The sequence below is a fragment of the Vibrio ishigakensis genome, assembly GCF_024347675.1.
GTDB classification, from domain to species: domain Bacteria; phylum Pseudomonadota; class Gammaproteobacteria; order Enterobacterales; family Vibrionaceae; genus Vibrio; species Vibrio ishigakensis.
Window position 1 is genome coordinate 806,842 of the sequence record NZ_AP024882.1, and the last position, 57,671, is coordinate 864,512.

A 57,671-nucleotide genomic window follows, 5' to 3' on the forward strand; every position below is an offset into this window, starting at 1 on the left:
TCAATACGGAGGCTATTGTGCTTGGGCGGTGAGTCAGGGCTATACCGCTAAGATTGACCCAAATGCTTGGCATATCCATGACGGTAAGCTTTACCTGAATTACAACAAATCCATTCAAGCCAAGTGGCAAAGAGATATACCCGGCAATATTGCCAAGGGTGATAGAAATTGGCCTCAGCTTCTTACCCAATAAAGAGAAAACCCAGAACCAAGTTCTGGGTTTTTATTGTTTTAGCCTTTGCCTAACATGCGTTTTAGAGTGGCATCTTTATCGATAAAGTGATGCTTGATTGCCGCTGCGAGATGTAGCACCAAAATGGCATAGATAAGATAGGGTGCATTGACGTGGAAAGTATGAGCGATGCTTTGCAGACTCTCATTCTTATCACCAGCCGCAATAAGTTCTAGTCCAAAGAAGTCCAAGCTCCGGCCGCCCGCAACACTCATTATTGCACCAGATAGAGGCATAGCGATTGTTGCCAATAGCAATAAACCGTGCACAGCGTCCGCCGCTTTTTGTTTCACTGCATCAAGCTTTGCTACAGACTTTATTTTCCCTTCTTTAAAGCGCCAAGCTACTCGTATCGAGGCAAGAGCAAGAACAAGCACACCCAATGATTTGTGCAGACCAATCATTTCTCCTTTTTCTGGTCCTCTTGGCATATCGACCATATATACGCCAATACAAATAACGACCAAGAATGAGATAGCGACAGCCCAGTGTAGTGCGATAGTGGGTTTGGATAAGCCTGAACTAGACTTTGGGCTAGCTTGGCTTGAAGTAATATCTAGCGACATAGTTACCTCTGCAAGTTATGTATCTCCAGATATATTCTCATAGTAGTGTTACAAGTGTACGGTAAAGAGTGTAAAGATAGGTAAAGACCTAAAATCGTTATGGTTTTTATCGCATTATTGGATTTCAGATATCCAAATACACTTGCCTAGCCTCTGCTAATCTAATTAAAGAATAGAGAGGAAACCGAGATAAAAAATGAATAGAAAAAAGCCGACGCCAAAGCACCTTACCGTGGTTAGCTCAGAACGTGTCTCTCCAAATATGCAAAGAATTACCCTTCAAGGTGAAGCCCTAACCAACTTCCCTGCCGATTGCGAAGGAAGTTACATCAAGTTCTTGTTCGATAGTGCAGGCAATGCCATACATGAAATGGTAGAAGGTGAGCGCCCTGTCATGCGCACCTACACCATTCGCAAGTTCATGCCTGAGGCAAGCAGTATCGAGGTGGATTTCGTGCGCCACATTACCAAGGATCTGCAGTGTGGCTTTGCCGCTCGTTGGGCTGACAATGCTAAAGCAGGGGATAATGTCAGTATCATGGGACCAGGCCCAATTGCCGATATTGATATGGCAGCGGATTGGTTCTTTATGGTCGCGGATATGACTGCACTTCCCGCGCTTTCTGCCAAGATAAAAACCTTACCTCGCGATGCCAAAGGCTACGCTGTTATTAAGGTTCAACAGAGTGACGACATTCAAGAGATTGAAGCGCCAACGGGTTTCAAGTTCACTTGGCTAGTTGAAGAGGATTCTTTATCCGAAAGCGCTGAAGCCCAACCTTGGCTAGATGGCTCGCCGTTTGTTTGGGTAGCGTGTGACTTCGACTCTATGCGCGAATTGCGTCAGTACTTTAGAAACGAGAAAGAGATAGATAAGGACAGCATCTATATCAGTAGTTACTGGAAACAGGGCGTTTCAGAGGATGGCCACAAAGCGATTAAGCAGGAAGATGCTAAGAGTAGTGGGTATTGATTGAGCCCCGTCATACCGGAAAGTCTGGAAGACTTATCCGGTATCTTTGCAGGTGCCGTGGTGGAAGGTCCCGGATAGTTGCTTTGCAACTTCCGGGATGACGTTTTTTACGGCTTGGCTAGTTATTTCAAGAAGCAACTATTACGCGGGCGCGTAATCGTATTTCTTATGCTCTAGCTCGGTCTTCATACCCATAACCAAGCTGACACACATCACTAGCAAGATGATGGTGAACGGCAGGCCAGTTGAGATAGTACCCGCCTGTAGAGCCTGAATTGCTTCCGTACCACCAATCCACAGCAGAGCTGCTGCAATTGCACCCTCTGTTGACGCCCAGAAGATACGTTGTGGGATTGGTGCATCTACCTTACCGCCAGCTGTAATACTGTCGATTACCAGCGATGCTGAATCCGATGAGGTGATAAAGAACACCATGATCAGCACGATAGACATCACTGACAGGATTGAACTCATTGGCATTGCTTCATAGGCGTAGAACAGCGACAGAGTGATATCCGATAGACCGTTCTGACCTAGCTCACCGACCTTATTCACAACCTGATCGATTGCCATACCGCCGAATGCTGACATCCAAACCAGGGTGATTAGGGTAGGGATGATGATCACGGCACTGATGAACTCACGTACGGTACGACCTTTAGATACACGTGCGATGAACATACCTACACATGGTGACCAAGAGATCCACCAAGCCCAGTAGAATACAGTCCAGCCGTGCATCCAAGCTTCATCTTCACGACCATATGGGTTCATCAATGGCAGCATATTTTCGACATAGCCAGTCAATGTTGTGGTCAGAGAATCGAAGAAGATAGAGAAGCCAGCGATGATCACGAAAACCAACAGTGCAAACGCTGCAATCAGGTTTACGTTACTCAGAACCTTAACACCGCCATTGATGCCTCGGATAACTGAAACGATAGCTAGCGTGGTAACAAAGGCAATAATGCCTAGTTGCAAGCCGATGTTAGCCTCAAGACCAAATACATGACCAAGACCACTTGCCGCCTGTTGTGCGCCAAGACCTAGAGATGTAGCAAGACCAAATAGGGTCGCCAGTACCGCTAGAATATCAATGATGTGACCAAACCAGCCCCAGGTTCTATCGCCAAGTAGTGGGTAGAACACAGAACGGATGGAAAGTGGCAGGCCCTTGTTGAAGGCGAAGAACGCCATCGACAGTGCCACTACAGCATAAATAGCCCAAGGGTGCAGGCCCCAGTGGAACATAGTCGCGCCAAGTGCAGCACGCTTTGCTTCCTCTGAGTAAGCTTCAACGCCCAGTGGAGTCTCGAACCAACCAGTGAAGTAGGCAACAGGTTCAGCAACGCCCCAAAACATCAGACCGATACCCATACCCGCCGCAAATAGCATAGCGATCCATGAGATATTGGAGTGCTCGGGTTTGGCGTCAGCGCCACCGATGCGAATTTTACCGAAAGGGGAAAGGACTAGGCCGATACAGAAGATCAGGAAGATGTTACCGGACCACATGAAGAGGGTGTCGAAGTTGCCGATGATCTGCCATTTGGCTCCATCAAGGGCGGCTTTTGCAGTTGCTGGGTCGACTACCAGCAGGGCGACTAGGAAAAGAATAATTAACCCAGCGCTGAATCCGAAGACCGGATTGTGGACATCAAAGCCCCATTTTTGAATGTTATCTTGTCCGACGGAATAGTCGGTGTTTTCAATACTATATTTGTCAGTCGTTTGACTCATGATCCCTCAAAGCGCAACCGTGCGCGATTAAAATGAGCGCGTATCATAGCAAAAAAAATGACTAATTTTTCATTTTTGTAAAGTTAGATTGATTAAAAGTGGAAGTTAATCTTCCCGTAGCCTATGTGTATCAATGGATTGGGCATAAAAAATGGCGTTTAAATAAACGCCATTGTTATGCCTGATTTATGCACTATTTGCCTGCAAAGTATACAACCACTGCATCATCATCCAAGGTTCTAGAGAAGGCGAAACCGTGCTCCTGAGCAAGGTCAGTGTGTACGCCGCCACCCACTGAAGGGTGTCTTTGACGGAACTGTCCTAGAGTCTGCCAATGATCAAGAAGTGCTTCACGATCTTTATCTAGTTTCCACACCATATCTGAGCGGGTCCCCTGATGGAAATCGTCAGCATACGGACCGATATCGCGAGCGACTTCATCACCGTAGTAAACCTGAATTGCCCCCGGTGAGAGCAGCAATGCGCTAGCGGCATCACGTTGCATCTCAAACGACTTAAAGCGAGAGAAGAACAGCTCAGTATCGTGTGAGGACATATAGCTCACTGGTGTGTAGCCGGGGTTATCTTGGATTTCCTTGCTGTAGTTCGCATAGGTATCTGACATAGATGAGAAACACGCCGCACCTTTGTCTAGCTTCTTCTGCATATCAAAGTTGATCAGAGCATCGAAGCCTTCATCAGCGTATGGAGAGCGATATGGAGAGTGTCCCCAAACCTCACCCATCATCCAGAATGGCTCTTGTTTACGATTATTGGCTTTCTGCCACTCAGCTAGTCGTTCGCTTGCCTTAGCTTTAAGGTCTAGCCAAACCTCACCTTCAACATGTTTTACTGTATCCACGCGGAAGGCATCGATACCGAAGCGCTTCACCCAGTCGGTTTGCCACTCAACTAGATAATCCGCCACGCGATAGTTCTCTTTCGCAACAACACGAGTGCCTGGGTTATCAATTAGCCATTGTGGTGGGGTAACAAGTTTTTCTGATTCTGTTTTAAAGTCTGGCAAGCCAGCTAGGGTTAGAGTTTTATCGCTACTTCCTGGGCTGTCATAGCCAGGTAATCCGGTACGAACCCAATCCTTGCCCCACCACTGTGACCAGTTGTCATTTTGGTAATCTACTAGGTCATTCACTGAGTGCCAGTTCTTGCCAGGTTCTGGTTTCCATTGGGTCAGATCTTGCCCCTTGGCTGAGCCTTTTAGCACATTGAGTTTGTCATGCTGAATATCAGCAACCGTTGCATAGCCTGGGTGGTTCACTACCGCATCTAGCATTACCTTAATACCGCGCTTATGAGCTTCAGTAACTAGGGTTTTTAGGTCTTCGTCATTACCAAAGTTTTGGTCGATCTTAGTGAAGTCACGTGCCCAATAGCCGTGATAGCCGTAGAACGGGAATGAACCCTTGTTACCGCCACCCACAAAGCCATGTACCTGCTCAACGATCGGGGATAGCCAGATAGCGTCGGTACCCAGTGATTGGATGTAATCGAGCTTTTCAATTACGCCTTTAAGGTCACCGCCGTGGAAGGTGCCGATCTCTTCTTTCCCATCCTTTTGACGACCATAGCTTTGGTCGTTACTGCTGTCGCCATTATTGAACCTGTCCACCATCACGAAGTAGATGTTAGCGTTGCGCCAGTCCAGAGCTTCTTCTTTGCTTGGCTCGGAACCTGCTTTTTCTAACAGCATTACACCGCCGTTGCTACGACTTGGATTTAGGCTGACTTTGCCATCTTTTACTTCAGCGGTTTGACCGCTGAATGATTCAACCAGCTCAGTGCCATCTTGGAAGGTGCCAGCAACATCGATGCTCACTGGTTTGTCGGTAAATACTTCACAGCTTACCTGTGGAATAGGGCGCACGAACTCTTTCTTGGCTGCCTTTTTAGGTTGGCGCTTTACTGAAATGGTTTGAGCTTGGTCATCGTAGGTAATGGCGTAATCACCGGCAAAGCGGATATTGAAAGGAAGTTCCGTGTCTGCGCCACAGTTGATGCCAAGGGGGCGATTAAATCGCACTTTTTGTTCTTCTGGAGCGGAGCACTCACCCTCAATACCAGTAACCTTAAATATGTATTGCTCTTTATTTAAGGGTACAACTAAAGGCTGATCTGCTGAGATTGGGAAATCTCGACTGGTGGTCGAGGTTGAAATTGTAATGTTAGGCTCTGCTAGCAGCGAACCACTGGCACAGATCCCGGCAACTAAAAGGCCGATTTGAGTTAACTTCATAAGTCTTCTTCATCAATTCCATATGTATCTGTTTGGTAAATGATGAATAACTGTTCGAATCGACTCAATTATAGGAATTACATTTTGTAACCGTGATCATCAACTGTAGAGGTCGGTGCAAGTTTGCGGATTTTTGCGTATCTACCAAAGGAGATCGAGTCCACACATTTACAGTATGGTGTTTTAATAATTCATCACGGTTGCATATGATTAAAGGGCTGCAGAGTTAGCTTAATGAATGGGCTATAAGTTGTGTTTAATTTGCAATCACTTCTTTACCCATGATTTTAGTAGCTCGTATTAATCGTTTCTTTCGGGGTAACTAGCGTGCCCCATTTTTTTTGCCTTTTTTTCGTGAACTGTGAATCTGGTTCTGTTTTCAAGCCTCTGAACCCTATACCTTTCCTGTATCTAGATTTTTGAGTTCTATTCATGCTTCTTCGCCAACTCCCCATCCTTGGCCTTCTCTTTGCGAGTATCTCTTCTCACGCAGCGTTGCATCCAAATTGGTTTTACCCGTTTATATCGGACAATTTCGCACCTTGGTCGGAGCGAGAATTTTCTCAAAGCCAAGAATGGTTTGAGTGCAGTGAGAGTGAGCAGGTGCTGTATTGCAGTGATGAAGTCTCTCTCTATTCTGCAAAAATCTTCGGGCAGTGGGATGGGGAAGAGAATACACTTTCTATAGAAGGTGCTTTTAGCCTGAATGCCTTTAACCAAATGCAGTTAGGGCTTAGAGCGGATGGCTTCCAACTTATAGAGATAGACTTGGGCACTGAAAATTATAAGGTGACTGAGCAATTGACACGAAAATCTGCTGAGCAGGTGGATAAAGAAGTACTTAGCCTAATTGGGCGCTACAGTGCCATTTACCCGCGAACACTTGTGTGGCTCAACGCAGAATCTAACGCTTTGGCTATCTGGCAAAGCGACAACAAAACAATTCAAATAACATTCCAAAATAAGTAGGGAAATATGGTGAACAAAGTAACTATGGCGCCGCAAGGTCCACAGTTCTCAGAACTGGTACAGGGCTACTGGCGTTTAGTGGATTGGAATATGTCAGCGCAAGAACGCCTGACTTTTCTGAAAAAGCATATCGAGCTTGGAGTAACGACTGTCGATCACGCAGACATCTACGGCAACTATGAGTGTGATCGTCTGTTCGGTGAAGCGGTAGCTTTAGACAAAAGCGTGCGCGATCAGATTGAGATAGTGACTAAGTGCAACATCATGCTTTGCGGTGACAAGACGCCAGAGCGTAAGGTTAACCACTACAACTCAAGCAAAGAGCACATCATTGCGTCTGCAGAGAACTCACTTAAAAACTTGCAGGTGGATAACATCGATGTGCTTCTTCTGCACCGCGCCGATGTATTGATGAATGCCGATGAAGTGGCAGAGGCGTTCGCTCAGCTTAAAGCTGACGGCAAGGTGAATCATTTTGGTGTGTCGAACTTCACTCCGCGCGGTTTTGAACTGCTTCAGTCTCGCTTGGATGCGCCGCTTGTGACCAATCAGGTTGAGATCAACCCGCTTAACTTCGAGGTTGCTCACGATGGTACTCTAGACCTGATGCAGACGGTACGTACTCGCCCTATGGCGTGGTCTTGCCTTGGTGGTGGTAGCATCTTTACCGGTTCTACCGAGCAAGCAGAGCGTGTTCGTGCAGAGCTTGAGCTTCTTAAAGAAGAACTAGGTGCGAGCAGTATCGATCAGGTTATCTATGCCTGGGTTCGTAAACTACCTTCAAACCCGTTGCCTATCATTGGCTCAGGTAAGATCGAGCGCGTGGAAACGGCGGTTGAGTCACTCAAGCTAGAGATGACCAATGAGCAGTGGTATCGCGTGTGGATCGCCTCGAAAGGTCACGGTGTGCCATAACCCATAGGTTAAAAGAGCCTAGCGCCTTTAATTTTCCCCTCTCCTTGGATTTAGTTCGTATACTTCAAAGAGTCTTTCCAAGGAGTGGGTATGACAAAGCTATCTCGCATTCTGGTCATCTTGTTGGCCTGTATTACACTAAGCGCCTGTACTGCCAAATTGGTCTATCGAAACCTAGACTGGGTGGTGCTTGAGTTTGTTGAGAGCTATGTCAGCCTTAATGGCGACCAAGAAGAACTGCTTGAGATGCAGTTGGAGGACTTCGCCTCATGGCATAAACGCACCGAACTCCCTAAATACCAGCAGCAACTGCAGTCTCTCTACAACAAAGACCTCTCTACCGTCGACAATGATTTTCTTGTTGGACAACAACAAGAGTTTCGCTCGCATATCAAAAGCCTTGCAGCACGTATTACCCCCGATCTTTATCTCTTGTCTCGCTCTCTTTCTGATGAACAAAGAGCCGAATTTATAAAAAATTTGGACGAGCAACAGAAGGAGTATATGGAAGAGTATTCGGAAATGAGTGAGTCGGATATTCGTGAGAGATATCTGGAGCGCATTGATAAAAATTTGCGTCGCTGGCTAGGGGATATTTCATCAGAGCAGAGACAAATTGCCCGTGAATGGGCGCAAAATATAGAAATAACCTATCAAGATTGGGGTATGTATCGACTCAATACCCGAGACCGAATTAAAACCCTGTTCGCACGCAAGGACGATCCATTTTTCTACCAGAGTGAGTTTACCGAGCTAATGAATCAGCCAGAGCGTGACTACTCTGACGAGCTTCTAGGGAAATTAGAGCGAAACCGCGCCACAGCCAACCAGAGTATCCTTGCTATACTTTCAACTGTATCGGATAGGCAAAAGATGCACTTCAAGAGCGAGATACAAGACTGGCTAGAGTTAGTAAAAGATCTACAGGAGTAAACTCGGCTAATCACCCAAATCCCACGCAGTTAGATCAATTCAACTCCCAAATGCGAATCGCACTGCCAGTGCAACTGTGACAAGGCTTTAGGTTAATTTTTGTTTTTTTAGCCACTTTTCATACAGATATCTTATTGGTTGTTACATTCGGTTACATAAAGCCAGTTATCCCGACTGAACAACCCACATAAACTGCCTGTCTTATCTTGGCTGATACTCTATGCATACCTTACTGTTGCATGGGGTAGAAATTAGTCTTTATCACGGGTAGTGCAATGAAAAAAACGTTATTAGCGGTTAGCTTGGCTAGCAGTCTGTTCTTGGTCGGATGTAGTGAACCGCAACAGAAAGCTGGCGGCGGCATGGTTCCAAAGGTTGTTTTGGAACAAGTTACAGTTATCGACCATCAGCCAAGTAAGGCATATGTTGGGCGAGTCTCTGCGCTTGAAGATGCAGACATTACCGCACAGGTATCAGGCTATCTTAAAGAGCGTCACTTCCGTGAAGGACAAATGGTAGAAAAGGGCCAACTTCTTTACACTATTGAGCCATCTTCTTTTGAAGCACAAGTAGCAAGCGCTAAGGCGTCTGTTGCTCAGGCTGAAGCGACATTAAAGCGCGCTGATAGCGAGTTCGCCCGTGCTAAGAATCTTTTGCCAAAAGGCAGCATCTCAAAGTCTGAATACGATAACCGCGAAGCTGAAAAGCTAGGTGCAATTGCTCAGCTAGAAGCGGCAAAAGCTCAGCTTCAACTGGCTGAGGTTAACCTGTCTCATACCAAGATTGAGGCACCTTTCTCAGGCCGTATTTCAGATAGCAACGTAAGTATCGGTGACCTTTTGTCTCCATCTTCCGGTACTCTAACCACGCTAGTAAGCCTTGACCCGATCCACGCTACCTTCCAATTAAGTGAGCGTGAGCGTCTGGCTATGGGTGCAGAAAATTTCCAAGGTGATGGTAAGTCTGATCGTGCTGCGGTTGAGGTTAGCCTTATCCTAGAAAACAACACCGAGCACCCACACAAGGGTGAGCTTGATTTCGTGGGTAACCGAATCGACCTAAACACGGGTACTATCCCAGTGCGTGCCTCTGTTCCTAACCCAGAGCAAACACTGCTCCCTGGCCAGCATATCAAGGTTGAGATCGCTTCTGTTGCAACCCAGCCAGCTATCGTGATCCCTCGCCGTGCGGTTCAAACGGATATCGCAGGTGATTTCGTGATGATAGTAACCGAGGGCAATGTGGCTGAGCGTCGCAACGTAGAGCTTGGCGTACAAACCTCTCAAGGCATCATCGTGAGCACTGGCCTTGGTGAGAACGATAACGTAATCGTAAGTGGCCTACAGCGCGTGCGTAACGGCGTGACTGTACAGCCAGAAGAAGCTCCGGCAGAGCAGGCGGAGTAATTCTATGTTGAGTCGCTTTTTTATCCAGCGCCCTAAGTTCGCGCTGGTTATCTCCATAATCTTATCTCTGGCAGGTGCTATCGCTCTGATGGTTCTTCCTGTTTCAGAGTATCCGCGTATCAGTCCACCGTCGGTAAGCGTTACCGCTTTCTATACAGGTGCGAGCGCTGAAACCGTAGAGCAGGCCATTGCCGACCCGATAGAAACCTCGGTGAACGGTGTTGAAGGCATGATCTACATGTCGTCTAAGAGTGCTAACGACGGTTCGTACAACCTCAACGTAACCTTTGAGGTAGGTACTGACCCAGATATGGCACAGGTTAACGTGCAAAACCGTGTAACCCAGATAGAGTCTAAACTTCCGCCGGAAGTGCGCTCTGTGGGTGTAACGGTTAAGAAACGTTCTCCTGACCTCTTGATGGTACTGAACTTCTATTCACCGGATGGTCGCTATGATGACCAGTTCCTGATCAACTACATCAACCTGAACGTTAAAGACCAGCTAGCTCGTGCCCAAGGCATCAGTGAGGTTAACGTAATCGGTGGTGGCGAGTTTGCGATGCGTGTCTGGCTTGATCCAGAGAAGCTAGCAAGCCTTGGCCTGACGACATCTGACGTATACGCAGCCCTAGCTGAGCAGAACATTCAGGTAGCTGCAGGTAAGGTAGGTGCGCCTCCGTATGACGAAGCTACAGACGTAACCTTTAACCTAGTAACTAAAGGTCGTTTGTCGAGTGTTGAAGAGTTTGAGAGCGTAATGCTTCGAGCTAACACTGACGGTTCAGCGGTATATCTGCGCGATGTTGCTCGCGTTGAACTAGGTAAAAAATTCTATGACGGTACCGGTAAGTTCCGCGGTCAAGATGCATCTATCGTAACCCTGTCTCTGCAATCGGATGCGAACGCACTGGAGAGTGGTAAAGCGGTGATGGACATGCTTGAGCGCCTAAGCGTGAACTTCCCAGAAGGCATGGAGTATGAGACCAGTTACGACACCACTATCTTCGTTGAAGAGTCGATTAAGGGCGTAGTTAAGACGCTGATCGAAGCAATCCTTCTGGTAATCGCGGTAACCTATCTGTTCCTAGGTAGTACCCGTGCAACCCTGATCCCTGTTGTTGCGATCCCGGTATCTCTGATCGGTACGTTCGCCATTATGCAGGCGACGGGCTTTACCATTAATACGGTAACCCTGTTCGGTCTGATATTGGCCATCGGTATCGTGGTGGATGATGCGATTCTGGTTATCGAGAACGTCGATACCATAATGCGCAAGAACCCAGAGATGAGCCCGCGTCAGGCAACTCTTCAGGCGATGAAAGAGGTTACCGGCCCAATCATCACCTCGACATTGGTACTGCTAGCGGTATTCATCCCAGTAGCCATGCTTCCGGGTATTACCGGCATCATGTACCGTCAGTTCGCACTGACTATCTGTATCTCGGTAGTGATCTCTTCGATCAACGCTCTGACTCTATCTCCAGCGCTATGTTCTCTAGTACTGAAGCAAGGTGGTGGTAACACCGCGAGCTGGTTCAAGGCATTCAACCGTGGTCTTGACCGTGTAACTGCGGGCTATGGCAAGGTTGCTAGCTTCCTAGTGAAGAAGGCTATCCTGCTGATCGGTTTCTTTATCGTGGCGGTAGCAGCGGTAGGTTACTTTGGTAAGACAACTTCAACCGCATTTGTACCTCAAGAAGATAAAGGTATCTTGCTGGTTAACGTTCAGCTTCCTGACTCGGCGTCGCTACAGCGCACCGAAGAGGTAACAGAGCGTCTAGTAGGTATTGTTGAACAAGAACCGGGTGTTGATGGTGTTACCCTAGCGAACGGTTACTCGTTTATGACGGGTGCAGCGGCATCGAACGGTGCATCTTTGTTCATCAAGCTTAAATCTTGGGACGAGCGTGCTGAGTTTGAGGGTGACCACTCATCCTTTGCTATCTCAAACCGCATCAATGGCCTAGCGGCGATGCAATTGCCTGATGCTATCGTATTTGCTCTTGGTCCACCGGCAGTCCCTGGTATGGGTGCAGCATCGGGCTTTGAGTTTGTACTTGAAGATACCCTAGGCCGAAGCCGAACTGATCTTGCTCAGCTGATGAATGACTTCATTCAAGAAGCGAACAAGCAGCCGGAGATCTCACACACCTTCAGTACCTTCCGTGCAAACGTGCCACACTACTATGTGGACATTGACCGTGAGAAGGCGAAGCAGTTAGGTATTTCTCTAACTGAGATCTTCACTACCTTGCAGGGTAACCTAGGTTCTATCTACGTGAATGACTTCACTATGCTAGGTAAGAACTTCCGCGTAACCATGCAGGCGGATGGTGAATACCGTTCATCTATGGATGACCTGTCTCGCTTCTTCGTGCGCAGTCAAGATGGCAACATGGTGCCTCTAAGTACCTTAGTGAGCCATGAGCAGGTGTTTGAGCCAGATGTAGCGTGGCGTTACAACATGTACCGCGCGGCTATCATTCAGGGTCAGCCAGCACCGGGCTACTCGAGTGGTGATGCTATCGAAGCGATGGAGCGAGTGGCCGCTGAGATGCTTCCACAAGGCTACCAGTACGAATGGACAGGTATGGCGTATCAGGAAATCCTAGCGGGTAACCAGGCCATCTATGCGTTTGCTCTTGCTCTGATCTTTATCTACCTATTCATGGTGGCTCAGTACGAGAGTTGGACAATTCCGATTGCGATTATCCTAGTGGTACCTGTGGCAACCTTGGGCTCATTCCTAGCGCTGAATATTATGGGTATTCCATTGAACCTGTATGCTCAGATAGGTCTGGTGCTCTTGATAGCCCTCGCCGCGAAGAACGCAATCCTTATTGTGGAGTTTGCTAAGAACGAGCGTGAAGAGCGTGAACTTCCTATCGATGAGGCATCAGTTAAGGGTGGTAAGCTACGTTTCCGTGCGGTAAACATGACCTCTTGGTCGTTTATCTTGGGTATCTTCCCACTGGTATTCGCAAGTGGTGCTGGCCATATCAGCCAGAACTCACTGGGTATCTCACTAATCGGTGGTCTATTGTGCGTACTTCTAGCGGGTACCCTATTGATCCCAGGCTTCTACTCAATTATCCAGAAGCTACGTGAGAAAGCTCATGGTGGTAGCACTAAGCTAAAACCACTTGAAGATGAGTAATATTCACTGAGTCGAAATACAAGGCCATGTAAATACCCAAAGTAATTGGAGATGCTGGTAGGCGGCCAACGAGCCAAGCGCCTGAGCATAGGTAAACTATGTGATGGCGTTGGCGAGTGCCAGCCAACACCCCAGCATCTTCAAGTAAGAAGGGTATAAAGCGTGGCCTTTTTAGTTTTTTATTCTCTATATCAGATTATTGATTGGCTAATGTTGGTGATATTTCCAGCATGCTTAGTTATATCAAGAATAATATATGTAATTTGGTTATTTGTTGAATTTATGTTTGATTAATAATCAATAGCCGTCAATAATATCCCTAAGTCAGTCGCTAACTGGCTCATTTAATTACGGATTATTTGATTTTTTGTACTAGGGAGGCACAGATGAAACGTATCAATCATATTGCATCTATTTGTGTTTCTCAGGCGCTAGATACCGTTTCTACGCCCGATATGTCATCAAATTAAATTATCCGCACCTTAATTATTCGGCTGCGGAAACCTGCAGCGAATAAAATATAAATTCAGTACCCGTCTATTTTTCGCTGTCGGTTTTCCATATATAAATGGAGAAACAATCATGCGCGAATCTGTATTAATTAAACTAGCTACAGGCCTTATCTATCTTGACATTAAACATCAAGAGCATCAGTGGAAAGCGGCTCGTCGACGTCACAGCTATATCAGCCATTGGAACAACGCACACCTGCTACGTGACATTGGTTTAGACAGCGAAGGTCGAGTAACTCATGGCAAAGTAATGAGCGCTGAACATAAGGTTAAGCTTCTTTATCGTGCATTACGTTGGCGAACGACAACGTAATCGATGCCCGCATAGCCGAAGGTGACGCTATGCGGGAGAGTAGATATATCACCATAGTATGATTTTTAGATATTGAGACTCATACGAACCAAGGGCTAGCGTATCTAGCCCTTTTTCTTTGTTTTAAGCGTAACAATTGTTGGCTCGATAGGAGTCAGTATGCATCTAGGATAAAAGTTAGATTTATCAGAAAGATAGATGTCAGATTCTTGCATATAATGTTTAGATGCGTAGCGTAATCACACGACCTTGTAACGGAGTACAGATTATTCATGACACACACTATCCCTGCTCAAATCCCGTACTCTACGGGACGTAGTTTTCCTAAATTAGAAGTGCCAGAGGGGGCGTGCGATAGCCATCATCACATCTTTGATCCTGTGAACTTCGAGTATCGCAAGCGCGACACAACCAACATTCCTCCAGCCACAGTTTCTGCCTACAAGATGCTGAAAAGACGCATGGGCTTTGACCGAAATGTCATTGTCACCCCATCTGCCTATGGTTCGGATAATCGCTGTACTCTAGATGCTCTCGCTCATATGGGGCAAAACACACGTGCAGTGATTTCCATTGACCGTATTCCTGCTCGCGAAGAGCTTTTGGGGATGCATCGACTGGGTGTAAGGGGACTTCGCTTTGCCATTACCAAGGCGTCAGATTTTCATGAAGCCTTTATCCGCTGTTGTGCTCGTGATATTGCTAGCCTAGGTTGGCATATCTGCTTTTGGATAAAGCCGGAGCTCATCGTTGAGTTTCGAGAGGTATTTGAAGAGTTGCAGTGTCAGGTGGTATTTGACCACAGAGGATGTCTACCTGCAGACCAAGGCATCGAGCATCCAGCGTTTGAGGTCATGAGTAAGTTGATGCAAGAGGGCAGGGCTTGGGTGAAGATATCGTCTGCTTATCAAGACTCCAAAGTTGGCGCACCAAGTTATAGCGACAACATCGCGATTGGCAAAGCCTTCGTGGAAGCGTGTCCAGAAAAGGTCTTGTGGGGTAGTGATTGGCCTCACCCGAGTGAATACATCAATAAGCGCGAGATGCCCAATGACATAGCCGTGCTTGATTTACTTGCCGAGCAAGCGACCTCACCAGAGTTGGTAAAGCAGGTGTTGGTGCTCAATCCCGCTAAGCTGTATGGGTTTGAATAAAAAAGGCTCATCGCAGATTAACCGGAATAACAACTACTTGGGTTCGTGTACTTACTCTGCCAGTGATGCATGGCAAGGCGCCGTAAATACTTCCCTGTAGGCTTGGTTTCGGCATCCTTGCCTCAAACACTTGCCCTGCACCACAGCCTGCCGCTCACAACTCCCGGATATCAGCTATGACTTAGAGCCTTGCTAAGCTGGAGTTTACACTAATGCTGAAGCTGGAGAGTGATTGATGGAGCAAGGTGTCGCTCGCAAGGAGGCGAGCGCCAAGCGCCCACGGATGGGTTCACCGCGGCCTTGTGAATCAATCGCTTGGAGGGAGTGACTGGATCAGAAGGAATTTGTACGCTCTCTTCTAATCCGCGAAGAACCTAAAAAAAGACCCCAGCGTTGGCTGGGGTCTCGTTTGTCGTTTTACTAATCTACTTTCTTCGCGATATAAACGCCGTAGCTAACGAAGTCTTTGTACTTGTTGTATAGCTCGATTTCGCGCTCATTCTCGTCGATAAAGCCTTGAACTGCCTCTAAGCGGTCAGGATATTCAGCCTTTAGGGACTCGTAGCGTGCTTGAAGAGGCTTGTAGTATTCCTCATTCCAGCTTACTTCGCTCAATGGGAAATAACCCAATAGCTTATAGCCATGCTGTTCAAGTTGTCTGATCTTCTCACCTGCTGTCGCCACCTCTGGATACTCTCGGTTCCAGTGTTCGGTGATTTCAGTTGGGCGCTCTTCAGTTAGCCAAGTCAGTTCAGATACTACTAGCGTACCTCCCGACTTAAGATATTTACGCCAGTCACGAATACCGGTTTCAAAGCCGATATTATAAACCGCGCCCTCAGACCAAAGTACGTCAAAGCTATCTTCCTCAAATGGAAGGTCGCCCATGTCGCCCACAACAGGGTTGATCTTGTCGCTCAGGTTAGCCTCAGTTGCGCGAGATTTTAGCTTCTCGATAAACTCAGGCAAAAAGTCTACTGAAGTTACTTCGCAGTTCAGGTTCTTGGCTAGATCTAAGCTTGCGGTACCTGTACCACAACCGATGTCAGCAATTTTTAGCGCCTGTTCGCTATCAAGACCCGCTAGCTTTGCTGCCAGCATAGTGTCTTGCTCACTACCTGGGCCTTGGCGGTCTTGAGTGATGTGAAGTTGAATCAGTAAATCTAAATCGTTCATTATTAATTATCCTAGTGCCCACGTTCTGTCGTGGAAAATTGAAATCTTGATGTGTTAGTAAATAAAGATCAGAGTTCAGCACTTAGGATCAAAGGCCAGTAAGCCTGGAAATTAGTTCGCTTTAAGCCCTGTCATCCAAGTGCTTTTCAATACAATCATCTTATCCTCCATAGTTGTGTTCATCTTGTTGCGGCGGGGATAGTAATCAGCTAAATCAACATGGTCAACTTAGTCGTTGGCTATTGTGGCTTATGTTTCACTTTTATTGCTTATGGGCGTTTGATGAGCGATTTTCATAATCCATATCTATGCAACAAGATGAGTTATTTAACTTACTGATGGTTATAGATTTTTTATTTCATAATTTTTCTTTTTGAAATCAAAATTAACTCGAACTGTAACAAAAGGTGTATTTAATCCCTCCGCAATTTAATCCTGTTGAAGAGACTAATACAGTGAAGAAACTACTACTCGCAGCGAGCTTGAGTATCGCTCTAGTTGGTTGTGGAGACGATGAAAGCAGTAATCAAACCAATAACCTCGGTCCAGAGCAAAATGTTAAAATCGCCTTCATGCCGGACATTCATTTTCATGATGTGTATGGTGATTTTGAAGACTTTCCTGAGCATGAGGGACTAGAGGGTAACACCACTCGTCCAGCTTACATCCGTTCGATGCGAGAGCAGTTAAATTCGACCCGTCTATTCAACGAAAACTACTTTGCGATGATAGCTGCGCTGGATGATGTCGTAGAGCGAGGTATCAAGCATGTTGCGCTTCCTGGTGACTTCAGCGATGACGGTCAGCCGGTGCACGTTCGTGGTTTTATAGAGATCATTAATCATTATAAAGAAACCCATGGGCTTAAATTCTACGCCGCACCGGGTAATCATGACCCGATTAACCCTGTAGATGAGCCCGCTGGCGATACTTATCTAGGACAAGGCGGGCAAGAGCAACAAATTAAAAGCTTGGGCAAAGATGAGTGTGCTCTAGAAAATGGCGATAAGGGCCAGCCACGTTATGTTGAAGTAGGTGAAGCGCAAAACCCAATCGTTTGTACTGACGATATTCAAGGTCTTGGTTATCAAGGCATCATGCAGATGATGTCTGGCGAGGGTTTTTATCCAAGCAAAGACTATATCTACTATGAGACACCGTTTTCATCTGATGAATCCAGAACCAACTATGACTACGAACTTGCAGTAGCAGAATCGCGCTTTTCTAATCGCCAAATAGAGATCTGCAGTGAAGGTAGTGGTGGCGAATACAAAGAAGACTCCTTTACTAACTGTACTGAGATTGCTGACACCTCTTATGTGGTTGAGCCAATCCAAGGTATCTGGGTTTTGGCGATTGATGCAAACGTCTATATCCCAGAAGGGCCAAATGATAAGGGTGAGATGACCTTCGGCTCAGCGAGTAGCAATGGCTACAACAAGATGGTGACTCATAAGAAAAAGATCATCGAATGGATGAGTGATGTTGCTAAGCGAGCGGAAGAGAACAATAAGGTGCTTATCTCTTTCAGTCACTTCCCAATGACAGACTTCTATGAAGGCGCATCAGAGGAGTTAGAAGACCTATTTGGTGAAGGTTCAAACCAACTGGCTCGCTTGCCAGAAGATGAGACCAGTAAAACCCTGGCAGGTACAGGTGTTGCGGTGCACGTTGGTGGACACATGCACTTTAACGACACAGGTATGAAGTCGTATGAGATCGATGGTGTTCAACATACGCTTTTCAATATCCAAGCTCCTTCACTTGGTGCATATATTCCTGCTTACAAGATCCTAGATATCGCACCTGATCGCACTATTGAGGTGGAGACAGTAATCATCGATGAAGTGCCACGCTTTGATGAGCTGTTTGAGCACTATGAAGAAGAGCACGCTTATCTAACCGAGAGTGCAACAACTCCGGAGGAGGAAGATGCGATTTGGAATTATGAGGTACTGACGTCCAAGAACTATCACGAGTTTACAGACTGGCATTTGAGAGAATTAACCCGTCTAAACTTTGTGCCGGGTGAATGGCCACTGGATATGCAGTTGATGGTTAAGGCGATGAAGGGTGATGACATGCTGATTATGTCGCAGCTAGAAACTGATACTACCCTTTGTGAATTAGCCGAGTATCTCGACTATGTAGTCGCGGGATGTCACGCGAAAGCACGTTCTACATTTGAAGATGACTGGGCTCTAGCAACTAAGAAAGCTCAGATGGTTGCCTCTGAAGCAGGCATGACTCTGGAAGACTTTGAGAGTTGGACAGCTGAAGAGCTAGCGGTAGACTTCTTCCGCCTGCGTAATGCTGATGGTCTGGCTTTGATGGATATCGATGAGGTTCGCCTAGACTCTTATGTTGTGCTGACAGAGCAGTTATCTAACATTGAGGTGGAGGTAACAGGTAGTGCTAAAGGGCCACATGACATCAGAGTCTCTGAGCTATTCAAAGAACGTTTCAGTGCCTTATTCAACATCATGCAGAAGTTCAGCACTGGTGAGCCAAGTGACCGTTTCTTGATTGATTTGGAAGCTCAAGAGTTGTACGACCTAAGTAGCGATGGTGTTGAAGCGACCCGAGAGCAGTATCAGTAAGCCAAAATGGATAAAAGCCGACAGTGTGTCGGCTTTTTCTTTAGTAGAGAGCTTTTAACTGACTAATCAAAGCCAGTACTACACGTTTCTTGTCTTCATTTAAAACCGTCACCGCGGCAATAGAAGACCATATCACCTCTACCTGTCTTTCCCATGTGTATCTCGCTTCTGACTTCCAACTCTTCTTGCGATTCGCTCTAAACATCATGATGTTCAGGTTGTCAGGCTTGATAGCATCTACGCCATGCTCACGAATAGATTTTGCATGGTCTACATCGAATAGGTTGTTGAAGTCTGCAACCTCAGAAAGGGCACTGGCGATACGCCAAAACTCCCCATAACGAAACTTGTCATAGTCGTTAAGACACTCTTCACCAAGGACTTCGATAGCCGCTCGGTTAAACCCTTCTTCATCGTCAATTGGAGAGGCTAGGGTAATCTCTGGAAAGTGCTTGCTGATCCAATTACCCATGATGCGCACCTCTCGGCTGTCACCGTCGAGCTTGATGGTATCTAGATCTTGATAGTGTCGCTTCTCACTGCGGCGATACTGAGCGTAATTGAGTTCAATCGAGCCGTTGAAGGTTTCGTCATTGATTAGGTCTTGGATTCTTTGCATGAGCACCCCTTTAAATATATGCGTACATAATACCTATAATATTTATGGCTTGCTAGTGCGCATGAATAAAAAAGATCAGATCAGCTGGGAAGCATCCTCGATAATCCAAGCACTATCATGCTTGGTAAAGCCAATCTTTGGGTAGTAATCGACGGCTTGTGGAGCCGCTAACAGGTTTAGCTTACACCCAGGCTTGAGCGCATTTAGGGTTTGCCTAATGAGCTCTCGACCAACTCCTTTGGATTGAATATGCTCAGAGACGGCAAGATCAGAGACATAACAGCAGAAATGAAAGTCGGTCACCGAACGTGCGACTCCCACCAAATGTTCTCCATCCCATGCGGTGACGGTTAGATTCGCATTATCTAGCATGCCTTGAATGGTCTCTGGCTTATCGATAGGTCGTCTTGCTCCAAGAGAAGTTTCAGATAGCAACTGGATGAACTGTTTAGCTGAGATAGTGCGGTCGGTGAAGTATTGAATAGGCATAGCGAGTCATCCTTGAAACTAGTGTTTGTTTACCATACCACTAGGGTAAATTATCAACACTGAAAATCTCAAACTCTTGACTTTTTAAGCACTTAGATTGAAGTTTAAGTGGGTTTTCAATTTTCCAGATAAGTATGTCAATCACCAACCAACTATTGTTATTCAAAGATGTTGTGCAACAGGGTTCTTTTAGTAAGGCGGCTGCTTTACATGATATGGATAACTCTTCTCTTTCGAAACAGATAAAGAAGCTGGAAGCGACTCTGGGTGTGCAACTGCTCAACCGCTCCACTCGCTCTTTTTCTTTGACCTCTGCGGGTGAGGAGATACTCAATCAGACCCATGTGCTGGTGGATACCCTAAATCAGATCCATAGCATTGCCGACTCCTATCAGTCGGAGCCGAAGGGGTTGTTGCGTATCACGGCCCCCATCTTCTTTGGACAAGAGTATCTGCGACCAGTGGTGGCGCAGTTCATGAAGGCGTATCCGAATGTGCAGGTGACTATGTCACTGGATGATAAGCGAGCGGACATTATCGCAGACCATTTTGATTTAGCCTTTCGTGTGGGTAAGCTGAGTGAATCGAACCTGATTGCTAGAAAGATTGCGAATACCAACTTTGCTGTGGTGGCGAGTAAGCAATTTGTGATGAATCATGGCCATCCAAAGAGCATTGAGGCGCTAATTGAGATGCCGGCTGTGGTGTATAGCAATGGTGATGTGACGCTGGATCAGATTCGCACCAGTGAGACTCCGCACAGTGAAGTAATGAAGACCTTTAAGATGCGTGGAAACTATAAGGTGAGCGATGTGCGCACCATGATGGGGGCCGTGCAAGATGGGTTAGGCTATGCACTTATTGATCTGTTTAATCTGGACCGCCCAATCAGTGAATCCGGTCTGATGCCGCTTCTCACCGACCACAAGCTGTCGACTATGGACACTGGCATTTACGCTATTTACCCACACCGAAAACAGACGCTTTTAGTGAGTGAGTTTATTCGATTTGTGCAGGAGCACATCGGTACTCCTGCATTCTGGGAGAATCATATCCCAGATTATCATCAGCTTTATCGTTAGAGCTTCACACACTTCATGAAGATGAAGTTGGTGTTCTTAGATAGGTAGTCGTAGCGATCGCCAAACAGTTCTTTCTGTTCTTCTTGGATTTGACCTTCAGACATTTGCATTACCGCCAGGCCGCTGGCGGTCAATGCGTCCATGATCTCTTGCAGTGGGCGGCGATAAAAGCGCACCTCAACTGGACGACCAACGGTGTTCCACTCATCGATTACCAGCTCGGTATCGAAGTAGTTTTTGCTTTGGCTAAACTCAAAATCGGCAAATGGGTGATGAGTCGAAAAGATGAACTTGCCACCCGGCTTCAACACGCGTGCAATGTCTTTAAACAGTGGCTTTAGGTCTTGAATGTAATGGATAACCAGAGGACAGATTGCTAGATCGTAGCTTTCATCTGATTCTTTTGGCAGGCCGATAGAGAGGTCTTGTTGATACGCCTCTACCTTGTTGCCAAACTTTTCTTTTACTAGCTCAACCATCTCATGAGAGAAATCGATGCAGGTGGCTCCTTGTGCGCCTGACTCAAGGATAGCCTTGGTGTGAGCACCTGGACCACAACCGAGGTCGAGTAGCTTTAGACCAGATACATCATCAAGCAGAGACAGGGTTATAGGGCGCTCAAAATGTGCGTTATATAGGTTGTCGGTGACGGCTTCGTCGTATTCACGAGCGAACTTAGAGTACATATCTGATTTCATTTCACGTGCCTTTTTATAAAGTCGATAAAGGTTTTGAGCTTGGCTGGAGGATAGATAAGTTGCGGGTAGACTAGGTAAAGAGAGTTAGTCATCTTATCCGTTTCCGAGGTTAAGACCCTTTTTAGTAGCCCTTGTTCCACCTCGTCTGCCACAAAATAGCTGGCGATGCGCACTATACCATGTCCATTCAGGGCAGCCAGTTTAAGAAGCCGATTTTCATTGCTTCCAAGCCAGCCTGAGACGTTAATCTCGGTATCTCCTAAAGGCCAACTCTTTTGATGCAAGGTAGAGAGGCAGTCATGCTGCTCGAGAGCTTCAGGTGTTTTAGGCTCTCCACGGTGTTCTAAGTACTCGGGAGAAGCCACCAACCAGTGGTAATACTCAAACAGCTCATGGGCGACCATGTTCTGTGGCGGCTCTTTAGTTGCTCGAAACGCTAAGTCGATATCCATTTGCGACAAATCGAACGCCTGATAGCTAGAATTAATCTCAAACTCAATCTCTGGATGCAGCATTTTAAATTCTTCACACAGCGCTAGAAGCTTGGTTTCGGCAAACATCTTGGGTGCGGTTATCTTGATCAAGCCACTGACCTGATTGTGCTGCTGGAAAAGGTTTCGCTCCAGATCCAGCACAGCCCCCTTGATACCAAGCCCTTGATGGTAGGCACGCTCTCCCTCTGGGGTTAGGCGTACGCTTCTGGTCGTGCGGATGACCAGTGGGGTTTGCAGATCCTGCTCTAGCTTTTTTATCTGTTCTGATAGGTAGCTCTTGGAGATCCCAAGCTTTTCGGCTGCCCTAGAGAAGTTGAGCTGTTTAGCCAGCTCTACAAACAGCATTAACCGTTCGATTCGTTTGTGCTCAAGCATTCCTATTGTTCACTATGACGAATAATGAATTCGTAATTTTAGGCTTAATCTAGCTTAAAGAGAACAATAGAATAGTCCGCAGAATCACAAATATTAAAGGAATTGAAACGATGAAAGAGAAGAACCTACCTCTTGCGGCACATCTGCCAAACGTAAGCCAACTAGCCTATGGCTGTATGGGCCTTGGCGGTGGCTGGAACAATAATCCAGTAACCGCGGCTGACGTTACCCAAACTCGTGAGGTTATTGAGACTGCTATCGGCAGTGGTATCAACTTCTTTGACCATGCCGACATCTACACCTTTGGCAAGGCGGAAGAGGCGTTTGGTCAAGCAATGGCTCAAGACAGCACCCTGCGTGAGCAAATCTACCTGCAGTCTAAATGCGGTATCCGCTTTGAAGATGAGCATGCAAAGCGCTATGACTTCTCTTATCAGTGGATCACTGAGTCGGTAGAGAACATTTTGCGTCGCCTTAAGACCGAATACCTAGATGTACTGCTGCTGCACCGCCCAGATCCTCTGATGGATACCGATGAAGTTGCTGAAGCTTTTGCTCGTCTTAAGGAGTCTGGCAAGGTAAATCACTTTGGTGTGTCTAACATGAACCTGCACCAGATGGATTATCTGCAGGCGAACATCGGCTCTCCAATCGTAGTAAATCAACTTGAGCTGAGCCTAGCTAAGATTGATTTTGTGCAAGGTGGCATCCTGGCAAGCAACGCTCACGGTAACAAGGCGGACTTTGATAACGGCACTATCGAGTATTGCCAGAAGAATGGCGTGCAGATCCAATCTTGGGGTTCGCTAGCTCAAGGCAAATTCTCTGAGCGCGGCCTAGCGTCTGATGAGAAGCATATTCGTGATACATCTGAGTACGTAGCTAAGCTAGCAGCTCAATATGGTGTGAGCTCTGAGGCAATCGTATTGGCTTTCCTTACTCGTCACCCAGCGAAGATCCAACCAGTTATCGGTACCACAAACCTTGAGCGTATCCGCGCTTGTGCACAGGTGAACAAGGTACAGCTGAGCCATGGTGAGTGGTTCACCTTGCTTGAGAAAACCCTTGGCAATGAGGTGCCTTAAGATGCTTGATCTAAAACTAACACAGGGCCTTATCTCAACCGCGCTTGAACTGGCTGAAAGCAAGAAAGCTGCTATCGCAGTGGCGGTGACGGATACTCATGGTGAGCTACTTGGCTTTGTGCGTATGGATGGTGTCAGCGTTCAAGCTGGACTTCTGGCTCAGAACAAGGCCTATACCTCAGCCCGTGATCGCCAGCCTAGTGGCAATCTTGGCAAATGGGCCCGCGAGACGGGCAAACAACTGAGCTATTGGACCGACCCTAAGATCACTGGCTTTATGGGCGGTATGCCTATCGAGCAAGACGGTGTTGTGATTGGTGCTATCGGCATCAGTGGCATGTCGGAAGAAGATGATGAAGCTTTGGCGACAGTGGTATTAGAGACGAATAAGCTCGGATAACCCAAGACCTAGACAATGTTCATCGTAACAAAACTAAGGAGCCATAAAGGCTCCTTTTTTTGATCAAAAATGATTGATCTATTAACTTAATACTATTAACTTAATATCGTTAACTTAATGGGTGAACAATGATAAATCCAAATTCAAAAGGGCGACCGGCTCAAGTATCTAAACAGGATATTATTGAATGTGCTTTAGACTTAGGGTTGTCCAAAGCCAGTATGCATGCGGTAGGTAAAGCGTTGGGTGTCAGTGCGACAGCTCTTTATCGCCATGTGAAGTCCAAAGATGAACTTATTCTCGAATGTAGCGATCACATCGTAAAAAGTGTGGTAATTCCGGAGCAAACTGAGTGGACGTCTTTCCTATATGAGTTTGCTAGGAGCTTCAGGAAGTCACTATTGGCTATTCCCGGTTCAGTGGAGTATGTCCGCTATAACCATCACTTCACTCCAAGTAGTCAGAAGTTGACGGATCATTCTCTTGGAGTACTTTTAAGTGCAGGTTTTGAAGTGCAACAAGGGTTTATGGCATTTTCCTGCGTATTCACCAGAGTGACGGATATTGTTCAGCATCAAGAACAATCTCAGCGAGTGAGCCCGTCCCCGAAGGGTAGTGCTTTAGCTGATGATAATCAGTATAAAAATTTGGCTCTACTGCTGAAAGAAGTAAAACCTGTAGATTACGAGGCTTACTTTGAAGAAGGAGTAAAAGTAACAATTGAAGGTTTGAAGGCAGTTTACTGCAAATGATTTGTTGAGAGGTTTCTATGTCATTATTTATTGATAACGCTATAGCTGGATGGATTCGCAATGCAGAGAAAAATGGAGAGCTTGATAGCAATCCATATAAAGGGAAAACTATCGATCTGGACGAGTATTTTCGAACCCCAGCTGAGCAGCGTATGGGTATGAAAATACTCAAAGATGCTAACTGTTTGCCACCAGCCGTTGAGATCATGAAGCAAATAGAACAGAAAAAAGACATCTTGAAATCAACGGAAGATCCTGAGCAACAGCGAGTTCTGCAAAGTGATATTCGTTCTCTTGAACTTAAGAAGGCTCTATTGCTGGAGCATAAATAGGGTTAATCCACCAACTCTATACCCATACATTCGAGCAGACTAAAGGCCTCCCAGCGAGAGAACTTCGCCTCTTTGATGTTGTTCTCAAATGGATTGATGGCGTAGTTGCTAGATTCAGTGAAATCACACCCTTGTAGGTTGCTCTTCATAAACTGTGCTCCAGTTAGGTCACAGTAGGTAATGTTCGACTCGGTAAAGTCGCCCTCTCTGAAGTCAACGTCATGCATTTTGCACTCTTCTAGATGAAGGTTGTTTAGGGTGAGTCCGAAGAAGGAGTTGTCATTGAGTACGCAGTGCTTGAAGCTGAGCTCGAAATCCGCGTGGTAGCTTGGCCAATTGATTGAAGTCCAATCGATACCCACCATCTTACATTCTCGAAAGCCTACCCCAGAAAGGCGACTGTAGGAAAGGTTCAAAAGGCTGAGGTTGGATTCTATAAAGTCGCAGTTGATGAAGCGGCAGTGTTTGAATTGACTGGATGAGAGGTCGCAGCCGATGAATTGGCATTCTTCAAATTCACTGTGTTCGATTATTTCTTCGGTGAGTTCAAGGTTTTTGAAGGTTTTCTCGAAATATTCTTGATTGCTGGAGAGAGAGTTCATTCCAGTTCCTTGGATGTTAATGCAAAGCAAGTCCAAGATTACTCTGATTCCTTGTTACAAAAAAGCGCCTGTTTACCCCTCTAAGATCGAGCTCGCTTTTTCTACGGCGTTTTCACAGGTATCAGCATTGGCATCCGCCTTGGCAGCCTTGATCGCTTTGTGGTCATCTAAAGGCGCGTTCTCTTTTTGGCTGGCGACCGCTTCGATAATAGTGCGACGATCTTTGCCATTGAAGTAGTAGGCGCAACTCATTAGCCAGAAATGTTGATAAGTCGCCTTATAGTTGGTGCCAGATTCAGGCTTGGCGGCGTTTCCATCTGAGGTAAAGACACCTGCAAGCAGAACAGCTAGACCAGCGGTGGTGAATACACCCAGCTTGGTGCCGGCGCGTGAACCCTTAATTCCGCCTACAACAAAGCCCCCAATGGCAATCAATGCCAGGGTAGCTAAGACGTATGTGGTCAAATCTGCCATGTTGCTCTCCGTTAAGTCATAGCAAAACTCTAATACATCTATTTATACCTTTGGGAATAAAGGAAATTTACACCACTCATGTAACAGGTTGTAATCAATAATTGCACTTTATGTTCCTTGATTACGTTTCCTTATCAGCGTTATTAGCATAGCTATTTAGACCAGAGCGGTAGTGTTCTTTAGCATGAGCCGAATTTTCAATTCGGATGTGGATATGCGAGCGCTATTACTTCTTTGTTTTGTCTCTTTGAGCTGTTTTGCCAACCAAGACTCCAAGTTTTTGCATCTTTCTCCTGAAATAAAAGCAGGACCTCAATACGGCACCGGTATTACTGGTTGGGGAATGCAGTTGGGATTAGCAGATGTTTATCAAACCAATTCTTTGTATTTCAATGGCGGTCAAGTTAAGTACGAGTTCCTGACTGATACCGACAAGTGGAAGTTTTACCGATTGGGTGTAGAGCATAGACTGGTGAAAGAAGAGGTGATCTCTTTTCAGTTTGAACTGGGTGTGATTGATTACGAAGGTGAGAGACGCTTCTTCACTCGTAAAGAGACGCGAGAGGGTGTGGGTTTCTCATCTGCAGGCGCAGTGGTGTTTAACTTCACCCCAAGCCTTGGTGTCAGGTTTGGCCTTGATGTGAATGTGTTGGATAAAGACAAGACTTACCAAACCAGTTCGACCTTTATCAACGTTAATTCAGGCGTTATTTTTCGCTTCTAACAAAAACGGAGCCTATGGCTCCGCTTATCTTTCTACTGCATCGAAGGCAGATTATTTTTTACCGTGAACTTGCTTGTCTACTTCGGTTAGCTCGCGGATTTTACGGCTGATGTCGCGACGAGTTTTTGAGATCTCTGCGCTTGTGATGATGTGATCATCAACGCGATCTTCGTAGTCAGCCTTCATGTTTTTGATGATCATGATGATTTCATCGTGAGTCATGTCTGGCTTGATGTAATCCATCAGGTTATCAAGAAGGTCAGCACGCTTACGGTTGTCACGGATTTTCTTCTCGTTATCTAGGATTTCGCGCTTCAGCTTGTTTTTACGACGGGCTAGGTTCACGATTTCATATACGTTGTTCATTTTTATTCCTTCAACAACTTAATTTAACTGCATAAATTAAACCACAAGCTCGCATAAACGAACAGGGTAAAAACCAAGCATTGCCTACCTAGCGCACCTTTTCCACCTAGGATTGGACAAAAGCCCGCCGATCAGGCGTTTTTCGTGAGCCTCGGTATCGCAACCTTGCTGATACTTGCATACAATTTTGAAACTTATATGAATACGGAAGTCAGAAAATATGTCAGTTGAATTGTCTGCTCTTGAGGCGCGCATCATAGGTTGTCTTATCGAGAAAGAAGTAACCACTCCGGATTACTACCCTTTGAGCCTAAATGCCCTCACTACTGCGTGTAACCAGAAGAGTAATCGTGACCCTGTGATGGAGCTGAGCGATGCTGAGGTTTTAGATGGCATCAATGGTCTGATTGAACGTCGTTTGGTAAGCGACGAGAGTGGGTTCAATAGCCGCACTTCTAAATATCAGCACAGATTCTGTAATACTGAATTTGGTGATCTTCAATTCACCGCTCAAGAGCGAGCTATCGCCTGTGCCATGCTTCTTCGTGGCGCTCAAACTCCGGGTGAACTGCGCACTCGTACCAATCGTCTAGCCAGCTTTAGCGATGTTAAAGAGGTAGAGGCTACCCTTGAGAAGATGGCTGAAGATGGCTTGGTAGTAAAACTGCCTCGTGAGCCTGGTAAGCGTGAATCTCGTTATCAGCATCTGTTCTCTGGTGAGGTGGATGTTGAGTCTCTAGCGGTGGCAGGCAACCCTGTTGCAAGTGCGCCTGTTGCTGGAGTGAAAACAGCAACCACTGAACGTATTGAAGCCTTGGAAGCTGAAGTTGCAGCGCTAAAAGAAGAGTTAGCAGAAATTAAGGCTCTATTGCAGTAATGGAGTCCGATTGGAGCGTCTATCTTATTCGCACTAAACTCAACACTCTCTATTGCGGTTGTACTAACGACTTAGAGCGTCGCTTTCAACAACACAGTGAGGGTAAGGGCGCGAAGGCGTTAAAAGGAAAGGGACCACTTAAACTTGAGTGGTCTATTTCTGGCTTCAATAAATCCAATGCAATGAAGCTTGAGTATTTTATCAAGCAACAGACCAAGGCGTTTAAAGAGCGCCTAATCAAAGGCTCTGCAAGTCTGCCTGAGGAGATGGCATGAAGTGGCTCAATCGCCTAACTGTGGGGTTTGCCTGTCTGCTTCCTTTTGGGGTGGTGGCAGAGTCTAGTCTTCAGCTCAGGGATTATTGGGATTACCAAGACTACCTCAACTTTTATCCTGAGCAAGCTAAGCTCACTGCTGAGATGGCGACTCGAGTCTATGCTGAGCCCAAACCTATCAGTGCTGAGCAAGATAAGCCCATTCAAATAGATGTGGTGTATCCCGGTGCTCAGTTATCGGACTATTGGTGGCGCAACCTTAAGGCACTAGAGCTTCGTTTACAGGAGCTTGGGGTCGATTATGAGCTAAACCAATTTTCAATGAGACCTAATCTTGACCATCGCGAAGAGAGCCGTAGCTTGCAGCAGGTCCTAAAGAACGAATCTGATTATCTCATCTTTACGCTAGATACCAGTCAGCATCGCAAGTTTGCTTATCGAGTACTTAACGAAGGCAAAACTAAGCTGATTCTTTTGAATATCACCACGCCAATCAAATCTTGGGAAAAGCAACATCCAATGATGTATGTAGGATTTGATCATGTGATAGGCACTAAGATGTTGGCTTCGCACGTCCAGACCCAATACCCAGATTCTGCTGACTATGGGCTGATGTATTACTCTCCCGGCTATGTCAGTGAGGTGAGGGGTGACACCTTTGTCAAAAAACTGAAGCACCAAGGTGGATATGAGCTTAAAAGGGCCTATTTCACCCATGCTAATCGTGAATCGGCATACAAGGCTACCCTATCTATGTTTGAGAGGGAGCAGGAGCTCGACTTTATCTATGCTTGCTCTACCGATATCGCCTTTGGTGTTGTAGATGCGTTGCAAGAATTGGGCAAGGAGCAAGTAGTAGTCAATGGCTGGGGCGGCGGAGATTCAGAGCTTGAAGCTCTTAAAGCAGGCGAACTGGATTTTACTGTGATGCGAATGGCCGACGATACCGGCATTGCCATGGCTGAGGCGATTAAACTGGATATGGAAGATCGTGAGGTGCCTAGGGTTTATTCCGGTGATTTTAAGCTATTAACTAAGCAAGACTCAGTAGAGCGAATTAATCAATTGCAACAGAGAGCGTTTCGTTATTCAGATCGATAAGTTATGTCGCATTTAACAAAGAAAACCTCATTAACTTCACAAATAGTAAGGGTCGCCTGGATCATCTGGGCGGCGGTTATTGGTGTGTTCTTTGTTTATAACTATCAGCTCAACTCCACCACATTTGAATCAGAGCAAGAACGTAATTTCGATCAAACCTCTCAGATAGTTAAACAGTTGATGGAGAACTACCTGAACTCGGTTCAGGTGAGTCAAGATATTACCTCTAGATCTCGCACCCTGATCGAGAGTTTTCAAAACGAGGACTATCAGGGGATCGAGAGCTTTATGCAGGAGGTCGAGGAGTTTGATCCTAGTAATACCCCTGATATTCGCTTCCTGTATCAGTATGGAAAAATAGCCTGGGAAGATGGGCGCAATGAATTCTTCGGTATTTCGACCGAGCAGCTTTTACAGTTGGCCGACCAAATCGATTTCAACCACAAATGGTACTTCTTGAATGTCGAGTCCAAGCTTGGCTTGAAGCACCTAATGTTCCGCCGAGTAACGGTTGTGGACTCCTATACCGGAGAGGTTGTGGGTCACTATTTTATAGGCCTAGTATTGGATGATAACTTTGCCTTCCTGCGCGAACTCAGTACTGACGCTAACTTGAAAGAGATCATGCTAGTGGAAGACGGTGTTGTTATCGCCTCTTCTGAGCCACAGGAGAGTAGCCGAATCAAGATCGGTGAAACCTTGGAGGCCAGCGATAGTGACCTTGCCAATGCCAATATAGTACGCGAAATTGTGCTCCGTGTAGATGGTGTAGATACCCCAGTGAGCGCGCTCTTTATTCAAGATACCAGCAAGCTCGATGGTTTTGAGTATCGCATGGCAAGCTCGCTAATCCTTTTGCTTATTACCGTTTCTATCATTGCTATCTGGTTGACTCGTATTGTTCACAAGAAGATCGATAAAGAGATCATGGGTGTGTTGCACCTTGCAGATAGCTTCGACAGCACCAAGAAAAACATCCGCTTTAAGGGCTCTAAGCTTATTGAGTTTGATCGCCTAGGTAGCACTCTTGAAGCGAGTATTCGCCGAGAAAAGGAGAAAGACCACTCTCTTAGAAACCTGTTCGAATACTCTCTATTGCCGACCTTGCTGGTGGATGAAAGCAATCAGATAGTCGCGACCAATCCAGCGGCAAAAAAGGCATTTAAAAATGATCTTGAAGAGCTGAGACTCACTCTAGTTGAGTCTTTTGAGCAGGCATTCGAGAACCGCGCACAGGCGGAGAACAATACCAATATCAACAATGTTGTTTTCCGTTGGGTAGTTTCGCCTATCCTAGTTGAAGACACCAAGCCGCTGTTGGTGGTTCAAGGACAAAATATCACACGCTATGTCGAAGCAAAGCTTCAAAGTGAGCGGGCTAGAGAAGAAGCAGAGCGAAATGCATTGGCTCGCGCAGAATTTCTTGCCAAGGTCAGTCACGAGATACGTACCCCCCTCAATGGCATCATGGGCATGGCGCAACTGCTTAAGCAAGAAGCAAACACTCCGGCTCAAAAAGAACAGACCGCTGTACTGTTCCAGAGCAGCAAACACTTGCTAGGGCTACTCAACGATATCCTAGATTTCTCACGTATCGATAAAGGCGCTGTGGTGCTGGAGCAGGTAGAGTTTGCCCTCAAGCAAACAGCAGAGAATGTTTCTTCGTTTGCCGAGCCGAGTTGCATCCAGAAGGGGTTGAAGTTCTCACTAGAGACAGAGTTTGATGATGAGGTGGTGCTAAGAAGTGACCCGCTTCGTCTAACCCAGATCTTGCTAAACCTTATTACCAACGCAATCAAGTTCACTTCGGACGGAGAGATCAAGGTAGTGATTGGTCTGAGAAACCGACTTGCCGACCGAGCTGAACTGTACGTCAGTGTTAAGGATACGGGTATAGGTATTGCTGAAGATAGACACAAAGCGATTTTCTCGTCTTTCACTCAAGCAGAGAGCCACATCAGTCGAGAATTTGGCGGTAGCGGTCTAGGGCTTAGCATAGTCAAAAGCCTAGTTGATCAGTTCTCGGGTCACATTCATCTTAAGAGTAAGTTAGGCGAGGGCAGTGAGTTCAGGGTTAGTCTGCCCGTGATGTTGGTTTCCGAGCATAGCAACGACTCTGACTTGGATGCGACCAACTTCTCTGAATTGGCAGGACTCAAGGTTCTGCTGGTGGAAGACAACAAAACCAATGCTTTCGTAATTCAGTCTATGTGCCTAAAGAAAGGGTTAGAAGTCGATTGGGTAACCGATGGCCTGCTGGGTATAGATAGGGTAGCCCAGCAAAGCTATGACCTAGTTCTGATGGATAACCAGATGCCTAATATGGATGGCATAGACGCAACTCTAGCCATTCGAAAAGAGCTTAAACAGACACTCCCCATTATTGCCTGCACTGCCGACGGCTATGACTCTACCGCAGCCGCATTTATCGATGCGGGAGCAAACCAAGTGCTTGTGAAGCCTATTATTGAAGCACAGCTTTTTGGTGCTATCGCACAAGTGATGAAGGCTTAGTTCGTTCCATTTTTCCAATGTTATGTTGCGCAGCCTATTGAGCATAATTTCACCTCTATAGTTACCCAGTGGCATATGAACAGGTAGGGTGATTATGAGTTGGAAAATGACAGCTTTAGCGATGGCGGTGGTGTTATCGGGTTGTGGCGGAGAAAGTGGTGGTGGCTCTGAACCTGTAAAAACGGCAGTTAAACCACCACAAGTAGAAATTCAGAAACCTACTTTAACTGAGCAACCTCTATTAACCTCTACTCAGACTCAGACTCAGACTCAGACTCAGACTCAGACTCAGACTCAGACTCAGACTCAGACTCAGACTTTTGTAACTCCTCAACCATTAGTTGAAGAGCCAAGCCACACCGTTGTTCCAGCGCTAACCTTAACCAAAGCCGTTGAAATAACTCATCCTATGCCGAACCAAGCCGTTCCAACTCTGAATATCATTGTTCCACCACAGAGGATTGTCCAAAAGCCCACGCCTATCCAGCAAAGAGAACCCATTGTTAGGGAATCTCACGATACGATTGCTGCTGAGCAAACATCACAGGCAACTGGTCGACGTCAGCCGCATTTGCCGACCAATACCGATTCAGCGCAAGCCAACAATGGTCCTCATACACCTGAGCCGTATCGTTTTATCTCGGATGTTGAGGGCTGGACAGACCTAGATTGGCAAGTCACCACTCCCACTCAAAGTTGGGATGGATTTGGCCGAGCGGTAAAAGAGCCGGTTGCATACTACGGCAAGCTCTATCGCAACTTTGAGCAGTTTGATGATGCGCTACAAGGATTCGATGGAAGCCAGTACGAATCGATGATCTTAGGTGCATCTTTGATAGAACTGCAGACATATATGGACAATGGCAGCTTAACTTCAGTAGAGCTGACCAAGTTTTACCTTTCACGAATCGGCAAATATGACATAGATAAGTTGAACTCGGTTTTTGAGCTCAACCCCGATGTGCTAAGCATTGCTAGAGCGGCAGATGAAGAGCGAGCTAAAGGGAATCCTCATTCGGATATGTTGGGCATTCCTGTGCTCATTAAAGACAACATAGCGACCGATGATCGCATGCATACCACAGGTGGTATGGCGGCACTTTTGGATTGGGATGCTGATCATGATGCCCATCTAGTGAAAAGATTGCGCGACGCAGGAGCGGTGATTCTAGGTAAGGCGAATCTTTCAGAAAACGCCAACTTCTTTACTCGCCGAGATCCGAACGGCTTTTCAAATCTCGGCGGTCAAACTCGAAACCCTTATGGTTTCTATAGCGTTCGCGGATCTAGCTCGGGTTCTGCAGTAGCTACAGCGGCAGAGTTTGCTGCGGTGACAGTAGGTACTGAAACCCAAGGCTCCATCAATGCACCAGCAGAGATGAGCTCTGTTGTAGGCTTCAAGCCAAGCATGGGTCTAGTATCCCGCGATAATGTTATCCCGCTAGCCAGTTCACAAGATAGTCCAGGCCCAATCGCCAAGAGCGTTGGCGATGTCGCACGTCTACTCAATATACTGAGTGACCTAGACAGTAGTGATCCTCTATATGCAGAGATCAGCTCGCAGACTATCCCAGACTACACACAGTTTTTGTCACAGCAGGCCTACCAATCTTTCAAAGTAGCTGTGCTAGAGAGTTCGGATAGCCAATGGCAAAAGGATATTGCCCAAACCCTAACTAGCGCTGGGGTACAGTTTGAATTTGTAAAAAACGCACCTAATGCTAATGCACCCCGATTGGATGTGAATTGTGAGTTTAAGTACGAGTTCGCTGATATGGCAATCATGCAGGACATGCCGCAATACTCAGTCAATGAGTTGGTGCAATACAACAATGATTTTTCCCGAAGACGCGCTGCGTGGGGGCAAGAGGAGTTGGTTGCATCTGCTCATAGCCGAGTGAGCAAGCAAACCTGTATGCAGAACGCTAGGGCTAAATACCATGCATGGAAGCAGGCGGTTTCTCATTACTTTGACAGCAGAGGCTTCGATGCCTTGGTTAGCAAGGGCAGTCTATCTGATATCTATGCGCCAGCGGGGGCTCCATCGGCTTCGGTTCCATTCGGTTATCAAGACTCGAGCAAACACATTACCTCTGCTCGTTTACCCGCGCCACAAGGTACACCTATTTCGGTGCATGTGATGGGTAAGACTTTTGATGATGGGAAGGTGTTGGCTATAGCAAGGGCTATTGAAGTCGGCCGAGACAGTGTCACTGGTCGTTCGCATAAGTCACCTGACTTGGATACCACCATAGCGAACAACAGAAGAGCGGGAGCATTTGATGTGCACCGACACCAAAAAGAGCAGGTAACAGCGCTCTAATTTAAAAATTGAAACGATGTTTTAATAATACTTGGAAGTTAAGCCGAAACCTGATATTTTGCTCCTGAGTCAATAGTGGAAGTCTATCTTGGGAGCAGTATTGGAGTATCTATCTTTAGCGCAGGCACTTGGCTTTTTGAGCTATGCCCTTGGTTTGGCTGCTTTTTATCAAAAAGATGATCGTCGCCTTAAGATCTTGATGCTGGTGTTCAACTTTAATCACCTGATCCACTTCCTATTGCTCGGCTCAGTGGTTTCGGCGATGAGTGCTTTCCTGTCTGCAATCAGAACCGCTACTGCTATTTATATATCTTCTATCTGGGTCGCGATCGGCTTTATTGCTATTAGCCTTGGCACAGGTTTGTGGCTTGCTGATGAGTGGTGGCAACTATTCGCTGTAGCGGGCACGGTTATCGGCACCTACTCAGTCTTTATGCTCAAGGGCATAGCTATGCGCATCGGCTTCTTAATTGGCGCGCTGTGCTGGTTAACCAACAATATCCTGGTGGGCTCTATCGGTGGCACCTTGCTAGAACTGACCCTATTGACGGTTAACTCAACTACCATCTTTCGCTTGATCAGAGATGAAAAGCGCACGATTAGAGAGTGCGCTCAAGAGGCCTAGCTCGGAGGATGGTTTTCGTACCAGTGCTTGGCAATATTTCCTCGAGTAGTAATCCATACCTTGTCGTGCGACTGCACGTAATCTAGAAAGCGTTTTAGCGCCATAAAGCGGCTAGGCTTGCCTATGATGCGACAGTGCAACCCAATGGACATCATTTTGGGCTTGGTCTCTCCCTCCGCATACAGGCAGTCGAAGTTGCCTTTGAGATATTGAAAGAAATCGTCTCCTTGGCTAAACCCTGTAGGGGATGAAAAGCGCATATCGTTGCAATCTAGAGTGTATGGAATCACTAGGTGAGGGCGAGTATCTCCGGTGGCCTTATTGCTAGTGACCTGAGTCCAAAAGGGCAGGTCGTCACCATAGTAATCAGAGTCATATAACAGCCCATCTTGCTCAGCCACTAACTCTCGAGTATTGGGTGAATCTCTTCCCGTATACCAACCTATAGAATCCTTGCCGGTGAGTTCCTTGATGATGTTGAGCGCTTGCTGCATGTGCTCCCGCTCAGTTTCTATAGGCATATGCTGATAGTGAATCCATTTGAGGCCGTGGCAAGCAATCTCATGATCCTCTTTAACTATTGCTTTTACGACCTCAGGGTTTTTCTGAAGAGCGGTAGCCACACCAAATATGGTTAGTGGCAATGAACGCTGTTTGAACTCATTTAGAATGCGCCACACACCGGCGCGAGAGCCATACTCATACATGGACTCCATGCTCATATGCCGCTCTGGGTAGGCTTCTGCGCCAGCGATCTCTGATAGGAAGGTTTCAGAGTGGCTGTCACCATGCAACACACAGTTTTCTCCGCCCTCTTCATAGTTGAGCACGAATTGCAGCGCTATCTTCGCTCTATTTGGCCAGTTAGCATCTGGCACATTGTCTCGCCCATATCCAATGTAATCGCGAGGGTTATCTTGGTTCATATTCTATTCCTTGAACGGCTTAATCTAGGGAAGGGGTTATTGGCTCCAGTGCTGGTACTGGCCATGAAACTGCTTAGCCAGAGGCGGTGCATATTGGCCGACCTTAGAGGTGGTTAATCCCAGCTGATTGAGAGACTCGGCAAGCTTAACCGCAGCCGATACTCCATCAATCACCGGAATCTTGAGCGCATTGCTGAGCTCCTGTGCTAGGTCAGACATTCCTGCACAGCCAAGAACTATGGCTTCTGCTCCATCTTGGGAGATAGCCAGTTGGCATTCTTGTTTGAGTTGCTCGTAAGTCTGCTTGTCGATAGTTTCTAGATCCAAAACGGCGATATCCGTGGCGCGTACACCACTACACAGGTGATGGTATCCATATCGACGAAGTAGGTGCTCACTTGCAGGAAGGGTGCGAGTCATAGTGGTCACTACACCGAATTTATGCGCGACTATGCTCGCTAATTGAAAGGCCGCTCCTGCAATACCAATCACTGGCTTGGTGGCTACCTCTTTTGCTGCATCCAGAGCTGGGTCACCGAAACAGGAGATGATATGAGCGTCCATACCTTGCTCCTCTCCTTGCTTGATCTGCTCTAAAAGGGCTGCTGCCGCTATGGTTTCATCTAGGGCGCACTCTATGCTCTCAGGGCCATTAACTGGAGAGTTGGCATAGATTTGCGTGCTCGGCAGAGCGACCTGCTGTGCACTTGTAGAAAGCTTGTCTGTCATTCCTTGACAGGTATTAGGGTTAATAAGGTTTATCTTCATCTATTGTTCCATTTCCGAGAAAAGCTGTTGAAAATTAATAGGTTGTTCGTTTTTGCTGTCCAGATTGAGAGAGTCTTTGATTAGCTCTAGGTGGTGAGCCATCCAGGCTTGAGCCTCTACGAGCTCTCCTGCATCTAACAGGTCTATGATTTCGCTATGACTGCCACACTCGCAGTTCACGCTGCTCTTTGAGCCGAAAGCCGCAATGACCAGAGAAGAGCGCAGACACAGCTGCTCGATAAGCTCGGCTAGAACCGCGTTTTTGGACAGGCGTGCTAATTCAAAATGAAAGCGAGCCGTTAACTGGATAGAGGCAGCAAGGTCACCCCGATGCTCGGCCTTGTGCTCTTGCGAGACCAGCGAGCGAAAATAGCAGGATTGGGTATCGTCCCAGTGCTTTAGGATATCTGTGATCAGCAAAGGCTCAATCAGGATGCGACTTTCTAAAACGTCTATGGCTTCTTTTCGGCTAGGCTCGTTTACCTGAGCGCCTTTGTTAGGCTCTATAACCACAAAGTGCTCTATCGCCAGTCGTTGAAGTACCTTGCGAATACCAGTACGACTTATACCAAAGGCTTCAGAGAGCTTATCCTCGGGCAGGCGTACTCCGGGTTCGAGTTTGTGTTCCACAATAGCTCGAAGCAGTTTTTGGTAGACCTTTTCATCGTTAGACATCTTTGAGTACCTATGAATCTGTATATTCCATCTAGATACTCCTGCAATTTGTATACCAGAGTCGTGCAGTAAAGAGATATTTGATTGTATACAATCAATATCTAGCTTCTTTGGATTTTATGGCGATATAAATAGGTTTACTTTCGTTGAACCCAGCACCATATCGGTACATTAGTGATCATATTGGTGCGAAAGTATTCATTATTTTTATCTCTAATCTTTATATAGCCCTTAAATATATAGAAATTAAAGTTTGGCACGCTAATTGTATTTCCATGATTGTATACAATCGTAATGGAGATATATAAATGAACAAGGAATTACCCGTAAGTCCGAGATTAAGTAATGCAGACTTAGCACCGGAGAAAAAACAGAAATGGGGTTGGTACAGTATATTTGCGTTCTGGATGTCAGACGTTCACAGCGTAGGTGGTTATGTATTTGCAGCCAGTCTATTTGCTCTGGGACTAAATGGTATTCAGGTCTTTATCAGCCTGCTAGCGGGTATCTCAATCGTGCTGCTATTTGCTAATTTAATGGGTAAGCCCGGACAAAAAGCGGGTGTGCCGTTCCCTGTGGTTGCTCGTATGTCTTTCGGTGTCTTTGGTGCAAACATTCCTGCGGTGGTGCGCGGGCTTATTGCTGTCGTTTGGTATGGTATCCAAACCTATTTGGCGTCTAGCTCCTTCATCATCCTGCTTCTTTACTTCTTCCCGAGCATGGAGCATCTAGCCAACTATGAGTTTATCGGTCTTTCCTACCTTGGCTGGATTGGTTTCACATCAATGTGGCTACTACAAGCTATCGTGTTTATGTTCGGTATGGATATGATTCGTAAGGTTATTGACTGGTCAGGTCCGGCTATTTATCTGGCTATGTTTGCCCTGTGTGCCTATATGATAAACCTTGCTGGTTGGGAAAATATTAGCTTTAACCTAGGTAAAGAGAGCTTACTAGGTAGCGATGCCATCATGCAGATGCTTATTGCGACGGCGCTGGTAGCGGGTTACTTTGCGGGACCAACGCTTAACTTCAGTGACTTCTCTCGTTATTGCAACAGTTATAAAGAGCTGAAGATAGGTAACATACTTGGCTTGCCGGTTAACTTTATTCTGTTCTCTTTGTTTGCTGTTGTTATTGTATCGGCATCAATCCCTGTATTTGGTGAGATGATTGTCGACCCAGTAGAGACGGTTAAGCGTTTAGACTCAGGCATGATCACTGTACTGGGGGCACTAACCTTTATCTTCGCCACAGTCGGTATCAATATCGTGGCGAACTTTGTGGCGCCGGCGTTTGATTTTTCAAATGTATCACCGCAGAAGATCAGCTTTAAAACAGGCGGCTTTATCGCAGCCTTTGGCTCTGTACTTCTTACTCCTTGGAATCTGTTTAACAACCCTGAGGTTATCCACTATACGGTGGATGTGCTGGCAGCCATGATTGGCCCACTATACGGCATCATCATTGTTGACTACTTCCTCCTGAAAAAAGGCGAAATCCATGTTCCTTCGTTATATACCGAGTCTCCACAAGGTCAGTATTGGTATAAGAACGGTATCAACATGAACAGCGTGTATGCTCTAGCGATATCTAGTGTCGTTGCCATCATAGCTACCTTCTCTATCGATGGACTGGCCAACTTTGCCTTGTTTATTGGTGGTTTTACGGCAGCGTTTTCCTATCGCTTCCTGATGCAAAAGCGCAGCGCTTGGGCAGGTCAAACTCGACTAGCCAAGCAATCTTAATTTAAATCAATTGAACCAAGCCCACGGCATTTTATGTCGTGGGTTTTTTAGTTTGTACGCTGTTCTTTTTTGGGGCAAACGCACCAATAACAGACATCCATTTTGTTCCAGTTCGGCACATAGATTTTACCTCACTTTCGTTCAGCCCAGTAATTACGGGGGTTGAGCCAATTTTCATAAAGTTGGCACATTCGTTGCAGTTATCCTGATAAGTGTTTCATTTGTTTCATGACAGAAAAGGAATTGAATTATGAATTTATTGAAAGTGATATCCGGTGCCATCCTATCTTGCTCGTTAATGGCCGCTTCTTTTACCGCTTCAGCCAACCAACTTGAAAGCATACAAAAGCAGGGCGTTTTGAAGGTTGCTGTGCCTCAAGACTTCCCTCCATTTGGCTCAGTGGGTACTGATCTAAAACCTCAGGGCTATGACATAGATATGGCTCAGTATCTGGCGGATGAGTTGGGCGTTAAGCTTTCTATCGTACCTGTGACCAGTGCCAACCGTATTCCTTACCTTCAAACACGTAAGGTCGATCTGATCATCTCGAGCCTAGGTAAGAACCCTGAGCGTGAGCGCGCTATCGACTTTACTAAACCTTATGCTCCTTTCTTCTTAGGCGTGTTTGGACAAAGCGGTGAAGCGGTTGCATCTGCAGATGACCTACAAGGTAAAACAGTGGGTGTAACGCGCGGCTCAGTAGAGGATATCGAGCTTAGCAAACTGGTATCTAAGGATACGACCTTGAAGCGTTATGAAGACAACAACGCCACACTTTCTGCTTATCTATCTGGTCAAGTTGGCCTTATCGCGACTGGTAACCTAGTGGTGACAGAGATTGCTAATCGCTATCCGGCTAAAGCTCCTGAAGTGAAATTCATGCTGAAAAACTCTCCTTGTTATATCGGTGTGATGAAGGGCGATGATGAATTGCTACAAGAAGTGAACCGACTTATTAGTAAGGCAAAACAAGATGGCGAACTAGAGAGCATTTCTCAGAAGTGGCTTAAGGCCTCTTTCCCTGCTGACCTAAAAGCGTAACCTTAGGAATCCTGTATATGAGCTACTCTCTTGATTTTGCAGGACTTGCTCCCTACCTGCCGCAGTTTGCGGCAGGGGTATGGGCAACAGTGAAGCTAACGGTTTTCTCGACATGCATGGGGCTTTTGCTTGGAACCCTTTGTGCGGCAGGACGTACCTGTAAGGCGAAATGGCTGAGAATTCTTTGTGCTAGCTATATTGAGCTGATCCGCAATACCCCATTTATCGTGCAGCTATTCTTCGTTTTCTTCGGTCTTCCTGCGCTTGGCTTGCGCCTTTCAGCTTGGGAGGCGGGCGCTCTAGCTATGGTGTTAAACCTAGGTGCCTATAGTGCGGAAATCATCCGAGCGGGTATAGATGCAACGCCAAAAGGGCAGTGGGAAGCGGGTAAGGCTCTGGGTCTGACACGCAGACAAACTCTCATTCACGTAGTGCTATCACCGGCTTATCAGCGCGTGTATCCAGCGATTGTCAGCCAGTGCATCATAGTGATGTTAGGTTCGGCTGTGGTTTCACAGATCTCACTAGAAGAGCTCACCTTTGCGGCTAACTTTGCTCAGTCACGCAGTTTCTTGAGCTTTGAAGCCTACATGCTCACTGCACTCATCTATTTATCGCTTGCGATTGCGATGCGATTTGTATTCTCAACCATAAAGCAAGTCAGCTTTAAAAACCCATCATTATAAGAGGTAATAGTTATGGTTGATTTTTCTGATTGGGATATATTACGAAACTTATTAATGGCCGCTCGCTGGACTATATTGCTTTCTTTATTGGCTTTTATATTTGGTGGCGCTCTAGGTGCATTATTAACTTTTCTTCAAAGCACTAAAAATAAATTCTTTATTGGCGTAATTAAAATATATGTAGAGCTATTTCAAGGTACGCCATTATTAATGCAGTTATTCCTAACTTTCTTTGGGTTATCTTTATTAGGTTGGGAAGTAAGTGCATGGACTGCTGCTATTTTATCGCTCACCCTTTTCAGCAGTGCTTATTTTCACGATATCTGGCGTGGTTGCATCGAGGCGCTTCCTAAAGGGCAGTGGGAAGCATCTAAGGCCCTTGGTCTGACCTACTTCAACACCATGACCCATGTGATTGCACCACAAGCGTTCAAGATCTCTATTGCGCCGACGGTAGGCTTCTCGGTGCAGATAGTAAAAGGCACCGCACTGGCCTCTATTATCGGCTTTGTGGAGCTCACCAAGGCTGGAACCATGCTAAACAACGCCACCTTCCAGCCTTTCAAGGTATTCGCCTTCGTTGCATTGCTTTATTTCATGATCTGTTTCCCTTTGTCCCTGTACGCCCGTTATCTGGAGAGTAAAAACCATGTCCCTAGTTAGTATCGATAAAGTTCATAAATATTACGGCGATAACCACGTGCTTAAGGGCGTTGACCTACGAATCAAGGCGGGTGAGGTTGTCTCCATCATAGGTCGTAGCGGCTCAGGAAAGAGTACCTTGCTACGTTGCTTAAATGGTCTAGAAACCTATGAAGAGGGCGCTATCGTCGTTGATCGCCAGGCGGTGGAGAACGACGACTACAAGCTAAGACTACTGAGCCGTAGCGTTGGCATGGTGTTTCAAAGCTTTAACCTGTTTCCCCACAAGACGGTCGGTGAAAACGTCATGCTGGCACCGCAATTGGTGCTGAAAAAGTCCAAACAAGAAGCAAAGCAGCAAGCCGAAGAGCTACTTGAGAAGGTCGGCTTGGCAGACAAGTTTGATGCCTACCCTAGCAATCTCTCTGGTGGACAGCAGCAGCGCGTCGCTATTGCTCGTTCCTTGGCTATGTCTCCTAAGGTGCTTTTGTGTGACGAGATCACCTCCGCTCTTGACCCAGAACTGGTGGGTGAGGTGCTTAAAGTGCTGGAGCAACTTAAGGCAGAGGGTATGACACTTATCTTGGTGACTCATGAGATGAATTTTGCTCGAGATGTAGGCGATAGAGTGGTGTTTATGAACCAAGGCAAGGTATGGGAAGCGGGTGAAAGCCATGAGGTTTTTGCTAATCCTCAAACAGCCGAACTACAGTCATTTCTATCTGCCGTACGTTAACAGGAATTCTCAATGACGAACCCAATCGCTGAGCGCATCGCTAATCACTATTCAGAACTGACTGAGGGTAATCGTCGTCTTGCGGATTACCTTCTGGTGAATCCTGACAAGATCCTCATGCTTTCAACCAATGAGATAGCTGAGGCGTGCGCCGTATCTAAGGCGAGTGTGAGTCGCTTTATCCGCAAACTTGGTTATCAAGACCATGGTGCATTGCGAAGCGAGCTGCTAGATGAGCGCGACAAAGGCACGCCTATGGCGCTATCCAATGAAGCGATTGGGGATTTTTCATCGGAGATACGCGCTTTAGAAGCGCTGTTAGAGAACCTGAATGAGAGTGATGTTGAGTCTATCACTCGCGCCATTGCTACTAGCAAGGGCGTAAAGATCATTGGTTATCGCAACAGCTACCCAGTGGCAATGCACTTTAGACAGCAGCTGATTCAGGCTAGACCTAGGGTCGATCTTCTACCTCTGCCGGGTCAAACCATAGGCGAGGAAGTGGCGTCCATTGCTGAGGATGACTTTGTCATCGTTATTGGCATCAGGCGTCGTATTAGTGGCTTTGAAACTTTGGTCAAAGCCCTGCCAAAGGATCGTACCCTGCTTATCACTGACCAAACCGGTATTAAATACAAGCCACTCGTAGCCCATACCTTGGTTTGCCCGATGAACAATGACAGGCCTTTAGATAGCTATGCGGTGCCTATGGCGCTTATCTCTTACTTGAGTAATAGCATCTTCGATTATCTGGGCAAGCAAGCGGTAGAGAGCAGTGAGTCTGTTGCCAAGGTCTACTCACAACTGGGCGAAATAGAATAACAAGGGCGAGCGATTCGCTTTTTCAAGGAAAGAAATATGACGCGCGACAACGCAGTTTATTGTACGCAAGGACCAGAGTACCTAGATGCTCTAAAAGCGGGCCCCCTCAGCGGCAAAAGTTTTGTATTTAAGGACCTGTTTGATGTAGAGGGCTTTGCTACTGGAGCGGGTAATCCTAAGTGGCTTGAAACCCATGAGGTAGCCACTAGCACCTCTCCTCTGATTTTGTCACTGCTGGAAGCGGGCGCAGAGTGTCAAGGAAGAGTACAAACCGATGAACTGGCGTATAGCCTCAATGGTGACAATCTTCATTATGGCACTCCCACAAATCCAGCTGCATCAGAGTGCTTGCCGGGCGGTTCTTCTAGTGGCAGTGCGGTTGCGGTGGCAAACGGTGATGTGGATTTTTCTATTGGCACAGATACCGGTGGTTCTGTGCGCGTCCCAGCCAGTTATTGCGGCCTATTCGGTCTAAGACCAAGCTTGGGGGCTCTCTCTTTAGAGCACAGTTTTCAGCTTTCTAAGAGCTTCGATACTGCAGGTATCTTTAGTCGTGATCTTTCTATGCTAGAAATGGTGTTTAAGACCTTGAAACCTAGCGCTGTGGCGACTGACCTTCCTAAGGTTTTGCTATTAGATACCAGTTTAAAAGCACTCTTAGGCAAAGAGCGTGAGACGCAACTGAACACTTGGTTAGAGTCGTCGAATCTAGAGATTCGAGAGGTCGATTTTATCAATCGACAAGGTCTCAGCTTCGATGCCCTGAGCCTACTTTTTAGAACCATACAGGGCTTCGAGATCATCCAGACTCACTCACAGTGGCTGGACAAATGGAAGGACTCGTTGGCGCCTGCCATAGCTGAGCGCATTGAGTGGGCAAGGGGCATTACAGAAGAAGAATACGTTTCGGCTAAAGTGCAGCAATTGGCATTTGCTGAGCTATTTTCTGAGGTTTTATCCCAAGGTTTCTGGGTAATGCCAACCACTCCCGGTGGTCCACCTCTGCTCGATATGCCAGCGGATGAATTAGCAAACTATCGCAGTCAACTTATGGGACTTACTAGTCTTGCTGGCCTCTCTGGGTTGCCTCAGCTTCATATTCCCATGTCGGGTTTAGTCATGCCACAAGGCATTTCACTGGTAGGTCAAAAAAACAGTGAGTTAGCGCTTATCAATATGGCTAAATCTTTAATCCAAGAGGAGGCTTTATGAGCTTTCAAACCGCATTTACCGCCCCTCACCACGAGGCGGCTAGAGTCGGGCAAGAGATCCTAGACGCTGGTGGCACAGCGAGTGAGGCCATGGTTGCCGCAGCGGCCATGATAGCGGTGCAATACCCACATATGAACAGTATTGGCGGTGATGGATTTTGGCTTATTTGTAAGCTCGGAGAGACGCCTATCGCCATTGATGCCTGTGGCCGTTCAGCCTTGAATCTCAACGTTGATGAGTATCGCTCAGCAGGTGAGATCCCTGAGCAAGGGGGCATCGCATCCATTACCATGGCGGGCACCATCTCAGGTTGGCAGAAAGCACTTGAGGTCAATAGTGGTAAGCAACCACTGAATAGGTTACTTCAGCCAGCTATCGATGCGGCAGGTAATGGTATAGAGGTTACTAACAGCCTTGCTCATGCCAGTGAAATCACGCAAAAGAGACTTTCTAAACAAACCGAATTCTCTCGTCTTTTTCTCCCGCAAGGGAAGCCGCTACAAAAAGGCGAGACACTGATTAATCCTGCCTTGGCGAGTACCATCTCTCGGCTTGCCGAGGTGGGATTAGACGATTTTTATCGTGGAGATCTAGCCCAGAGCATGGCTCGAGACCTTGAACTAGCAGGCAGCCCAATAACTCTTGAGGATTTCAACCAACACCAAGCTAGAGTATTTGAACCGCTCAGCGTCAATATCTCTAAAGGGCACTTATACAACCTAGGGGCGCCTACCCAAGGGCTCGCGTCTTTGATGATTCTTGGTATCTATGACCGATTAGCTGACCAGGCCAGCAACGAGCTAGAGCATATGCACCTTTTAGTGGAGGCTACTAAGCAAGCCTTTATGGTGCGTGACAAGGTCATTACTGATGAGGCTTGTATTGATAAGCCGCTGCAGAGTTACCTAGAAGATGAATTGCTAGATTACTGTGCTTCGTCCATCTCTATGACCACAGCCAAGCCATGGCCTCACATGGCTAAGCCGGGGGATACCATCTGGATGGGGGCAACGGATCAATACGGCACCATGGTGAGCTTTATTCAGAGCATCTACTGGGAGTTTGGTTCAGGTCTACTTCTGCCTGAAAGCGGTGTGCTTTGGAATATTCGAGGCAAGAGTTTTTCCTTGGATGCAGATCATCACAATGTTCTCGCGCCCGGTAAAAAGCCATTTCATACCCTAAATCCTGCTTATGTTGAGCTTAGCGATGGCCGCCGCATGGTGTATGGAACCATGGGTGGTGAGGGACAACCTCAAACGCAAGCCTGCCTATTTAGCCGCTATCTCTATCAAGGTATGGGTCTAGAAGAATCGGTCTCTAAGCCTCGCTGGCTTTTGGGACGCACTTGGGGTGATACCAACAATAATCTCAGGCTCGAGCAGGATCTTTATATGACCTATGGCGAAGCCCTTCAGCAGATGGGGCATGAGATCAGCCAAGTCAGCAATCACAACGAATTAATGGGGCATGCAGGAGCCATAGCTCTTGACGAACACGGAAAGGCGAGTGCAACCAGCGATCCTCGCAGCGATGGCCGTTACTTTTTAGGAGAATTTTAATGACAAACAACACCTTATTCGAAACCTTGAATCCACCTCAGCGCCTGCTTATGGGGCCAGGTCCAATCAATGCTTATCCTCGAGTACATCAAGCGTTATCGACCTCTTTGATTGGTCAATATGACCCTGTTATGACGGGTTATATGAACCAGGCTCAGTCTCTATACCGAGGTGTGTTCCATACCCAGAACCAACAGACCATGCTGGTGGATGGCACTGCGCGTTCAGGTATCGAAGCGGTATTGGTTTCTGTGCTTAAGCCGGGTGATAAGGTGTTGATCCCTGTGATTGGTCGCTTTGGTCACTTGCTGTGTGAAATCGCTAATCGTGTAGGTGCAGTGGTTAAAACCATAGACATCGAATGGGGTGAGGTATGTCCGCCGGAGTTGGTCGAAAAGGCGATTAAAGAATTCCAACCTAAGCTTCTGGCAACCGTGCAGGGTGATACCTCCACTACCATGAATCAGCCTCTGGCTGAGATTGGTGAGATCTGTAATAAACATGGTGTGCTCTTCTATTGTGATGCGACCGCTTCGATTGCAGGCAATGAACTTAAGGTGGATGAGTGGCATCTGGATGCGGTATCTGCCGGTCTGCAAAAGTGTTTGGGCGGTCCATCTGGAAGCGCTCCGATTACACTGAGTGACCGCTGCGCTGAGCTAATCAACAAACGTAAACATATTGAAGCTGGGATCCGAGCTGATCACCACCAAAGTGGCGAAGACGAAATGATCCGCTCTAACTATTTCGATCTGGCTATGGTGATGGATTACTGGGGGCCAGAGCGCCTTAACCATCACACCGAAGCCACTAGCATGTTGTACGCGGCGCGAGAGTGTGCGCGAATCTTCCTTGAAGAGGGTGCTGATACCGTTATCGCGAGACACAAACAGGCAGGTGACGCTATGGTGACCGGTCTGCGTGCTATGGGGTTAGAGCTATTCGGTAACCCTGAATTTAAGATGAATAACGTGGTGGGTGTCTATATTCCACAAGGCATAGATGGAGACAAGGTGCGCCAAGAATTGCTGACCAGCTTTGGCATCGAGATTGGCACCTCATTTGGTCCACTGCATGGAAAGATCTGGCGTATCGGTACCATGGGTTATAACGCCAGACAAGAAGCTGTGCTAACGACACTGGCCGCTCTGGAAGCCATCCTGATTCGTAACAAGGCCAAGGTGATTCCTGGTCAAGCGGTGCTTGCCGCTATGAGTCTTTTCGAGTAGGGCGCCAGTGATGACTAGAACGGATTCAAACATCATCATGCAGCGTGCCGACGAGTTGGCACAGTTTACCTCAACACCCGGTGCACTGACCCGTACCTACCTATCCAAACAGCACAAGCAAGCTCATCAAGCCCTGTCAGAATGGATGGTTCAAGCAGGCCTAGAGACTTGGCAAGACAGTGTGGGCAATCAGTGGGGACGTAAGGTTTCCGCTAACCCAACCCAGCCGACCCTTATCATCGGCTCTCATAGCGATACCGTGGTGAATGCCGGAAAATACGATGGCAATCTGGGTATTTTGCTTGGGATCAGCGCTCTGCAGCAGCTTATAGATATCGAGTTTCCCTTTCATGTAGATATCGTCGCCTTTGCCGATGAAGAGGGCACACGTTTTGATACTACCTTGATTGGATCTAGTGCGACGGCAGGTGTTTTCCAGCCTGATTGGCTTGAGGTTGAGGATAAACAGGGCATTTCAATGGCTGAAGCGATGCTTGAGTTTGGCCTTGACCCTAAAAAAGCAGCCTTGGATGCTAGAGAGCCTAGCGAGGTTCAAGCGTATCTAGAGGTGCATATAGAGCAAGGGCCAGTGCTGGAGGCTGAGGATAGAGCCGTGGGTGTGGTTACTGGAATCGCAGGGGCTAAACGCTATCAGTTTTCAGTAAAGGGCATGGCCGGTCACGCCGGTACTGTACCACTCGAGATGAGAGCCGATGCTATGTGCGGCATGGCGCAGATGACGCTTGCGATTGAAGCCTTTGCTAAGCAAAACAGCCTAGTGGCAACCGTTGGCAAATGCGAGCTTCCGTCGGGCTCAGTGAATGTAATCCCTGGGGTAGTTAACTTCACTCTAGATATCCGCAGCTTAGACCAAGCTAAGCTAGATGACTACTGTGAGGCCTTGCTGGCGCAGCTTGATGATATTGCGGAGCAGCGTGGTTTGTCTCTTAAAAGCGAGCTGTTTTATGAGGCTGAATCCGTTCCTTGTGCTGAGTCCTTACAGCAACTTTGGGGCTCGGCTGTGGAGCTTAGCACTAAGCAAGCACCGTTGTTTCTAGCCAGCGGTGCTGGTCATGATGCTTTGGCTATGGCGCATCTTACTGAGGTGGGAATGTTGTTTGTGCGCTGTGACAAGGGCATTAGTCATAACCCGAGAGAAGCGGTCAATGTGCAGGATGTAGAGGTGGCTCTGGATTGCTTAAAGCAGATGCTGCTTTTGCTAAAGGAACGAGCCGATGGTTAAGGCATCTAAGGTTGTGCTCGGCATTGCAGGAAACTCGCCTGGATATCTCAACCAAACAGGAGAGAGCCGAGCGTTAGATAAGGTTGAGGATACTCGCCTGCCAAGGGCACTGTTTCCTATCTATGCCGAGAATTACGAGCAGAGCTATCTTGCTCAATACCCGTTTAGCGACAGCAGGCTTCAACTACCAGAGCAATCCGATGCCAAGGTGCAAATGGAGCCTGAGCTTGCCCTTAAGCTGAAGGTGCAATATCGAGCATCGGGTGAAGTCCAGAGCTTAGCGCCGATAGCATTAGGTCTCATAAACGATGCTACGCATAGAAACAAAACCATAGATAAGCTGGTACAAAAAAAGAATTGGGGAGCCTCTAGTAAAGGGATCAGCGTGAGCTGGTTGCCTATACCGGAATTTGAGCCAGCTCTGAATCATCTGAGATTGTGTGGCTTCTTGAACAGAGGTGGAGAGTGGTATCTATGCAGTCAGGACGTATCGGTTGTCGATTATCATCTCTTCTTTGAGCCCTTGCTCGACTGGATTGCAGAACGTATCAATAGCCAACAGGATGAGGGCGCTCTTCACGACATCAAAGCCATATTACAAGGGTGTAATCGGCCTGCTGAAATCACAGTGGCTATCGGTGCGCCTTGCTATACAGATTTAGGTGAATCTCACTATTTGCAGCAGGGTGATGAAACCCTAGCAATCGCTTACGACAGCCGTGAACTCTCTTTTGGTGAAATAGAGCAAGCGTTAGCCCATGGAGACGTATCTAAACTGAGCAAATCTAAGCTCTACTTGCATCAGCAGGTAGCAGGCTAACAGTAACAAGGAGGTTAGGCTTTCGAGCGACCTCAATTAGGAAGTATGAGGAAATAATGAAAAAGCAGTTGCAGCTAGCCAGTGCATTCTTTCGCATTGGCCTATTTGGCTTTGGGGGCGGGCCAACCATGATCCCCCTAGTGCATAAAGAGGTAGTGGATAACTATCAGTGGATGGATGACGATGAGTTTTCCAATGTTCTTGCCATAGGCAACACCTTACCCGGGCCGATAGCCACCAAAATGGCGGGTTACATTGGCTATAAGGTGGGCGGTGTGTTTGGGTGCATCAATGCTGTGATTGCCACCATAATCCCGCTGATCATTGTGATGATTGCAGGACTAGGCCTATTGAATGAATATCGCGATAAGCCTTGGGTTGCTGGTATGGCTCACGGTGTGGTTCCTGTTGTGACTTGGATGATGGTCAAGCTGAGTTACGACTTTTTTATGAAAGGGCACAAAGCATTAGGGATGCTGGCGACGGTATTGGGCAGCCTAGCCTCATTGATACTGATCTCTGTCTTCCATATTCACCCAGGCTTGATCGTGGGGGCGGTGCTCCTCGCTGTATTGATTAAGCCATCTCCGAAGAAGGAATATGATCAAGTAGCGACTGAGAAGGGAGAGGGCTAACCATGCAGATTTATCTAGATATCTTTCTCGCTTTCTTCATTCCCAACATAGTGGGGTACGGTGGTGGTCCTGCGATCATTCCTCTTATTGAAGCGCAAGTGGTTGGTCAATACGGCTGGATGAATGCCAATCAATTTGCAGAGGTGCTGGCCCTAGGTAATGCCCTTCCAAGCCCTATCGCAACTAAGATGGCTGGCTATATCGGTTATGAAGTGGGTGGCAATTTGGGAGCGGCTATCGCAGTATTTGCTACTGTGGCCCCAACCATCATCATTATGATAGTTGCGATGGGCGTTCTGTATAAGTATCGCAGTTCGCCTAAGGTGAAAGCCCTTAGCGCTTGGGTATTGCCTATTATCTTCACCCTAATGCTTCTGCTCAGCTACAAACTCGTGCTCTCTGGCGTTGGCAATGGTTGGATGCATTTTGCGTTGCTGTTTGTATTGGCTGGTATCGCCCTAGAGAAGTTCAAGGTTCACCCTACTTATGTTATCTCGGCAAGCCTTGTCTACGGCGCTCTGCTGATGTAATTAAGTGAATTAGTCTGAGGGTAATCTGTCTGTTTCGTTTACTCGATGTGACCATATCTGACAGGTTGCCCTAAATTAGTTTTGCCCCAAAGTTACCTAGACTGTTTACTCAGTTCTACTACCTACTCCAAATACACCCTGAGTTTTCTAATGACTGGAATCAAATTTAACTTATCGAGTAGATTGCAAGCTATGGATCTGTTTTGTGGTTTGCAACAAAGATTTTATTTAGTGGGCTTACAGTACCTGCGAAGTGTTCACCAATGACATGCGTATAGATTTGTGTCGTTGCTACATCTGAATGCCCTGGCAACTCTTAAACAGTACGGATATCTTGTCCAGAACGCAGCAATTCAGTTGCAAAACTATGACGGAAAGTATGGCAAGTGATTGGTTTGTTAGAGATGTTTGCTTGTTGTACGGCACGTTTTAAGGCCTTTCGTGGTGAAGAGTCGTGCAGATGATGGCGGCAAAGTTGATTAATTAGTGGATGTCTACAGATAGTCATTGAAGGGAAGATAAACATCCATAAAGTTTGTTTAAACGCGTTGGGATACTTTTTACCAAGAGCATGAGGTAATGATGGGCCAATACCTTGTTTATTATCATTTCTCTGTATTGTTGATACTCTCTCTATTTGATGTTGGAGTGATGGGGTGAGGGTGGGGCTCAGTAATGTCACTCGATCTTTTTTGCCTTTCCCATCCCGCACGGTTAACGACAAGTTAGTGAAGTCTAGATCCTGCACCCTGAGTCGTAAACACTCATTGACTCTACGTCCTGATCCATAAAGTAATGAAAATATCGTGTGATTCACACCTGATAGATGCGAGAGAATGAGTTGCACTTCGTTGGCCGTTAGCACGTTTGGTAGTTTGCGTGTTTTTTAGCATAGGTAAAACCTAATTCTCCCACTGGGGCTTGTAAAAACTGATTGTAGAGATATGCAATCGTGTTGAGAGCAACTTTTTGAGTGTCGATTGCTACGTATTGCTCGTTGGCAAGATAAGGAAGAAAAGCCGTTACTTTGTTTTCTCTCATATCTTTTGGATGTTTTAGTTTGTTGAAGCAGATGAATTATTTAATCCAATATAAGTAGGCTTTTTCTGTTTTGAGACTATATCCCGACATTCGAATATGTCGCCGAATTTCTTCTAGAAACTTGCTAGTTATCTCTCATTTTCTTTTACTGTGTATTTATACAGTTTATTCGGGTTGAATTCGGGTTGAATTCAGGTTGAGTATGAAAAATGGCTTGTTTTGCCGAGAGCCTAGTCTCATTATGTCGATAGCGAATTTAATAAGTTATTGTTATTAAAGGTAATGACGCTATTCTTATCTAAGATAACACGCACGCTCGTTTTTATGTAAAGACAGAATGCTTAATATGAAGTATATGCATAAATTTCAGTGATTTATGGTAGCTTGAATGAAAGTTAGGCAAGCGGAAAAACGAGCGGGCCTGTTATTAACAATGTTAACTGGCTTTCCGATAGGCTGCCGCAGAATCAAAGCATTTTGTTAAGAAGTTATATAAGAGGACAATCAATTGAAATTGGAATTCCTAGTTCTAGTAAAGAATGATGATTCATTTTGTAATAGTAAAAAAGCATTTATTGATTTTTTAAAGGTAGATTCTCTAATCTCAATTACAGGTCAAAAGCTTACATTTAAACGAACTCAAAAATCAAAGCCATTAATCACAGTTAAATTTAGGGTTGAAACAGATAATATACCTTCAAATAAAGAGCGTTATTTTTTAATAGTTTTAGAAAATACAAAGGAAGAATTAGTTAGGGAATTTTCCGAGGTAGGCAACAAAATCAAACAAATTTGCAAAAGAATTAACCCGGAATCTACAGTAATAAATGTTTTATGGGATGATATCGGCAGACACTATGCCTACCTTGCATACCCATTGATAAATGATGTAGAAAATGTAATGCGTAAATTGATCAGTAAGTTCATGTTGATTAATGTTGGTATGGATTGGTCAAAAGAAACAATGCTTCCTGATTTAGCCAAAAAAATAGAAAGTTTTGAAGAAGAAGATACTCACCTAAACGACCTTTACAAGCTTGATTTTATAAATTTATCTCACGTTCTATTTCAGAAAAAGAGAGATATCACTCTTGAGGAATTAGACCGAGTGTTGACTAAGACATCATTTGGGGAGGATGATAAAGCTAAGATTTTAAAATACGTTCCTAAATCAAATTGGGAAAAATATTTTTCTACGTTATTAGATGAAAGCTCCCAAAGCCTCGAGAAAAAATGGGAACTACTATATAAGCTAAGAAATAAGGTTGCACACAACAGGTTCTTGACTAGACAAGATTTTGAACAAGTAAAAGGCTTAACTTCACAGGTTAAAGAAATCCTTAAAGTGGCAATCAATAAACTTGGAGAAATTGACTTAGATGAAGAAGACAGAGAACTAATCATACACACATATCAATCTGAGTCACCTAATGCATACGCATACCTAGCTGAAAAAGCGGTTGCAGAATATTACATGAGAAGTGGCTTTGAAGTTGTTACTCCTGAACTTCACAGTTCTAGATATATGACAGACTTTGTAGTGAAGACTTCAAATAGCTCATTTGCTGTTGAAGTACGATCTTTTCCATCTAGAGTTTTAATGGCTTCATTAAAAATGAGGTTTGAAAAGTCATTGTTTATTCTTGAAAAATACATGGAAGAACAAAGTATTAAAAATGGGGAGATAGTTGTTGTTTTAAGGGATTACCCTGACTTCACTCCTTCTGCAAGATTTTTAGAACGAGTTCAAGCATTCAGAGATGAATTGCCTCCAAATGTAAGTATTAAATTCGGAATAATAAACCCCGAGTCAGGATTTGAACTGATCGATTTATAACTGAATATAAAGTCATGACTATTCGGTTTTTTTAGCGCAGTTAACAAGCGCATCAACGCATGGACTAATAACACTTGGCTTGGTTCGTGCCTCACCAATTTTAGCCAAGCATTATTAGCCCGTTATGTGAGCGTTAGCAATACATTCAAAAGTGGAGTGTTAAGTGGAAACAAGAAAAGAGCGATTTGACCGATTGCAATTAGCTTTTAATTTGGTCGCGCATCACGATACTGAGCTAAGTTTTTCAGATTTAATCGAGCCTAATCGAGATACATTTCATGGTTTTAAACTAGTCTATTCAACAAATCACCTTGAAGGTGATTTTGCTAATACGTCCCTAAAAGCTATTGAAGATGAGTATCCGACACTTAAAAAGTATTTTTATGGCTCCGGGTTACTATTTTTTTCTGATGAGTTGTATGATAGAACGTGGAAAGAAAAGCACGTTAAATTGTCCATCGATTACTCTCTTAGTTTAGATTCCAACGCGGCTGAACGTTTCCGTATTTGGGAGGATGGCAAAGATCTTGATAAATCAGAGCAAGACTTTGAAAATTTGGTTCGATTCATCAAGGAGGGCCCTGATAGTGGCTTTAACTTCGATTATTCATTTTTCATAATAGAAAATTATTATGACTCCATGAAGCCAGAAAATCACAGACCATTTAATACAATTAGGGCATTGAAACGTTTTGATAACTTGGTTTATGAAAAAGAGTCGTTTTGTGTAAAAAATCCAATTTTTAATGAGACTAGATCTCTAGCTGGACAGAGAACTATTGACACTCTTTATGCCTTTCACTCAAGCCCAGAAATTAAGGGCTTTCAGAAAAGGAGAATGTTACTTTATGTAGTTTTATTGAAGGCTGTAATCCTTAACCAGAATAAAACTGCCAGCATTGAATCTAAGTTAGGTGAATTGATAGAGTTTTGTATATTGGACTTAGAGAAGTTCCCAAAGACAGAATTGTATTTTGCTTGGAAGTTGATGAAATATGGCAAGAGTCTGCGATTTTTCGACCCTGTAAGCCAAATTGGTAAGAAAACCAAGGGAAAACTAAGGGGAATGTCGTGGGACATTTTTGCGCTTCGATATCAAGAGACTATGGCATCAAAGAGTTATGAAGGTGATTTCTTTATTCCATTTTTTGCTTCTTTTGATAATAGGTTTGTTGAATTAACTAAAGCTTGTCCTATACGAGCTGTTTTAATTGACGAAGTTGGCGAGAACGTCATAACGATTCAGTTAGATGAAATTGAGTTTCAAACCGAGTTGACTAACTCTATGAGTTCAGAGATGCTTGCTGAGCTTAATAACTCAACTAAAAAACTAGCAAGGATGAATAAGCCTTTAACAGAAGATAAATTAATAGCAGTAGGCAACAAGTTAGAAGTTCAGTTGGAAGAGTATTGCTAACAAAGAAATTAAGTCGGATTCATGAACGCGTGCCGACTCGCTTACGCTCAAACATAGCACGCGTTCATTCACCGCTTATTGCGACGCTATGTTTAAAGAGGTTAAGCTTGAAGTTCTATAAATACATGACATTAAATAAGAATACTCTTGATGCGTTTATCAATGAGTATTGTTGGTATAGCTCTCCGCTCAGTTTCAATGACCCATTTGATTGTGCGTTAATGAAAGGGAAGAAGTTTAAAGAGTTCTTTTTAGAAACCAAGAAAATACTATGTTTGGCGACTGAGCATAACAATTTGCTAATGTGGTCTCACTATGCTGATTCGCATAAAGGAATTTGTATTGAGTATACGCCTTTTAGTGATGAAGAAATTGCTAGTTTAAAAGAACAAGGGATTTTCGGAGATTCTCCCAACGACAGATTGTGTATCATACAAAACGCTCGTAAAGTTGAGTATAAATCAGTTGAAGCCATAAATGATTACCTTGATTTATTGCCGAATACTGACCAAGAACTTATGGAATTGCACGATCAAAAGCAGGCAGCTGGACAGGCTGAGGAATACTACTTAATGATAAGTAAAGCTTTGACCATAAAGCACGAATCTTGGGCGTATGAAAACGAGTATCGCATCATCCATGATGGTAATAACAGAAATACTCATCCGGGCAAAATCACCAAGATTTATATTGGCGCTAAGGCTTCTTCACAAGACAAGCGAACGCTATCGATGTTGATGAATGGTAGTATAGACCTCGTATGTATGGACTTTTCTGAATCAAAATATGCTTTAACTGAAAGAATCCTAAATCCGGAAATTGATTTTCAGGGTTTGGGCTTGAGCTTTGAAGAATAAACATAACAAACTGTTTAAGAGAGATTCGCAACGCGTGGTATTTTTACTATGCGTTGCGTTTGGTGTTTAAGGTGGTATGCGAGGATATCGGCATCGCGTTGCTCACACCTTAACAGAGCGTTACATTCCCATACATCAGATAACCCGCTATATCCTAACTTAGTAATATAGCTGACAAATTTTTGTCCAATAGTGAGTTATGAGCTCGGCAGGGTGACTGTACACTCTGGTAGTGACTAACCAAGCCGACGTGTAAAATCGAGTGTGAGTTGCTACATATTAAGAGATCATGAGAGGTTCATTTTGAGCCTCTCTATTTTTACCTTTAAACGTGATAGTCTACGTGGCGAATTACACACTAAGGTCACTCTCTCATGCTCAACTACGCCTCTATCGACGTTCCTTTTAACCTGCGCCATACCTGCTGGTTTTGTGGTGAGCCGAGCCATCAAGAGCTGACCTTTCCCATCCAAGAATCGGACTATATCACCCATATGCCCCTTGCTATTCCGGCTTGTGATGAGTGTCGTATCATAGCCAAGGGTACCGCCAATGTGATGAGAGCGCCCGAGTCCATCTATGACCTCAAGCTTCAGGTAAAGAATGCGCTAATGAAGCGCTATGCCAAGCATCTAGGCATAGGTGAAAACTGGACTAAGGAAGAGCTTGAAGAAACGACTCTAGATGGCACGGCTTTCAAGGGCTTTACCGATAGCGCTTGGGCTATGTATGAGATAGCCAAACAGCGTGCAGACTTCAATGGCTGGGATTTGTATGTGGATGGCATGGAGCTAGATATTCTCGATGATACCTACGCCTTTGAGTTTGAGGGTAAGAAGTTTGCTAGCTTTGATTCTGCAGTAGAGTTCTTCCTTCGTGCAGAATCCCTTAACAAGTATCTGTTCGAGGGGCTGGTGGATATTCTTGGGCAGGGCCGTTTTGCTTATGCCCTTAAGATAGGTCGTTTGTACACGGGTGTGAGTCGTCGCGAAGCCAATGAGATCCTTGAAGAGATTGCCACTCAAGAAGCCGACCGTAAACAGATGCTAAGCCAAGAAAAGCTGCACAACAACCTAAAGCGAATAGATGCTGAGTCTATCTCTGAGGTTGATATCGATGGCGTATCTGTACCTGCTGAAGCCATTGGATGGGCTATGTCGAGAAGCATTAATAACCTCGAAAAGCTCGAGCAATCCGAAGATGCTTTCTTTGAGCAACACGAACATCTGGGCGGTGTGGGCGCCTTTCATCTGTTTAACGGACTGCAGGTATATCTGCATGCGCGCACCAATATAGATTGGGCTCTAGAGCAAGACCCAAACCATGAATTATGGATTAAATAGATTTCATCTTTTTACTATTCGTGATGCGCTATGATGGTGGCGTACTTATCTAGAAGAGATGAAATATGAAGCTAAAAGCCGACATTGCAGTCATGGATATTCTGGGCCACATGATAGTGTGGTTCTTATTAACCATCATCACCTTTGGTATCGCCCTGCTGTTCTTCCCATACTCGTTTGCTAAGTTCGTGATCAACCGAACCTCAGTTGTGGACGAGTATGGTAACGAGCGCCGTATGACGTGTGACATCGACCTGTTCGGTAATATCGGTCACGTGGTGCTGTGGTTCTTTATCACCATATTCACTCTAGGTATCGGTTACTTCTTCTACTTCTATCGCGTGTGTAACTACGCGCTGAACAACAGCCGCGTAGACTAGGTCTACGCGGAGTTTCGAACCACCATCTCACCGGCGAGGTTCTCAGTGATGGGGTTGGTGTCTTGGTTGCGAATGCGGTGCAGTAGGTCTGATACCGCTCGCTCACACAGCGCCTTGATTGGCTGCTTTACCGTTGTCAGAGAGTAGGGTGGCCAACTGGCTGAATCGATATCATCAAAGCCGGTAATGGCGATATCTTCAGGCACTCGTAATTGAGTGTGCTCCTTTAGTGCATTCATTACACCTATGGCTATCTCATCATTACCGCAAACAATTGCATCAGGCATTTGCTCATGGGTATTGATGTAATTCAGCATCTGTTGGTAGCCCGATTCCACCGTAAACTCACCGTATTCTATGGTTAGGCTCGAAAGCTCAAGCTGGTTCAGGGTTTCTTTATAGCCGGTCACACGA

The 57,671-nt window shown here is 45.9% G+C and carries 55 protein-coding genes and 1 pseudogene (2 of these 56 only partly in view); 40 read left to right on the forward strand and 16 right to left on the reverse strand.

All coding sequences use genetic code 11. The features are described from left to right. Positions 1-193 carry the final stretch of a YHS domain-containing (seleno)protein gene (locus Pcarn_RS17480; protein ID WP_261837301.1) on the forward strand. Its footprint begins 203 nt before the window's first position, so only the last 193 of its 396 coding nucleotides appear in the window; its start codon lies off the left edge, out of view; it ends in the stop codon at positions 191-193. A gap of 38 nt (positions 194-231) precedes the next feature. On the opposite strand, the gene Pcarn_RS17485 is transcribed toward Pcarn_RS17480, so the two are convergent. After that, a complete protein-coding gene (locus Pcarn_RS17485) occupies positions 232-798 on the reverse strand; it encodes a cytochrome b (protein WP_261837206.1) in 567 nt (188 codons plus the stop codon). 196 nt (positions 799-994) lie between these two features. Between Pcarn_RS17485 and Pcarn_RS17490 the strand changes: the two genes are divergently transcribed. Continuing rightward, positions 995-1,771, forward strand: coding sequence for a siderophore-interacting protein (locus Pcarn_RS17490; RefSeq protein WP_261837207.1), 777 nt, complete (start codon positions 995-997; stop codon positions 1,769-1,771). A gap of 141 nt (positions 1,772-1,912) precedes the next feature. On the opposite strand, the gene Pcarn_RS17495 is transcribed toward Pcarn_RS17490, so the two are convergent. Beyond that, complete coding sequence (locus tag Pcarn_RS17495; RefSeq protein WP_261837208.1) at positions 1,913-3,511, reverse strand: BCCT family transporter; 1,599 nt, start codon at positions 3,509-3,511, stop codon at positions 1,913-1,915. Between the two features lie 193 nt (positions 3,512-3,704). After that, complete coding sequence (locus Pcarn_RS17500) at positions 3,705-5,765, reverse strand: alpha-amylase (RefSeq protein WP_261837209.1); 2,061 nt, start codon at positions 5,763-5,765, stop codon at positions 3,705-3,707. Between the two features lie 432 nt (positions 5,766-6,197). Between Pcarn_RS17500 and Pcarn_RS17505 the strand changes: the two genes are divergently transcribed. The 7 genes from Pcarn_RS17505 to Pcarn_RS17535 all read left to right on the forward strand — a co-directional run bounded on the left by Pcarn_RS17505 (position 6,198) and on the right by Pcarn_RS17535 (position 15,124). After that, positions 6,198-6,734 carry a hypothetical protein gene (locus tag Pcarn_RS17505; protein ID WP_261837210.1) on the forward strand — a complete coding sequence of 179 codons (537 nt, stop codon included), beginning with the start codon at positions 6,198-6,200 and terminating at the stop codon, positions 6,732-6,734. 6 nt (positions 6,735-6,740) lie between these two features. After that, positions 6,741-7,649, forward strand: coding sequence for an aldo/keto reductase (locus Pcarn_RS17510; RefSeq protein WP_261837211.1), 909 nt, complete (start codon positions 6,741-6,743; stop codon positions 7,647-7,649). A 90-nt stretch (positions 7,650-7,739) separates the two neighbouring features. Further along, a complete protein-coding gene (locus Pcarn_RS17515; protein WP_261837212.1) occupies positions 7,740-8,582 on the forward strand; it encodes a DUF6279 family lipoprotein in 843 nt (280 codons plus the stop codon). 275 nt (positions 8,583-8,857) lie between these two features. After that, on the forward strand, positions 8,858-9,988 hold the full coding sequence (locus Pcarn_RS17520) for an efflux RND transporter periplasmic adaptor subunit (protein WP_261837213.1): 1,131 nt from the start codon (positions 8,858-8,860) through the stop codon (positions 9,986-9,988). A 4-nt stretch (positions 9,989-9,992) separates the two neighbouring features. Further along, positions 9,993-13,145 (forward strand): efflux RND transporter permease subunit, encoded by a 3,153-nt coding sequence (locus Pcarn_RS17525; RefSeq protein ID WP_261837214.1) that lies wholly within the window; start codon positions 9,993-9,995, stop codon positions 13,143-13,145. Between the two features lie 582 nt (positions 13,146-13,727). Then, the gene (locus Pcarn_RS17530; RefSeq protein ID WP_261837215.1) at positions 13,728-13,970 is read left to right on the forward strand and encodes a DUF1127 domain-containing protein; all 243 of its coding nucleotides are present in this window, start codon (positions 13,728-13,730) and stop codon (positions 13,968-13,970) included. A 272-nt stretch (positions 13,971-14,242) separates the two neighbouring features. Beyond that, entirely contained in the window at positions 14,243-15,124 is an 882-nt protein-coding gene (locus Pcarn_RS17535) for an amidohydrolase family protein (RefSeq protein WP_261837216.1), read from the forward strand. A gap of 420 nt (positions 15,125-15,544) precedes the next feature. On the opposite strand, the gene Pcarn_RS17540 is transcribed toward Pcarn_RS17535, so the two are convergent. Further along, a complete protein-coding gene (locus tag Pcarn_RS17540) occupies positions 15,545-16,300 on the reverse strand; it encodes a class I SAM-dependent methyltransferase (RefSeq protein ID WP_261837217.1) in 756 nt (251 codons plus the stop codon). Between the two features lie 455 nt (positions 16,301-16,755). On the opposite strand from Pcarn_RS17540, the gene Pcarn_RS17545 reads away from it, so the two are divergent. Further along, complete coding sequence (locus Pcarn_RS17545; RefSeq protein ID WP_390904506.1) at positions 16,756-18,900, forward strand: metallophosphoesterase family protein; 2,145 nt, start codon at positions 16,756-16,758, stop codon at positions 18,898-18,900. A 40-nt stretch (positions 18,901-18,940) separates the two neighbouring features. On the opposite strand, the gene Pcarn_RS17550 is transcribed toward Pcarn_RS17545, so the two are convergent. Beyond that, positions 18,941-19,519 (reverse strand): hypothetical protein, encoded by a 579-nt coding sequence (locus Pcarn_RS17550; protein ID WP_261837218.1) that lies wholly within the window; start codon positions 19,517-19,519, stop codon positions 18,941-18,943. A 75-nt stretch (positions 19,520-19,594) separates the two neighbouring features. Continuing rightward, entirely contained in the window at positions 19,595-20,008 is a 414-nt protein-coding gene (locus Pcarn_RS17555; RefSeq protein WP_261837219.1) for a GNAT family N-acetyltransferase, read from the reverse strand. Positions 20,009-20,142: 134 nt separating this feature from the next. Here Pcarn_RS17555 and Pcarn_RS17560 point away from each other — a divergent pair, with 134 nt between their 5' ends. Then, complete coding sequence (locus Pcarn_RS17560; protein ID WP_261837220.1) at positions 20,143-21,090, forward strand: LysR family transcriptional regulator; 948 nt, start codon at positions 20,143-20,145, stop codon at positions 21,088-21,090. Here Pcarn_RS17560 and Pcarn_RS17565 read toward each other — a convergent pair. After that, positions 21,087-21,788, reverse strand: a complete 702-nt coding sequence (locus Pcarn_RS17565; RefSeq protein WP_261837221.1) for a class I SAM-dependent DNA methyltransferase — start codon at positions 21,786-21,788, stop codon at positions 21,087-21,089. The two genes, Pcarn_RS17560 and Pcarn_RS17565, sit on opposite strands and share 4 nt — an antisense overlap. Beyond that, a complete protein-coding gene (locus Pcarn_RS17570) occupies positions 21,785-22,657 on the reverse strand; it encodes a LysR family transcriptional regulator (RefSeq protein ID WP_261837222.1) in 873 nt (290 codons plus the stop codon). The genes Pcarn_RS17565 and Pcarn_RS17570 overlap by 4 nt, the downstream gene beginning before the upstream one ends. A gap of 110 nt (positions 22,658-22,767) precedes the next feature. Here Pcarn_RS17570 and Pcarn_RS17575 point away from each other — a divergent pair, with 110 nt between their 5' ends. The 4 genes from Pcarn_RS17575 (at position 22,768) to Pcarn_RS17590 (ending at position 25,226) form a co-directional block, all read left to right on the forward strand. Next, complete coding sequence (locus tag Pcarn_RS17575; RefSeq protein ID WP_261837223.1) at positions 22,768-23,742, forward strand: aldo/keto reductase; 975 nt, start codon at positions 22,768-22,770, stop codon at positions 23,740-23,742. 1 nt (position 23,743) lies between these two features. Next, positions 23,744-24,142 (forward strand): GlcG/HbpS family heme-binding protein, encoded by a 399-nt coding sequence (locus tag Pcarn_RS17580; protein WP_261837224.1) that lies wholly within the window; start codon positions 23,744-23,746, stop codon positions 24,140-24,142. 128 nt (positions 24,143-24,270) lie between these two features. Continuing rightward, a complete protein-coding gene (locus tag Pcarn_RS17585; RefSeq protein WP_261837225.1) occupies positions 24,271-24,894 on the forward strand; it encodes a TetR/AcrR family transcriptional regulator in 624 nt (207 codons plus the stop codon). 17 nt (positions 24,895-24,911) lie between these two features. Beyond that, entirely contained in the window at positions 24,912-25,226 is a 315-nt protein-coding gene (locus Pcarn_RS17590; RefSeq protein ID WP_261837226.1) for a DnaJ family domain-containing protein, read from the forward strand. 2 nt (positions 25,227-25,228) lie between these two features. Here the strand turns inward: Pcarn_RS17590 and Pcarn_RS17595 are convergent, their stop codons facing one another. Together Pcarn_RS17595 and Pcarn_RS17600 are read right to left on the reverse strand one after the other, a co-directional pair. Then, positions 25,229-25,828, reverse strand: a complete 600-nt coding sequence (locus tag Pcarn_RS17595) for a pentapeptide repeat-containing protein (protein ID WP_261837227.1) — start codon at positions 25,826-25,828, stop codon at positions 25,229-25,231. 72 nt (positions 25,829-25,900) lie between these two features. Beyond that, positions 25,901-26,302, reverse strand: a complete 402-nt coding sequence (locus Pcarn_RS17600; RefSeq protein WP_261837228.1) for a hypothetical protein — start codon at positions 26,300-26,302, stop codon at positions 25,901-25,903. Between the two features lie 214 nt (positions 26,303-26,516). Between Pcarn_RS17600 and Pcarn_RS17605 the strand changes: the two genes are divergently transcribed. Next, a complete protein-coding gene (locus Pcarn_RS17605) occupies positions 26,517-27,026 on the forward strand; it encodes a hypothetical protein (protein ID WP_261837229.1) in 510 nt (169 codons plus the stop codon). Positions 27,027-27,077: 51 nt separating this feature from the next. Here Pcarn_RS17605 and Pcarn_RS17610 read toward each other — a convergent pair whose 3' ends face one another. Then, positions 27,078-27,392 (reverse strand): DUF496 family protein, encoded by a 315-nt coding sequence (locus Pcarn_RS17610; protein WP_261837230.1) that lies wholly within the window; start codon positions 27,390-27,392, stop codon positions 27,078-27,080. A gap of 220 nt (positions 27,393-27,612) precedes the next feature. Here Pcarn_RS17610 and Pcarn_RS17615 point away from each other — a divergent pair, with 220 nt between their 5' ends. From Pcarn_RS17615 to Pcarn_RS17640, 6 genes are all read left to right on the forward strand, one after another. Next, positions 27,613-28,269: a YceH family protein gene (locus Pcarn_RS17615; protein WP_261837231.1), complete on the forward strand. Its 657-nt coding sequence runs from the start codon at positions 27,613-27,615 to the stop codon at positions 28,267-28,269. Further along, positions 28,269-28,544 carry a GIY-YIG nuclease family protein gene (locus Pcarn_RS17620; RefSeq protein WP_261837232.1) on the forward strand — a complete coding sequence of 92 codons (276 nt, stop codon included), beginning with the start codon at positions 28,269-28,271 and terminating at the stop codon, positions 28,542-28,544. Before Pcarn_RS17615 ends, Pcarn_RS17620 begins: the two co-directional genes overlap by 1 nt. Next, entirely contained in the window at positions 28,541-29,644 is a 1,104-nt protein-coding gene (locus Pcarn_RS17625) for a substrate-binding domain-containing protein (RefSeq protein WP_261837233.1), read from the forward strand. The genes Pcarn_RS17620 and Pcarn_RS17625 overlap by 4 nt, the downstream gene beginning before the upstream one ends. A gap of 3 nt (positions 29,645-29,647) precedes the next feature. After that, a complete protein-coding gene (locus Pcarn_RS17630) occupies positions 29,648-32,158 on the forward strand; it encodes a LuxQ periplasmic sensor domain-containing protein (protein WP_261837234.1) in 2,511 nt (836 codons plus the stop codon). 106 nt (positions 32,159-32,264) lie between these two features. Beyond that, positions 32,265-34,481 (forward strand): amidase family protein, encoded by a 2,217-nt coding sequence (locus Pcarn_RS17635; protein ID WP_261837235.1) that lies wholly within the window; start codon positions 32,265-32,267, stop codon positions 34,479-34,481. A gap of 100 nt (positions 34,482-34,581) precedes the next feature. Next, on the forward strand, positions 34,582-35,106 hold the full coding sequence (locus Pcarn_RS17640) for a YgjV family protein (protein WP_261837236.1): 525 nt from the start codon (positions 34,582-34,584) through the stop codon (positions 35,104-35,106). On the opposite strand, the gene puuE is transcribed toward Pcarn_RS17640, so the two are convergent. Genes puuE through Pcarn_RS17655 form a run of 3 tightly spaced genes read right to left on the reverse strand, consistent with a single transcriptional unit; the run spans position 35,103 to position 37,475 of the window. Beyond that, a complete protein-coding gene (gene puuE / locus Pcarn_RS17645) occupies positions 35,103-36,032 on the reverse strand; it encodes an allantoinase PuuE (RefSeq protein ID WP_261837237.1) in 930 nt (309 codons plus the stop codon). The genes Pcarn_RS17640 and puuE overlap by 4 nt on opposite strands. A 36-nt stretch (positions 36,033-36,068) precedes the next feature. Beyond that, complete coding sequence (locus Pcarn_RS17650; protein WP_261837238.1) at positions 36,069-36,800, reverse strand: aspartate/glutamate racemase family protein; 732 nt, start codon at positions 36,798-36,800, stop codon at positions 36,069-36,071. Continuing rightward, positions 36,801-37,475, reverse strand: a complete 675-nt coding sequence (locus Pcarn_RS17655; RefSeq protein ID WP_261837239.1) for a GntR family transcriptional regulator — start codon at positions 37,473-37,475, stop codon at positions 36,801-36,803. Positions 37,476-37,783: 308 nt separating this feature from the next. Here Pcarn_RS17655 and Pcarn_RS17660 point away from each other — a divergent pair, with 308 nt between their 5' ends. The 13 genes from Pcarn_RS17660 (at position 37,784) to Pcarn_RS17720 (ending at position 50,382) form a co-directional block, all read left to right on the forward strand. Beyond that, positions 37,784-39,223 (forward strand): NCS1 family nucleobase:cation symporter-1, encoded by a 1,440-nt coding sequence (locus tag Pcarn_RS17660; protein WP_261837240.1) that lies wholly within the window; start codon positions 37,784-37,786, stop codon positions 39,221-39,223. Between the two features lie 298 nt (positions 39,224-39,521). Continuing rightward, on the forward strand, positions 39,522-40,265 hold the full coding sequence (locus Pcarn_RS17665; RefSeq protein ID WP_390904509.1) for a transporter substrate-binding domain-containing protein: 744 nt from the start codon (positions 39,522-39,524) through the stop codon (positions 40,263-40,265). A 17-nt stretch (positions 40,266-40,282) separates the two neighbouring features. After that, entirely contained in the window at positions 40,283-40,951 is a 669-nt protein-coding gene (locus tag Pcarn_RS17670) for an amino acid ABC transporter permease (protein WP_261837242.1), read from the forward strand. 54 nt (positions 40,952-41,005) lie between these two features. Further along, a complete protein-coding gene (locus Pcarn_RS17675; RefSeq protein ID WP_261837303.1) occupies positions 41,006-41,614 on the forward strand; it encodes an amino acid ABC transporter permease in 609 nt (202 codons plus the stop codon). Next, positions 41,601-42,329 (forward strand): amino acid ABC transporter ATP-binding protein, encoded by a 729-nt coding sequence (locus Pcarn_RS17680; RefSeq protein WP_261837243.1) that lies wholly within the window; start codon positions 41,601-41,603, stop codon positions 42,327-42,329. The genes Pcarn_RS17675 and Pcarn_RS17680 overlap by 14 nt, the downstream gene beginning before the upstream one ends. 12 nt (positions 42,330-42,341) lie before the next feature. After that, positions 42,342-43,151 carry a MurR/RpiR family transcriptional regulator gene (locus tag Pcarn_RS17685; RefSeq protein ID WP_261837244.1) on the forward strand — a complete coding sequence of 270 codons (810 nt, stop codon included), beginning with the start codon at positions 42,342-42,344 and terminating at the stop codon, positions 43,149-43,151. A gap of 36 nt (positions 43,152-43,187) precedes the next feature. Beyond that, on the forward strand, positions 43,188-44,363 hold the full coding sequence (locus Pcarn_RS17690) for an amidase (RefSeq protein WP_261837245.1): 1,176 nt from the start codon (positions 43,188-43,190) through the stop codon (positions 44,361-44,363). Then, positions 44,360-45,925 (forward strand): gamma-glutamyltransferase family protein, encoded by a 1,566-nt coding sequence (locus Pcarn_RS17695; protein WP_261837246.1) that lies wholly within the window; start codon positions 44,360-44,362, stop codon positions 45,923-45,925. Before Pcarn_RS17690 ends, Pcarn_RS17695 begins: the two co-directional genes overlap by 4 nt. Beyond that, positions 45,925-47,154 carry a pyridoxal-phosphate-dependent aminotransferase family protein gene (locus Pcarn_RS17700; RefSeq protein ID WP_261837247.1) on the forward strand — a complete coding sequence of 410 codons (1,230 nt, stop codon included), beginning with the start codon at positions 45,925-45,927 and terminating at the stop codon, positions 47,152-47,154. The genes Pcarn_RS17695 and Pcarn_RS17700 overlap by 1 nt, the downstream gene beginning before the upstream one ends. A gap of 10 nt (positions 47,155-47,164) precedes the next feature. Then, positions 47,165-48,397: an allantoate amidohydrolase gene (locus tag Pcarn_RS17705; protein WP_261837248.1), complete on the forward strand. Its 1,233-nt coding sequence runs from the start codon at positions 47,165-47,167 to the stop codon at positions 48,395-48,397. Continuing rightward, a complete protein-coding gene (locus Pcarn_RS17710; RefSeq protein WP_261837249.1) occupies positions 48,390-49,217 on the forward strand; it encodes a DUF5718 family protein in 828 nt (275 codons plus the stop codon). Before Pcarn_RS17705 ends, Pcarn_RS17710 begins: the two co-directional genes overlap by 8 nt. Before the next feature lie 56 nt (positions 49,218-49,273). Further along, on the forward strand, positions 49,274-49,852 hold the full coding sequence (locus Pcarn_RS17715; protein ID WP_261837250.1) for a chromate transporter: 579 nt from the start codon (positions 49,274-49,276) through the stop codon (positions 49,850-49,852). A gap of 2 nt (positions 49,853-49,854) precedes the next feature. Further along, entirely contained in the window at positions 49,855-50,382 is a 528-nt protein-coding gene (locus Pcarn_RS17720) for a chromate transporter (RefSeq protein ID WP_261837251.1), read from the forward strand. Positions 50,383-50,572: 190 nt separating this feature from the next. Here Pcarn_RS17720 and Pcarn_RS17725 read toward each other — a convergent pair. Continuing rightward, positions 50,573-51,555: pseudogene (locus Pcarn_RS17725) on the reverse strand (integron integrase). A 376-nt stretch (positions 51,556-51,931) separates the two neighbouring features. Here Pcarn_RS17725 and Pcarn_RS17730 point away from each other — a divergent pair. The 5 genes from Pcarn_RS17730 to Pcarn_RS17755 all read left to right on the forward strand — a co-directional run bounded on the left by Pcarn_RS17730 (position 51,932) and on the right by Pcarn_RS17755 (position 57,257). Next, entirely contained in the window at positions 51,932-53,260 is a 1,329-nt protein-coding gene (locus Pcarn_RS17730; RefSeq protein ID WP_261837252.1) for a HEPN domain-containing protein, read from the forward strand. A 163-nt stretch (positions 53,261-53,423) separates the two neighbouring features. Next, positions 53,424-54,677 carry a hypothetical protein gene (locus Pcarn_RS17735; protein WP_261837253.1) on the forward strand — a complete coding sequence of 418 codons (1,254 nt, stop codon included), beginning with the start codon at positions 53,424-53,426 and terminating at the stop codon, positions 54,675-54,677. Between the two features lie 107 nt (positions 54,678-54,784). Then, positions 54,785-55,534: a DUF2971 domain-containing protein gene (locus tag Pcarn_RS17740; RefSeq protein ID WP_261837254.1), complete on the forward strand. Its 750-nt coding sequence runs from the start codon at positions 54,785-54,787 to the stop codon at positions 55,532-55,534. 374 nt (positions 55,535-55,908) lie between these two features. After that, positions 55,909-56,877, forward strand: a complete 969-nt coding sequence (locus Pcarn_RS17750; RefSeq protein WP_261837255.1) for a hypothetical protein — start codon at positions 55,909-55,911, stop codon at positions 56,875-56,877. A gap of 65 nt (positions 56,878-56,942) precedes the next feature. Next, on the forward strand, positions 56,943-57,257 hold the full coding sequence (locus Pcarn_RS17755) for a DUF6693 family protein (protein ID WP_261837256.1): 315 nt from the start codon (positions 56,943-56,945) through the stop codon (positions 57,255-57,257). A gap of 2 nt (positions 57,258-57,259) precedes the next feature. On the opposite strand, the gene Pcarn_RS17760 is transcribed toward Pcarn_RS17755, so the two are convergent. Continuing rightward, a protein-coding gene (locus Pcarn_RS17760; protein ID WP_261837257.1) for a LacI family DNA-binding transcriptional regulator crosses the window boundary here: on the reverse strand, positions 57,260-57,671 show its final stretch. Its footprint extends 590 nt past the window's final position; only the last 412 of its 1,002 coding nucleotides appear in the window; its start codon lies off the right edge, out of view; the stop codon is at positions 57,260-57,262.

What these genes read in the sequence shown, in the direction of transcription:
- Pcarn_RS17485 (WP_261837206.1), bottom strand. Translation starts at nt 798, where the DNA reads ATGTCGCTAGATATTACTTCAAGCCAAGCTAGCCCAAAGTCTAGTTCA.
- Pcarn_RS17490 (WP_261837207.1), top strand. Translation starts at nt 995, where the DNA reads ATGAATAGAAAAAAGCCGACGCCAAAGCACCTTACCGTGGTTAGCTCA.
- Pcarn_RS17495 (WP_261837208.1), bottom strand. Translation starts at nt 3,511, where the DNA reads ATGAGTCAAACGACTGACAAATATAGTATTGAAAACACCGACTATTCC.
- Pcarn_RS17500 (WP_261837209.1), bottom strand. Translation starts at nt 5,765, where the DNA reads ATGAAGTTAACTCAAATCGGCCTTTTAGTTGCCGGGATCTGTGCCAGT.
- Pcarn_RS17505 (WP_261837210.1), top strand. Translation starts at nt 6,198, where the DNA reads ATGCTTCTTCGCCAACTCCCCATCCTTGGCCTTCTCTTTGCGAGTATC.
- Pcarn_RS17510 (WP_261837211.1), top strand. Translation starts at nt 6,741, where the DNA reads ATGGTGAACAAAGTAACTATGGCGCCGCAAGGTCCACAGTTCTCAGAA.
- Pcarn_RS17515 (WP_261837212.1), top strand. Translation starts at nt 7,740, where the DNA reads ATGACAAAGCTATCTCGCATTCTGGTCATCTTGTTGGCCTGTATTACA.
- Pcarn_RS17520 (WP_261837213.1), top strand. Translation starts at nt 8,858, where the DNA reads ATGAAAAAAACGTTATTAGCGGTTAGCTTGGCTAGCAGTCTGTTCTTG.
- Pcarn_RS17525 (WP_261837214.1), top strand. Translation starts at nt 9,993, where the DNA reads ATGTTGAGTCGCTTTTTTATCCAGCGCCCTAAGTTCGCGCTGGTTATC.
- Pcarn_RS17530 (WP_261837215.1), top strand. Translation starts at nt 13,728, where the DNA reads ATGCGCGAATCTGTATTAATTAAACTAGCTACAGGCCTTATCTATCTT.
- Pcarn_RS17535 (WP_261837216.1), top strand. Translation starts at nt 14,243, where the DNA reads ATGACACACACTATCCCTGCTCAAATCCCGTACTCTACGGGACGTAGT.
- Pcarn_RS17540 (WP_261837217.1), bottom strand. Translation starts at nt 16,300, where the DNA reads ATGAACGATTTAGATTTACTGATTCAACTTCACATCACTCAAGACCGC.
- Pcarn_RS17550 (WP_261837218.1), bottom strand. Translation starts at nt 19,519, where the DNA reads ATGCAAAGAATCCAAGACCTAATCAATGACGAAACCTTCAACGGCTCG.
- Pcarn_RS17555 (WP_261837219.1), bottom strand. Translation starts at nt 20,008, where the DNA reads ATGCCTATTCAATACTTCACCGACCGCACTATCTCAGCTAAACAGTTC.
- Pcarn_RS17560 (WP_261837220.1), top strand. Translation starts at nt 20,143, where the DNA reads ATGTCAATCACCAACCAACTATTGTTATTCAAAGATGTTGTGCAACAG.
- Pcarn_RS17565 (WP_261837221.1), bottom strand. Translation starts at nt 21,788, where the DNA reads ATGAAATCAGATATGTACTCTAAGTTCGCTCGTGAATACGACGAAGCC.
- Pcarn_RS17570 (WP_261837222.1), bottom strand. Translation starts at nt 22,657, where the DNA reads ATGCTTGAGCACAAACGAATCGAACGGTTAATGCTGTTTGTAGAGCTG.
- Pcarn_RS17575 (WP_261837223.1), top strand. Translation starts at nt 22,768, where the DNA reads ATGAAAGAGAAGAACCTACCTCTTGCGGCACATCTGCCAAACGTAAGC.
- Pcarn_RS17580 (WP_261837224.1), top strand. Translation starts at nt 23,744, where the DNA reads ATGCTTGATCTAAAACTAACACAGGGCCTTATCTCAACCGCGCTTGAA.
- Pcarn_RS17585 (WP_261837225.1), top strand. Translation starts at nt 24,271, where the DNA reads ATGATAAATCCAAATTCAAAAGGGCGACCGGCTCAAGTATCTAAACAG.
- Pcarn_RS17590 (WP_261837226.1), top strand. Translation starts at nt 24,912, where the DNA reads ATGTCATTATTTATTGATAACGCTATAGCTGGATGGATTCGCAATGCA.
- Pcarn_RS17595 (WP_261837227.1), bottom strand. Translation starts at nt 25,828, where the DNA reads ATGAACTCTCTCTCCAGCAATCAAGAATATTTCGAGAAAACCTTCAAA.
- Pcarn_RS17600 (WP_261837228.1), bottom strand. Translation starts at nt 26,302, where the DNA reads ATGGCAGATTTGACCACATACGTCTTAGCTACCCTGGCATTGATTGCC.
- Pcarn_RS17605 (WP_261837229.1), top strand. Translation starts at nt 26,517, where the DNA reads ATGCGAGCGCTATTACTTCTTTGTTTTGTCTCTTTGAGCTGTTTTGCC.
- Pcarn_RS17610 (WP_261837230.1), bottom strand. Translation starts at nt 27,392, where the DNA reads ATGAACAACGTATATGAAATCGTGAACCTAGCCCGTCGTAAAAACAAG.
- Pcarn_RS17615 (WP_261837231.1), top strand. Translation starts at nt 27,613, where the DNA reads ATGTCAGTTGAATTGTCTGCTCTTGAGGCGCGCATCATAGGTTGTCTT.
- Pcarn_RS17620 (WP_261837232.1), top strand. Translation starts at nt 28,269, where the DNA reads ATGGAGTCCGATTGGAGCGTCTATCTTATTCGCACTAAACTCAACACT.
- Pcarn_RS17625 (WP_261837233.1), top strand. Translation starts at nt 28,541, where the DNA reads ATGAAGTGGCTCAATCGCCTAACTGTGGGGTTTGCCTGTCTGCTTCCT.
- Pcarn_RS17630 (WP_261837234.1), top strand. Translation starts at nt 29,648, where the DNA reads ATGTCGCATTTAACAAAGAAAACCTCATTAACTTCACAAATAGTAAGG.
- Pcarn_RS17635 (WP_261837235.1), top strand. Translation starts at nt 32,265, where the DNA reads ATGACAGCTTTAGCGATGGCGGTGGTGTTATCGGGTTGTGGCGGAGAA.
- puuE (WP_261837237.1), bottom strand. Translation starts at nt 36,032, where the DNA reads ATGAACCAAGATAACCCTCGCGATTACATTGGATATGGGCGAGACAAT.
- Pcarn_RS17650 (WP_261837238.1), bottom strand. Translation starts at nt 36,800, where the DNA reads ATGAAGATAAACCTTATTAACCCTAATACCTGTCAAGGAATGACAGAC.
- Pcarn_RS17655 (WP_261837239.1), bottom strand. Translation starts at nt 37,475, where the DNA reads ATGTCTAACGATGAAAAGGTCTACCAAAAACTGCTTCGAGCTATTGTG.
- Pcarn_RS17660 (WP_261837240.1), top strand. Translation starts at nt 37,784, where the DNA reads ATGAACAAGGAATTACCCGTAAGTCCGAGATTAAGTAATGCAGACTTA.
- Pcarn_RS17665 (WP_390904509.1), top strand. Translation starts at nt 39,522, where the DNA reads ATGGCCGCTTCTTTTACCGCTTCAGCCAACCAACTTGAAAGCATACAA.
- Pcarn_RS17670 (WP_261837242.1), top strand. Translation starts at nt 40,283, where the DNA reads ATGAGCTACTCTCTTGATTTTGCAGGACTTGCTCCCTACCTGCCGCAG.
- Pcarn_RS17675 (WP_261837303.1), top strand. Translation starts at nt 41,006, where the DNA reads ATGGCCGCTCGCTGGACTATATTGCTTTCTTTATTGGCTTTTATATTT.
- Pcarn_RS17680 (WP_261837243.1), top strand. Translation starts at nt 41,601, where the DNA reads ATGTCCCTAGTTAGTATCGATAAAGTTCATAAATATTACGGCGATAAC.
- Pcarn_RS17685 (WP_261837244.1), top strand. Translation starts at nt 42,342, where the DNA reads ATGACGAACCCAATCGCTGAGCGCATCGCTAATCACTATTCAGAACTG.
- Pcarn_RS17690 (WP_261837245.1), top strand. Translation starts at nt 43,188, where the DNA reads ATGACGCGCGACAACGCAGTTTATTGTACGCAAGGACCAGAGTACCTA.
- Pcarn_RS17695 (WP_261837246.1), top strand. Translation starts at nt 44,360, where the DNA reads ATGAGCTTTCAAACCGCATTTACCGCCCCTCACCACGAGGCGGCTAGA.
- Pcarn_RS17700 (WP_261837247.1), top strand. Translation starts at nt 45,925, where the DNA reads ATGACAAACAACACCTTATTCGAAACCTTGAATCCACCTCAGCGCCTG.
- Pcarn_RS17705 (WP_261837248.1), top strand. Translation starts at nt 47,165, where the DNA reads ATGACTAGAACGGATTCAAACATCATCATGCAGCGTGCCGACGAGTTG.
- Pcarn_RS17710 (WP_261837249.1), top strand. Translation starts at nt 48,390, where the DNA reads ATGGTTAAGGCATCTAAGGTTGTGCTCGGCATTGCAGGAAACTCGCCT.
- Pcarn_RS17715 (WP_261837250.1), top strand. Translation starts at nt 49,274, where the DNA reads ATGAAAAAGCAGTTGCAGCTAGCCAGTGCATTCTTTCGCATTGGCCTA.
- Pcarn_RS17720 (WP_261837251.1), top strand. Translation starts at nt 49,855, where the DNA reads ATGCAGATTTATCTAGATATCTTTCTCGCTTTCTTCATTCCCAACATA.
- Pcarn_RS17750 (WP_261837255.1), top strand. Translation starts at nt 55,909, where the DNA reads ATGCTCAACTACGCCTCTATCGACGTTCCTTTTAACCTGCGCCATACC.
- Pcarn_RS17755 (WP_261837256.1), top strand. Translation starts at nt 56,943, where the DNA reads ATGAAGCTAAAAGCCGACATTGCAGTCATGGATATTCTGGGCCACATG.